Source organism: Pseudoruegeria sp. HB172150, from assembly GCF_013184805.1.
Lineage (GTDB): Bacteria > Pseudomonadota > Alphaproteobacteria > Rhodobacterales > Rhodobacteraceae > Psychromarinibacter.
In genome coordinates, this window is the sequence record NZ_JAATNG010000004.1 from 221,423 (window position 1) to 277,422 (window position 56,000).

General features: G+C 64.6%; 53 protein-coding genes, 1 tRNA gene, 2 rRNA genes and 2 riboswitches (2 of these 58 running past the window's edge). Of the genes, 33 read left to right on the forward strand and 23 right to left on the reverse strand.

Annotation, left to right across the window (positions count from 1 at the left end; all coding sequences use genetic code 11):
• Both HCO70_RS17865 and rrf read left to right on the forward strand, forming a co-directional pair.
• Nucleotides 1-2,326, forward strand: a 23S ribosomal RNA gene (locus HCO70_RS17865); it begins 492 nt to the left of the window's first position.
• A gap of 88 nt (nt 2,327-2,414) precedes the next feature.
• A 5S ribosomal RNA gene (gene rrf / locus HCO70_RS17870) occupies nt 2,415-2,529 on the forward strand.
• Between the two features lie 347 nt (nt 2,530-2,876).
• Here rrf and HCO70_RS17875 read toward each other — a convergent pair.
• Nucleotides 2,877-3,506: a hypothetical protein gene (locus HCO70_RS17875; protein ID WP_172298677.1), complete on the reverse strand. Its 630-nt coding sequence runs from the start codon at nt 3,504-3,506 to the stop codon at nt 2,877-2,879.
• Between the two features lie 357 nt (nt 3,507-3,863).
• Between HCO70_RS17875 and HCO70_RS17880 the strand changes: the two genes are divergently transcribed.
• The 5 genes from HCO70_RS17880 to HCO70_RS17900 all read left to right on the forward strand — a co-directional run bounded on the left by HCO70_RS17880 (nt 3,864) and on the right by HCO70_RS17900 (nt 6,523).
• Nucleotides 3,864-3,940: transfer RNA gene (locus tag HCO70_RS17880), tRNA-Met, on the forward strand.
• A gap of 263 nt (nt 3,941-4,203) precedes the next feature.
• Nucleotides 4,204-5,100, forward strand: coding sequence for an SPFH domain-containing protein (locus tag HCO70_RS17885; RefSeq protein ID WP_172298679.1), 897 nt, complete (start codon nt 4,204-4,206; stop codon nt 5,098-5,100).
• On the forward strand, nt 5,100-5,384 hold the full coding sequence (locus tag HCO70_RS17890; RefSeq protein WP_172298681.1) for an NfeD family protein: 285 nt from the start codon (nt 5,100-5,102) through the stop codon (nt 5,382-5,384). Before HCO70_RS17885 ends, HCO70_RS17890 begins: the two co-directional genes overlap by 1 nt.
• A 66-nt stretch (nt 5,385-5,450) precedes the next feature.
• Nucleotides 5,451-5,891 (forward strand): NUDIX domain-containing protein, encoded by a 441-nt coding sequence (locus tag HCO70_RS17895; RefSeq protein ID WP_172298683.1) that lies wholly within the window; start codon nt 5,451-5,453, stop codon nt 5,889-5,891.
• Nucleotides 5,885-6,523 carry a glutathione S-transferase family protein gene (locus HCO70_RS17900; RefSeq protein ID WP_172298685.1) on the forward strand — a complete coding sequence of 213 codons (639 nt, stop codon included), beginning with the start codon at nt 5,885-5,887 and terminating at the stop codon, nt 6,521-6,523. The genes HCO70_RS17895 and HCO70_RS17900 overlap by 7 nt, the downstream gene beginning before the upstream one ends.
• Here HCO70_RS17900 and HCO70_RS17905 read toward each other — a convergent pair.
• The 5 genes from HCO70_RS17905 to HCO70_RS17925 form a co-directional block, all read right to left on the reverse strand.
• Nucleotides 6,520-7,302, reverse strand: a complete 783-nt coding sequence (locus tag HCO70_RS17905; protein WP_172298687.1) for a 3'(2'),5'-bisphosphate nucleotidase CysQ — start codon at nt 7,300-7,302, stop codon at nt 6,520-6,522. The genes HCO70_RS17900 and HCO70_RS17905 overlap by 4 nt on opposite strands.
• Entirely contained in the window at nt 7,289-8,635 is a 1,347-nt protein-coding gene (locus tag HCO70_RS17910) for a TldD/PmbA family protein (protein WP_172298689.1), read from the reverse strand. Before HCO70_RS17910 ends, HCO70_RS17905 begins: the two co-directional genes overlap by 14 nt.
• 185 nt (nt 8,636-8,820) lie before the next feature.
• The gene (pyrF, locus tag HCO70_RS17915) at nt 8,821-9,546 is read right to left on the reverse strand and encodes an orotidine-5'-phosphate decarboxylase (protein WP_172298691.1); all 726 of its coding nucleotides are present in this window, start codon (nt 9,544-9,546) and stop codon (nt 8,821-8,823) included.
• A gap of 129 nt (nt 9,547-9,675) precedes the next feature.
• The gene (locus HCO70_RS17920) at nt 9,676-9,918 is read right to left on the reverse strand and encodes a hypothetical protein (RefSeq protein WP_172298693.1); all 243 of its coding nucleotides are present in this window, start codon (nt 9,916-9,918) and stop codon (nt 9,676-9,678) included.
• Nucleotides 9,905-10,114 (reverse strand): hypothetical protein, encoded by a 210-nt coding sequence (locus HCO70_RS17925; protein ID WP_172298695.1) that lies wholly within the window; start codon nt 10,112-10,114, stop codon nt 9,905-9,907. Before HCO70_RS17925 ends, HCO70_RS17920 begins: the two co-directional genes overlap by 14 nt.
• Nucleotides 10,115-10,293: 179 nt before the next feature.
• Between HCO70_RS17925 and aroQ the strand changes: the two genes are divergently transcribed.
• Both aroQ and HCO70_RS17935 read left to right on the forward strand, forming a co-directional pair.
• Nucleotides 10,294-10,728: a type II 3-dehydroquinate dehydratase gene (gene aroQ / locus HCO70_RS17930; RefSeq protein ID WP_172298697.1), complete on the forward strand. Its 435-nt coding sequence runs from the start codon at nt 10,294-10,296 to the stop codon at nt 10,726-10,728.
• 23 nt (nt 10,729-10,751) lie between these two features.
• The gene (locus HCO70_RS17935) at nt 10,752-11,525 is read left to right on the forward strand and encodes an HpcH/HpaI aldolase/citrate lyase family protein (RefSeq protein WP_172298699.1); all 774 of its coding nucleotides are present in this window, start codon (nt 10,752-10,754) and stop codon (nt 11,523-11,525) included.
• A 214-nt stretch (nt 11,526-11,739) separates the two neighbouring features.
• On the opposite strand, the gene HCO70_RS17940 is transcribed toward HCO70_RS17935, so the two are convergent.
• From HCO70_RS17940 to HCO70_RS17950, 3 genes are all read right to left on the reverse strand, one after another.
• Nucleotides 11,740-12,405: a hypothetical protein gene (locus tag HCO70_RS17940; protein ID WP_216665501.1), complete on the reverse strand. Its 666-nt coding sequence runs from the start codon at nt 12,403-12,405 to the stop codon at nt 11,740-11,742.
• Nucleotides 12,406-12,552: 147 nt separating this feature from the next.
• Complete coding sequence (locus HCO70_RS17945; RefSeq protein ID WP_172298703.1) at nt 12,553-13,143, reverse strand: YdeI family protein; 591 nt, start codon at nt 13,141-13,143, stop codon at nt 12,553-12,555.
• 96 nt (nt 13,144-13,239) lie between these two features.
• Nucleotides 13,240-14,127, reverse strand: a complete 888-nt coding sequence (locus HCO70_RS17950; RefSeq protein WP_172298705.1) for a DMT family transporter — start codon at nt 14,125-14,127, stop codon at nt 13,240-13,242.
• A gap of 79 nt (nt 14,128-14,206) precedes the next feature.
• Nucleotides 14,207-14,353: riboswitch (FMN riboswitch) on the reverse strand.
• 103 nt (nt 14,354-14,456) lie between these two features.
• Here HCO70_RS17950 and HCO70_RS17955 point away from each other — a divergent pair.
• From HCO70_RS17955 to HCO70_RS17975, 5 genes are all read left to right on the forward strand, one after another.
• Complete coding sequence (locus tag HCO70_RS17955) at nt 14,457-15,677, forward strand: CynX/NimT family MFS transporter (protein WP_172298974.1); 1,221 nt, start codon at nt 14,457-14,459, stop codon at nt 15,675-15,677.
• 89 nt (nt 15,678-15,766) lie between these two features.
• The gene (locus HCO70_RS17960; RefSeq protein WP_172298707.1) at nt 15,767-17,152 is read left to right on the forward strand and encodes an aspartate aminotransferase family protein; all 1,386 of its coding nucleotides are present in this window, start codon (nt 15,767-15,769) and stop codon (nt 17,150-17,152) included.
• Between the two features lie 32 nt (nt 17,153-17,184).
• Nucleotides 17,185-17,544 (forward strand): DsrE family protein, encoded by a 360-nt coding sequence (locus HCO70_RS17965; RefSeq protein WP_172298709.1) that lies wholly within the window; start codon nt 17,185-17,187, stop codon nt 17,542-17,544.
• A gap of 242 nt (nt 17,545-17,786) precedes the next feature.
• A complete protein-coding gene (gene lysA, locus HCO70_RS17970) occupies nt 17,787-19,052 on the forward strand; it encodes a diaminopimelate decarboxylase (RefSeq protein WP_172298711.1) in 1,266 nt (421 codons plus the stop codon).
• A gap of 37 nt (nt 19,053-19,089) precedes the next feature.
• Nucleotides 19,090-21,663, forward strand: coding sequence for a TIGR02302 family protein (locus HCO70_RS17975; protein ID WP_253913356.1), 2,574 nt, complete (start codon nt 19,090-19,092; stop codon nt 21,661-21,663).
• Nucleotides 21,664-21,816: 153 nt separating this feature from the next.
• On the opposite strand, the gene HCO70_RS17980 is transcribed toward HCO70_RS17975, so the two are convergent.
• A complete protein-coding gene (locus HCO70_RS17980; RefSeq protein WP_172298713.1) occupies nt 21,817-22,626 on the reverse strand; it encodes a zinc-ribbon domain-containing protein in 810 nt (269 codons plus the stop codon).
• 168 nt (nt 22,627-22,794) lie between these two features.
• Here HCO70_RS17980 and HCO70_RS17985 point away from each other — a divergent pair, with 168 nt between their 5' ends.
• From HCO70_RS17985 to HCO70_RS18000, 4 genes are read left to right on the forward strand one after another with little or no spacing between them, the layout of a single operon-like run.
• On the forward strand, nt 22,795-23,472 hold the full coding sequence (locus HCO70_RS17985; RefSeq protein WP_371742260.1) for a cell division ATP-binding protein FtsE: 678 nt from the start codon (nt 22,795-22,797) through the stop codon (nt 23,470-23,472).
• Nucleotides 23,469-24,371: an FtsX-like permease family protein gene (locus tag HCO70_RS17990; RefSeq protein WP_172298717.1), complete on the forward strand. Its 903-nt coding sequence runs from the start codon at nt 23,469-23,471 to the stop codon at nt 24,369-24,371. Before HCO70_RS17985 ends, HCO70_RS17990 begins: the two co-directional genes overlap by 4 nt.
• Nucleotides 24,371-25,096: a 1-acyl-sn-glycerol-3-phosphate acyltransferase gene (locus HCO70_RS17995; RefSeq protein WP_172298719.1), complete on the forward strand. Its 726-nt coding sequence runs from the start codon at nt 24,371-24,373 to the stop codon at nt 25,094-25,096. The genes HCO70_RS17990 and HCO70_RS17995 overlap by 1 nt, the downstream gene beginning before the upstream one ends.
• Nucleotides 25,096-25,701, forward strand: coding sequence for a pyridoxamine 5'-phosphate oxidase family protein (locus tag HCO70_RS18000; RefSeq protein ID WP_172298721.1), 606 nt, complete (start codon nt 25,096-25,098; stop codon nt 25,699-25,701). The genes HCO70_RS17995 and HCO70_RS18000 overlap by 1 nt, the downstream gene beginning before the upstream one ends.
• A 374-nt stretch (nt 25,702-26,075) precedes the next feature.
• Here HCO70_RS18000 and HCO70_RS18005 read toward each other — a convergent pair whose 3' ends face one another.
• From HCO70_RS18005 to HCO70_RS18045, 9 genes are all read right to left on the reverse strand, one after another.
• Entirely contained in the window at nt 26,076-27,242 is a 1,167-nt protein-coding gene (locus tag HCO70_RS18005) for a CapA family protein (RefSeq protein ID WP_172298723.1), read from the reverse strand.
• On the reverse strand, nt 27,239-28,405 hold the full coding sequence (locus HCO70_RS18010) for a CapA family protein (RefSeq protein WP_172298725.1): 1,167 nt from the start codon (nt 28,403-28,405) through the stop codon (nt 27,239-27,241). Before HCO70_RS18010 ends, HCO70_RS18005 begins: the two co-directional genes overlap by 4 nt.
• Nucleotides 28,405-29,211, reverse strand: coding sequence for a L,D-transpeptidase (locus HCO70_RS18015; RefSeq protein ID WP_172298727.1), 807 nt, complete (start codon nt 29,209-29,211; stop codon nt 28,405-28,407). Before HCO70_RS18015 ends, HCO70_RS18010 begins: the two co-directional genes overlap by 1 nt.
• Nucleotide 29,212: 1 nt before the next feature.
• A complete protein-coding gene (locus HCO70_RS18020; RefSeq protein WP_172298729.1) occupies nt 29,213-29,437 on the reverse strand; it encodes a hypothetical protein in 225 nt (74 codons plus the stop codon).
• 25 nt (nt 29,438-29,462) lie between these two features.
• Complete coding sequence (locus HCO70_RS18025; RefSeq protein WP_172298731.1) at nt 29,463-30,854, reverse strand: MBOAT family protein; 1,392 nt, start codon at nt 30,852-30,854, stop codon at nt 29,463-29,465.
• Between the two features lie 3 nt (nt 30,855-30,857).
• Nucleotides 30,858-31,730: a DUF459 domain-containing protein gene (locus HCO70_RS18030; RefSeq protein WP_172298733.1), complete on the reverse strand. Its 873-nt coding sequence runs from the start codon at nt 31,728-31,730 to the stop codon at nt 30,858-30,860.
• Nucleotides 31,714-32,478 (reverse strand): GDSL-type esterase/lipase family protein, encoded by a 765-nt coding sequence (locus HCO70_RS18035; protein WP_172298735.1) that lies wholly within the window; start codon nt 32,476-32,478, stop codon nt 31,714-31,716. Before HCO70_RS18035 ends, HCO70_RS18030 begins: the two co-directional genes overlap by 17 nt.
• A 28-nt stretch (nt 32,479-32,506) precedes the next feature.
• Nucleotides 32,507-34,642 carry an SEL1-like repeat protein gene (locus tag HCO70_RS18040; RefSeq protein ID WP_172298737.1) on the reverse strand — a complete coding sequence of 712 codons (2,136 nt, stop codon included), beginning with the start codon at nt 34,640-34,642 and terminating at the stop codon, nt 32,507-32,509.
• Nucleotides 34,643-34,971: 329 nt separating this feature from the next.
• Nucleotides 34,972-35,841, reverse strand: coding sequence for a MurR/RpiR family transcriptional regulator (locus HCO70_RS18045; RefSeq protein ID WP_172298739.1), 870 nt, complete (start codon nt 35,839-35,841; stop codon nt 34,972-34,974).
• Nucleotides 35,842-35,949: 108 nt separating this feature from the next.
• On the opposite strand from HCO70_RS18045, the gene HCO70_RS18050 reads away from it, so the two are divergent.
• The 14 genes from HCO70_RS18050 (at nt 35,950) to HCO70_RS18115 (ending at nt 49,584) form a co-directional block, all read left to right on the forward strand.
• The gene (locus tag HCO70_RS18050) at nt 35,950-36,723 is read left to right on the forward strand and encodes an N-formylglutamate amidohydrolase (protein WP_172298741.1); all 774 of its coding nucleotides are present in this window, start codon (nt 35,950-35,952) and stop codon (nt 36,721-36,723) included.
• Complete coding sequence (locus HCO70_RS18055; RefSeq protein ID WP_172298743.1) at nt 36,720-37,283, forward strand: TRAP transporter small permease subunit; 564 nt, start codon at nt 36,720-36,722, stop codon at nt 37,281-37,283. The genes HCO70_RS18050 and HCO70_RS18055 overlap by 4 nt, the downstream gene beginning before the upstream one ends.
• Nucleotides 37,283-38,608, forward strand: coding sequence for a TRAP transporter large permease subunit (locus HCO70_RS18060; protein WP_172298745.1), 1,326 nt, complete (start codon nt 37,283-37,285; stop codon nt 38,606-38,608). Before HCO70_RS18055 ends, HCO70_RS18060 begins: the two co-directional genes overlap by 1 nt.
• A gap of 2 nt (nt 38,609-38,610) precedes the next feature.
• Nucleotides 38,611-39,306, forward strand: a complete 696-nt coding sequence (locus HCO70_RS18065; RefSeq protein ID WP_172298747.1) for a hypothetical protein — start codon at nt 38,611-38,613, stop codon at nt 39,304-39,306.
• Nucleotides 39,307-39,365: 59 nt separating this feature from the next.
• On the forward strand, nt 39,366-40,397 hold the full coding sequence (locus HCO70_RS18070; RefSeq protein ID WP_172298749.1) for a TRAP transporter substrate-binding protein: 1,032 nt from the start codon (nt 39,366-39,368) through the stop codon (nt 40,395-40,397).
• Between the two features lie 73 nt (nt 40,398-40,470).
• Nucleotides 40,471-41,847: an aldehyde dehydrogenase family protein gene (locus tag HCO70_RS18075; RefSeq protein ID WP_172298751.1), complete on the forward strand. Its 1,377-nt coding sequence runs from the start codon at nt 40,471-40,473 to the stop codon at nt 41,845-41,847.
• 4 nt (nt 41,848-41,851) lie between these two features.
• Nucleotides 41,852-42,997, forward strand: coding sequence for an iron-containing alcohol dehydrogenase (locus HCO70_RS18080; RefSeq protein WP_172298753.1), 1,146 nt, complete (start codon nt 41,852-41,854; stop codon nt 42,995-42,997).
• Between the two features lie 165 nt (nt 42,998-43,162).
• A riboswitch (guanidine-I (ykkC/yxkD leader) is annotated at nt 43,163-43,274 on the forward strand.
• Between the two features lie 96 nt (nt 43,275-43,370).
• A complete protein-coding gene (locus HCO70_RS18085; protein ID WP_172298755.1) occupies nt 43,371-44,420 on the forward strand; it encodes a putative urea ABC transporter substrate-binding protein in 1,050 nt (349 codons plus the stop codon).
• 64 nt (nt 44,421-44,484) lie between these two features.
• Nucleotides 44,485-45,297: an ABC transporter permease gene (locus HCO70_RS18090; RefSeq protein ID WP_172298757.1), complete on the forward strand. Its 813-nt coding sequence runs from the start codon at nt 44,485-44,487 to the stop codon at nt 45,295-45,297.
• A complete protein-coding gene (locus tag HCO70_RS18095) occupies nt 45,294-46,061 on the forward strand; it encodes an ABC transporter ATP-binding protein (protein WP_172298759.1) in 768 nt (255 codons plus the stop codon). Before HCO70_RS18090 ends, HCO70_RS18095 begins: the two co-directional genes overlap by 4 nt.
• A complete protein-coding gene (locus HCO70_RS18100; RefSeq protein WP_172298761.1) occupies nt 46,042-47,307 on the forward strand; it encodes an agmatinase family protein in 1,266 nt (421 codons plus the stop codon). Before HCO70_RS18095 ends, HCO70_RS18100 begins: the two co-directional genes overlap by 20 nt.
• A gap of 5 nt (nt 47,308-47,312) precedes the next feature.
• Nucleotides 47,313-47,798, forward strand: coding sequence for a hypothetical protein (locus HCO70_RS18105; protein ID WP_172298763.1), 486 nt, complete (start codon nt 47,313-47,315; stop codon nt 47,796-47,798).
• A 183-nt stretch (nt 47,799-47,981) separates the two neighbouring features.
• Entirely contained in the window at nt 47,982-48,803 is an 822-nt protein-coding gene (locus tag HCO70_RS18110; protein ID WP_172298765.1) for a transglutaminase family protein, read from the forward strand.
• A 46-nt stretch (nt 48,804-48,849) separates the two neighbouring features.
• Nucleotides 48,850-49,584: a class I SAM-dependent methyltransferase gene (locus HCO70_RS18115; protein ID WP_172298767.1), complete on the forward strand. Its 735-nt coding sequence runs from the start codon at nt 48,850-48,852 to the stop codon at nt 49,582-49,584.
• 6 nt (nt 49,585-49,590) lie between these two features.
• On the opposite strand, the gene trpS is transcribed toward HCO70_RS18115, so the two are convergent.
• Nucleotides 49,591-50,607, reverse strand: coding sequence for a tryptophan--tRNA ligase (gene trpS / locus HCO70_RS18120; RefSeq protein WP_172298769.1), 1,017 nt, complete (start codon nt 50,605-50,607; stop codon nt 49,591-49,593).
• A gap of 79 nt (nt 50,608-50,686) precedes the next feature.
• Between trpS and HCO70_RS18125 the strand changes: the two genes are divergently transcribed.
• Entirely contained in the window at nt 50,687-51,373 is a 687-nt protein-coding gene (locus HCO70_RS18125; RefSeq protein ID WP_172298771.1) for a rhomboid family intramembrane serine protease, read from the forward strand.
• Nucleotides 51,374-51,420: 47 nt separating this feature from the next.
• Here the strand turns inward: HCO70_RS18125 and HCO70_RS18130 are convergent, their stop codons facing one another.
• The 3 genes from HCO70_RS18130 to HCO70_RS18140 form a co-directional block, all read right to left on the reverse strand.
• Entirely contained in the window at nt 51,421-51,987 is a 567-nt protein-coding gene (locus HCO70_RS18130; protein ID WP_172298773.1) for a VPLPA-CTERM sorting domain-containing protein, read from the reverse strand.
• Between the two features lie 99 nt (nt 51,988-52,086).
• The gene (murJ, locus tag HCO70_RS18135; protein ID WP_172298775.1) at nt 52,087-53,637 is read right to left on the reverse strand and encodes a murein biosynthesis integral membrane protein MurJ; all 1,551 of its coding nucleotides are present in this window, start codon (nt 53,635-53,637) and stop codon (nt 52,087-52,089) included.
• 94 nt (nt 53,638-53,731) lie between these two features.
• On the reverse strand, nt 53,732-56,000 hold the 3' portion of the coding sequence (locus HCO70_RS18140) for a [protein-PII] uridylyltransferase (RefSeq protein ID WP_172298777.1). Its footprint extends 551 nt past the window's final position; only the last 2,269 of its 2,820 coding nucleotides appear in the window; its start codon lies off the right edge, out of view — the gene reads right to left on this strand; its stop codon occupies nt 53,732-53,734.

Below are 56,000 nucleotides of genomic sequence, written 5' to 3' on the forward strand. Positions count from 1 at the left end.
AAGGTGAAAAGCACCCCGACGAGGGGAGTGAAACAGTACCTGAAACCGGACGCCTACAAGCAGTCGGAGGATCCTCGAGATCTGACGGCGTACCTTTTGTATAATGGGTCATCGACTTGGTCTCACGAGCAAGCTTAAGCCGATAGGTGTAGGCGCAGCGAAAGCGAGTCTTAATAGGGCGTTGAGTTCGTGGGATCAGACCCGAAACCGAGTGATCTAGGCATGACCAGGATGAAGGTAAGGTAACACTTACTGGAGGTCCGAACCCACACCTGTTGAAAAAGGTCGGGATGAGTTGTGCCTAGGGGTGAAAGGCCAATCAAACTCGGAGATAGCTGGTTCTCCGCGAAATCTATTTAGGTAGAGCGTCAAGCGAATACCCCGGGGGGTAGAGCACTGGATGGGTAATGGGGCCCCACAGGCTTACTGATCCTAACCAAACTCCGAATACCCGGGAGTACTACTTGGCAGACACACGGCGGGTGCTAACGCCCGTCGTGAAGAGGGAAACAACCCTGACCTACAGCTAAGGCCCCCAATTCGTGGCTAAGTGGGAAAGCAGGTGAGACGTCCAAAACAACCAGGAGGTTGGCTTAGAAGCAGCCATCCTTTAAAGATAGCGTAACAGCTCACTGGTCTAATCAAGATGTCTTGCGGCGAAGATGTAACGGGGCTCAAGCCACGAGCCGAAGCTTAGGACTGCGTATGCAGTGGTAGCGGAGCGTAGTGTGATAAAATCCACGCCTCCTTAGCATCCTCGGATGCGTTGGAGGCTCGGATTTGACTGTGAAGCCGGCGCGTGAGCGATCCGGTGGAGTGATCACTAGCGAGAATGATGACATGAGTAGCGACAAACAGGGTGAGAGACCCTGTCGCCGAAAGTCCAAGGGTTCCTGCTTAAAGCTAATCTGAGCAGGGTAAGCCGACCCCTAAGGCGAGGCCGAAAGGCGTAGTCGATGGGAACCAGGTTAATATTCCTGGGCCAGGAGGATGTGACGCATTGCAGCGACGTGCTGTCCTTATCGGATTGGGCAGTATTCAAAGCAGTGCCTGGAAATAGCCCTCCATTAGATCGTACCCTAAACCGACACAGGTGGACTGGTAGAGAATACCAAGGCGCTTGAGAGAACGATGTTGAAGGAACTCGGCAAAATACCTCCGTAAGTTCGCGAGAAGGAGGCCCGGTACATGAGTGCCGGGGGCACAAACCAGGGGGTGGCGACTGTTTACTAAAAACACAGGGCTCTGCGAAGTCGCAAGACGACGTATAGGGTCTGACGCCTGCCCGGTGCCTGAAGGTTAAAAGGAGGGGTGCAAGCTCCGAATTGAAGCCCAGGTAAACGGCGGCCGTAACTATAACGGTCCTAAGGTAGCGAAATTCCTTGTCGGGTAAGTTCCGACCTGCACGAATGGCGTAACGACTTCCCCGCTGTCTCCAACATCGACTCAGCGAAATTGAATTGCCTGTCAAGATGCAGGCTTCCCGCGGTTAGACGGAAAGACCCCGTGCACCTTTACTACAGCTTCACACTGGCATCAGGCATGTGATGTGCAGGATAGGCGGTAGACTTTGAAGCAGGAACGCTAGTTTCTGTGGAGTCACCCTTGAGATACCGCCCTTCGCCTGCTTGATGTCTAACCGCGGTCCGTTATCCGGATCCGGGACCCTGTGTGGCGGGTAGTTTGACTGGGGCGGTCGCCTCCCAAAGAGTAACGGAGGCGCGCGAAGGTTGGCTCAGAGCGGTCGGAAATCGCTCGTTGAGTGCAATGGCAGAAGCCAGCCTGACTGCGAGACTGACAAGTCGAGCAGAGTCGAAAGACGGCCATAGTGATCCGGTGGTCCCGAGTGGAAGGGCCATCGCTCAACGGATAAAAGGTACGCCGGGGATAACAGGCTGATGGTGCCCAAGAGTCCATATCGACGGCACCGTTTGGCACCTCGATGTCGGCTCATCTCATCCTGGGGCTGGAGCAGGTCCCAAGGGTACGGCTGTTCGCCGTTTAAAGAGGTACGTGAGCTGGGTTTAGAACGTCGTGAGACAGTTCGGTCCCTATCTGCCGTGGGTGTAGGATACTTGAGAGGAGTTGCCCCTAGTACGAGAGGACCGGGGTGAACGATCCACTGGTGGACCTGTTGTTGCGCCAGCAGCAGTGCAGGGTAGCTATGATCGGAAAGGATAACCGCTGAAGGCATCTAAGCGGGAAGCCCCCCTCAAAACAAGGTATCCCTGAGGGCCGTGGTAGACCACCACGTCGATAGGCCGGAGATGTAAGCGTGGCGACACGTTCAGTTGACCGGTACTAATTGCCCGATAGGCTTGATTTGATCCAGTAGAAGCCAGGCGCCCAGCCTTGGCGGATCAGAAAGCATACACTGTGAAGTGTACGTGACTTGGAACGTGTTCTTTTCTTGGTTTGGTGGTCATAGCACGAGCGAAACACGCGATCCCATCCCGAACTCGACCGTTAAGCGCCGTTGCGCCGATGGTACTGCGTCTTAAGACGTGGGAGAGTAGGTCACCGCCAAACCTAGTAAGGAACACGTGCCGTATCTCTCTGACGATGATCCTCCCAAAACTCGAAAATTTAAGTTGTCGCTCAGCATGCGCTGCAGCGGCATATTAGAATGTCATCGAGGCTGCAAATACTATCCGGCCAGCCTAAGGCTTTTCCATAGAAGCCTGCACAGCGTTCGTCCTTACGCGGTAAGCGTAGGAGCCTTCTGAAACCGACGGCGACTATGGCGCCTGGCGAGCACAAAGTTCCTCGCCAGGCGATTGTAAGTACGGATTGGCCAGTTCGATGGCTATCTCTGCGAATTTGCCCCCGGATGGGCACAGACCCCGAATAGCCAACCATGCCAATACTGCGTTGTGTTATTCGCAGTCGTAGAGCGGTGCTACACCCAGCCCCCAACTGTTTGGGCCGACCGCGAGACCGTTGACTGTGCCCTTGTCCTCCACCGGAAAAACGAACGGGGCGTATTTGCCATCCTTACTTTCATTGAAGCGCTTGTAGTGCTTGTCATGTTTCCATCGGACTTCAACCATCAGTTCCCAGCTCTCTTCCCAGGGCACGTTGAAAACCGCTACACCATTTTTATGAGTCGGCACTGCTACGACGATCGGAATCCAACCTTGCGCAATGTCGATACCACGGTGCACTCGGGCAAGAAGGTTGCGGTCGGCGGTGCCATCGAACAGGAGAAGCTGAACGTCATCGATTGCTGTTCCGTCGCCGTTAGCTAAGTAAAACTTCTTCGTGGCATGGTCTTTGCTACCGCCACGTTTCACGAAGTCGTCCCTTAACGACCAGTCTTCATATTTGCGTGTGTTTCCATACGTGCTTTTTCCATAGTTGTCGAATTCGCTGCCGACCTTACAGGTGGTCCTTGCCATTGCAGGGCTCGATATCGCGGTTGCGAGCGGCAGGATTGCCGCCAGAAACAGGTGTTTTTTGCCGAGAAGCATGTGGGTTTCCATTCTTTGCTGACGTTCAAACGCCAAGCAGACCACTCCTCCGGTAGAGGCCACAGTCCGCCGGTTACTACGGCGATATTGTCACAGCCGGTTGAGCCAAACATGGAGGACGGCTGGAGTAACCTGGGAGTTTCTCTGCAGCGCGCGTGAGCCGCTGAATGTGCCGACAATCAATCTGCCAGATAGTCGAAACCATCGTGACAGAGCCGGTATTGTTTGAGGCGCATGCGCTGATAGACGTGCCGTCGCCAAACCGAACAGGGATGGCACAGGACAGGAATGACCCAAACAAATTCTCCATCGAGGAGGACAGCAAATTCCGATGAAAAACCCTAGACAGCCCTTGCGGTTCCCCACCCTTTTGAATAATACACCGAAACTTGGCGCGGGGTGGAGCAGCCCGGTAGCTCGTCAGGCTCATAACCTGAAGGTCGTAGGTTCAAATCCTACCCCCGCAACCAACAAAAACAGCCGCCCTTAGGGGCGGCTGTTTTGTTCCGACTCCCCCCTGAACAAGACTAGGTTGCACAACTTTGATGGAGCTTCAGGGTTCCGATCGCTGCCCGGGTTTGACCGGCTCGGAGAGATCCTGAAGTCAACTCAGTCCTTCATGACGGTTCCGCCCTTGTTGCGCCCCATGACGGACTTGCCCTCTCATCTTGTTGCGATCTGTCCCCGGCCTGCTGCATAAAGAAGCGCGGAGCATTTCGAGGAGAGCGCTTTCATGGATGCACAACAGGTATTTGACGGAATAGGCGGCGGAGAGGCGCTACCCGTCATACTGCTGGCAATCTTTATTATCATCTGCATCTGGCTTGGCGTCCGCATCGTGCCGCAGTCGGAAAAGCACGTGGTGGAACGGTTCGGGCGCCTGCGGGCCGTGCTGGGCCCCGGCATCAACTTCGTCATCCCGTTCCTTGACAAGGTGGCGCACAAGGTCTCGATCCTTGAACGGCAACTGCCGACGGCGAGCCAGGATGCGATCACCGCGGACAACGTGCTGGTTCAGGTGGAAACTTCTGTTTTCTATCGCATTCTGGAGCCCGAAAAGACGGTCTATCGGATCCGGGATGTGGACGCCGCCATTGCGACAACCGTCGCGGGGATCGTGCGGGCCGAGATCGGCAAGATGGAGCTGGACGAGGTGCAGTCGAACCGTGCAGCCCTGATCTCTACGATCAAGACGAGCGTCGAGGATGCGGTCGACAACTGGGGGATCGAAGTGACGCGGGCCGAGATCCTGGATGTCAATCTCGACCAGGCAACGCGGGACGCGATGCTGCAGCAGCTGAACGCGGAACGCGAACGGCGGGCGCAGGTGACTCGTGCGGAAGGTGCGAAGCGCGCGGTGGAACTGAACGCGGATGCAGAGCTCTATGCCGCGCAGAAAGCGGCAGAGGCGCGAAGAATCCAAGCGGATGCAGAGGCTTACGCTACTTCGGTCGTGGCGACGGCGATTGCCGAGAACGGTATCGAAGCGGCACAATACCAGGTCGCGCTGAAGCAGGTCGAAGCTCTGTCGGCGCTTGGTCAGGGCTCAGGTCAGCAGACGGTTGTCGTCCCGGCGCAGGCGGTCGAAGCCTTCTCTGATGCGTTCCGGATGCTGAAAGGGCGCGTGTGATGTGGGCGCTCTGGTGGGTCTGGATGGCGGCTGCGCTGATACTGGGGACACTTGAGGTTCTGGTGCCCGGCTTCATCTTTCTCGGCTTCGCCATCGGCGCAGCCGTGATCGGACTCATGCTGCTGGTCGGCGGCCCGCTGACGGTACTGATCGCCGGATCGGTGGCGTGGATGCTGGTGGTCTTTGCGGCGATCTCGGTTATCGCCTGGATTCTGCTGCGCTGGCTTGTCGGCGTGCGCACTGGTCAGGTGAGGATCGTGGAGCGGGACATCAACGAGGATTAAGCGTTCCCGGCCGCTTGATCCGTAGTAATTGGTCAGTCGGTTGGATCGCCGGAAGCGGAGGCGCAGGTGACTGAACAGGCGTTCAGCGGAGCGAAAATCGCGATCCTATGTGGCGACGAGGTTCTGTCGCTCCTGCGCGACGACCGTCCCGATATTCCGTTTCCGGGGCTCTGGGATCTGCCCGGCGGCGGGCGCGAGGGGGCGGAAACACCAGAGGAAACCGCCCTGCGCGAGCTGGAGGAAGAGACCGGCCTGTTGCTTGATCCGGCGCTGGTGGTCTGGCGCGAGGTGTTCGACAGCTGGGTTGCGCCGGGCCGGCCGCCGAACTGGTTCCTCGTGGCCGAAGTGCCGGAAGGCGTGCTGGACGAGCCCGTTCTTGGAGATGAGGGACAGGAGTTGCGCTGGTTCGAAATCACCGAGTTCCTGGAACTGAATGGGGCCATCCCACACATGCAGACACGGCTGCGCGTCTATCTGGCCGAACGTCAGGGACTAGGGCCATGCTGACGATTTGGGGCAGAAAGACATCGTCGAACGTGCAGGCGTTGATGTGGGGCATCGGCGAGATGGGGCTTGCGCACGAGCGCCACGATGTCGGCGGCCGCTATGGCGGGACGGAAACCGAGGCGTTTTGCGAGCTTAACCCCAATCGCACCGTGCCGGTGCTGCAGGACGGATCGAACGCGCCGCTCTGGGAGACCGGGGCGATCCTGCGCTATCTGGCGACGCGTTACGGTGGCGGGGCGTTCTGGCCGTCGGACCTGCTTGCCCGGACGGAGGTCGACCGGTGGGCCGAATGGGCGAAGATCAACGTCGCACAGGGGTTTACCGTGCCGGTCTTCTGGAAGGTTGTGCGGACGCCGGCCGCCGAGCAGAATCCCGTGGAAATTCAGCGCGGTAACGACGAACTGACGAAATATCTGCAGATCGCGGAGTCACAGCTCGGCCAGCATGCTTTCCTGACCGGCGAAGAGCTGACGCTGGCCGATATCCAGTTCGGCCACGTGCTTTTCCGCTACTACGATATCGAGATCACGCGTCCGGACCTGCCGAACCTCGCGGCCTATTACCGGCAGCTGACCGAGCGGCCGGCCTATCGCGAACACGTCATGATTTCCTACGAGGAACTGCGCGCCTAGCGTTGCGGCTGCAACCGGGCCAGCAGCGCAGCGTGAAGTGCTGGCGGTGCGACCAGGGCGCCGGGGTTCTGGGGGACCGGGTGGTTGAAGCGAAGCGCGCCGCCATGCCGGTCGGTAACCGCAGCCCCTGCTTCCGCCGCGATCAGGGTTCCGGCAGCAATGTCCCAATCCCAGGTCGGACGCAGGGTGAGCATGGCATCGAACCGCCCTTCGGCGACAAGGCAGAGCCGGTAGGCGAGGGACGGGCGGAAATGCCGGGTGATCTGCGGCATGCCGCCGGGCCAGTGTGCCGGATCGAAAACAGGGCGCGACGCCAAGATCCTGGCGCCGTCGGGGTCGACGCTGTTGCCGGTGCGGATAGATTCGCCGTTCAGCCTGGCGCCTTTGCCTTTGGCGGCCGCGTAGAGCTTGTCGTGCTCGGGGAGATAGACGACGCCGGCCACCGGCGCGCCGCGCTGAACGACCGACAGCGACAGGGCCCAGGTCGGCTCTCCCTGCACGTAGGCGCGGGTGCCATCGATCGGGTCGACGATGAACAGCGTCTCGGCGGTCAGTCGTGTCGGGGTATCCTCGGTCTCTTCCGAGAGCCAGGCATAACCGGGTCGCGCCGCCAAAAGCGTTTCGCGCAGCGCGCGGTCGACGGCGATATCGCCCTCGGACACCGGGCCGGCATCGCCGCCCTTGTCGGTCACCTTCTGATCGCTGCGCCAGTATCTCAAGGCGATCTCGCCGGCGTCCCGCGCCGCGTGGATCAGCAGCTCGAGATCAGGCTCCGGCAAGTGTCAGGCCTTCGACGAGGAGCGAGGGAACCCGGTGCGAGGTGTGCGGACGTGCGTCGTTCGCGGGCGTGATCCGGCGCAGCATGTCGCGAAGGTTGCCCGCCAGCGTGCATTCGTTGACCGGATAGGTAATCTCGCCGTTCTCGACCCAGAAGCCGCTGGCGCCACGGGAATAATCGCCGGTCGTCGGGTTGATCGAGGACCCGATGAGCGATGTGACAAGCAGGCCTGTGCCCATCTCGCGCAACAGATCCTCGCGGGTCCGGGTGCCGGGTGTCAGGGTGACGTTGTGCGCACTGGGCGACGGCGGATGGCCGGTACCACGCGATGCGTTGCCGGTGGGTGCAAGGCCAAGCTTTCGAGCGGTGGAAAGGTCGAGGATCCAGCCCGACAGGACGCCATTCGCGACGATGTCGCGCTTGACGGTCGGCAGGCCCTCGGCATCGAAGGGGCGTGAGCCGGAGGCGCGCGGTCGCAGCGGGTTCTCGGTTAGCGACAGCGCGTCGGGAAGCACAGGCTCGCCCATCGCGTTCATCAGCCAGGAAGCGCCGCGCGCGACCGAGGCGCCGTTGATCGCGCCCAGAAGGTGCCCGATCAGGCCACTGGAGATACGCTCGTCATAGAGGACCGGATAGGCGCCGGTGGGCGGTTTCTTTGCACCCTTGCGGGCCGAGGCGCGTTCGCCGGCGATGCGGCCGATGCTTTCCGCGTCCGGCAGATCGGCGGCGTGAAGGCGCATCTCATAATTGCCGTCACGCTCCATCCCGGTGCCTTCGCCAGTTATCGCCGTGCAGCCGATGCCGCTGCTGCTGCGCCGGTAGCCGCCGGAAAAGCCGTTGGTCGCCGCGAGATGAATGGCACGGCGGGAAAACCCGGCGGAGGCGCCGTCGCTCTGGCTGATGCCCTCGACGGCGCGCGCCGCAGCTTCGGTGCGGCGCGCGAGATCTTCCAGAGTGGCCGGATCGGGTTCCGGCGCAGGATCGTCGAGTTCAAGCGCGGCAAGATCCCAGTGCGTGGCAAGCTGATCTGGATCGGCGAGCCCGGCATTCGGATCCTCGGGTGCCTCGCGCGCCATCGCAACGGCGCGTTCCGCCATCTGCTCGATGGTGGCGTCCGAGATGTCAGAGGCGGAAACGCAGGCCTGCCGCCTGCCGATCAGCACCCGCAGGCCGATATCGATCCCCTCGGACCGTTCCGCCTGTTCCAGCGCCCCGTTCCGCACGTCGATCGAAAGCGATGTTCCGTCTACCGCAAGCGCGTCCGCCGCCTCGGCGCCGGCTTTGCCGGCGGCGTTCAGAAGGCGTTCGGTCAGCATCTGCAGGCGGTCGGACATGGGGACAGCTTTCCTTGTGACTGGCTGTCCTCACCTAGTCTGCCGGGCCGGGGGCTGCAAGCGTAGCGCCTGTTTCGGACGGGTGGAAACAGGCGGGAACTGAGTTTGATGTACGCGAAATGGGGGCAAACCGACGCTCTGCGAGCGTCGGCCAGACTATCAGATACTCTTGGCTTGGAAAGCGATCAGCCGCGCAGTTCGGCGACGATGGCTGCGGCTGCGGCGCGCGGGTCGTCGGCGGTGTGGACCGGACGCCCGACAACGATGTGATCGGCGCCCGTCGCGATGGCCGAGGCCGGGGTCGCGACGCGTTTTTGGTCGCCGACGGCGGCACCGGCGGGGCGGATGCCGGGTGTGACGATCAGGCGGCCCGCCGCTTCGGGCAGTGCACGGATGCCCGCGGCTTCATGCGCCGAAGAGATGACGCCATCCGCGCCGGCCGCGAAGGCGGCAAGGGCGCGCGATTGCACGATCTCGGAGACATCGCCCTTGCGGATCTGTCCGGCGTCGAGGTCGCTGCGGTCATAGGAGGTCAGGATCGTGACGGCGAGGATCTTGAGGTCCTTGCCGGCGGCGCCTTCCTTGGCGGCGGCAACGACCGAGGGATCACCCTGCACGGTCAGGAAATCGAGATCGTATTGCGCCAGCCCGCGCACCGCGGCCTCTACCGTGGCCGAGATGTCGAACAGCTTCATGTCGAGGAAGACGCGTTTCCCAAGGTCGTGCTTCAGCTCGTTGGCCAGCGCCAGCCCGCCCCCTGTCAGCATGCCGAGGCCGATCTTGTAGAAAGAGACTGCGTCGCCGAGGCGTTCGGCCATCTCCAGCCCTTCCAGCGCGTTCGGGACATCGAGAGCGACGATCAGGCGGTCGTCCGCCGCGGCCGGCTTCTCTGCGAGCAGGGTGCTTTGCATGGCGCGATCCTTTCGGGGTTTCGGCCTTTTCCCCGTTTCACGCCGTTGCGTCAAGGAAAGCCTGCCCCGGGGGCCATGATTTTGTGGCGAATGCCCTCCCCAGGGACAAGGGGAGGGCAATAACGCGCCTCAGGCGGCGAGCGTGGGCCTGTGGGCGCGCTTTTCGGCCAGCGACTGGGCCAGACGGATCGCGTCTTCCTTCAGGCGATCCTCCAGCGGGGTGCTGCCTTCCAGCGGTTGGCTGGTCCGCATCCGCATGGAACGGGGCGGCTGACCCGCCTGCGGCTTGACCAGCAGCGAGACGGCCGCTTCGACCCGACCGAAATCGGCGTTGTACCGCATGTCGGTGATCTGTGACTCAAGGATGCGCATGGCGGAATGCCTTTGGCTGGGTCTGGGCCGAGGCGATCAGCGCGTCGGCGATGCGGCGGTGCGGCCAGCCGGGATGCCCGGGTGCTGAAACCGTGAGAACACGGGCCTCGCCGTCGCGGCGGAGGTGAACATGACCCTCGTAGCGCCGGCTGGCGGCATCGTAGATGACCCTGGAAACGCCTGCTGTCTGCTGCATGTGCCTGCTCCTATATGGCGGCCGTTGGACGGCCTGCTACTATATAGACGCGCAAACCTGTGGATAAGTTCAATTGGGTGGAAAGATTTCGTGATGGCCCGGTGATCGCGGTGGCGCGATTGCGGTGGCAATGACGGCGCGGCATGCTACACCGGCGCGGGACGCATGGCGGGGACAGCATGACGAAGACGATCTACATCCTGAACGGGCCGAACCTGAACCTGCTGGGCAAGCGGCAGCCGGAGATTTACGGCCACGAGACACTGGAAGATGTCGAGCGTATGGCGCGGGACGCTCTGGCCGGCGGGTTCGATTGCAGGATGATGCAGTCGAACTGGGAGGGGCAGATCGTGGACTGGATTCACGAGGCGCGGGAAGAAGCCTGCGGCATCGTGATCAACCCCGGTGCGCTGACCCATACCTCGGTCGCGGTGCTGGATGCGCTGAATGCCTTCGAGGGGCCGGTGATCGAGGTGCACATCTCGAACGTCCACAAACGCGAGACCTTCCGGCATCATTCCTACGTCTCGCTGCGCGCGGACGGGGTGATCGCGGGGCTGGGGCTTGAAGGTTACGCGGCCGCGGTGCGGCGGGTCTGTTCGCTGGCCGGCTGAGGCGCTTTCACGGGAGGAAGTCGATGGAACTGAAGAAGAACGCCTTCAAGGCGGCGATCCGCGAGGGGCGGGCGCAGATCGGGCTGTGGTGCGCGATGGGCGATCCGGTGGCGGCGGAGATGCTGGCGGATTGCGGGTATGACTGGATGCTGTTCGATACGGAGCATTCGCCGATGGACCCGCTGAGCGTGCTGCCGATGCTGCAGGCGGTGGCGACGTTCCCGGTGAGTCCGGTGGTGCGGCCGTCGTCGCTGAACCCGGCGGAGATCAAGAAGATCCTCGACTTCGGGGCGCAGACGATCCTGGTCCCCTACATCCAGACGGTGGCGGAGGCGGAGCTGGCGGTGGCGTCGGTGACCTACCCGCCGGAGGGCATCCGCGGGGTCGCGGGGATGACGCGGGCGAGCGGGTACGGGGCCGTTCAGGGCTACGCCGCGAAGGCGCGGGAGGAGATCTGCCTGCTGCTTCAGATCGAGACCAAGGCGGCGCTGGATCGGCTGGAAGAGATCGCGGCGGTGCCGGGGGTGGACGGGATCTTCATCGGGCCGGCGGACCTTGCGGCGAGCCTTGGTTATCCCGGGCAGCCGACGCATCCGGAGGTGCGGAAGGCCTGCTGCGACGGGATCCGGCGGGTGCGGGCGGCGGGGCTGCCGGCGGGCTTCCTGACGCCGGATGACGGCTTCCTGGAGGAGGTGACGGAGGCCGGGGCGGTGTTCACGGCGGTGGATCTGGACGTGTCGATCCTGCGGCGGGGGGCGATCGCCCGGGCGAAGGAATGGAAGGGCCGGGTCGGGTAGGTTTCCGGTGCGTCCCCATGGGGACGGGGGGTCAAGTTATTGATTTCAGGCGTGTTAGCGCTAACCTATGGGTGGGGACGGGTTCAGGTTACAGGCCGTAATAGCGGTGCGGGTGGTGGGCAGATTGCCCACCCTACGGGGCGACTGGGCGCTTGAAATGGGCGCCGACGGTGAGTTGATTGTCTAACGCAGGCAGGGCGTATCAATCGCTTTGTCAGGTGGGATCGGCGGCTCGGCAGGAGTGGAAATCGGTCCAACCGCCACGCAGATCAACTTCTGCCTGATCAAGATGACCTTCCAAAGCAATCGTGTCGGTAACGTCCAGACAGCGGGCAATTTCCTGCATTCTCTCTCTAATCTCGTCCAACCGTTCTGCGACGCTGCGGATGGAAGTTGGAAAATAGAACCTTGCCAGCAAGTAGAGGCCCGCATCGTGCGGGTAGTCACTCAGGACGTCACATCCGGACGGCGTGTCCAGCCTAGGCGAGGTATTGCAACGGACCGCGTAATTTACCGGGCCAGTTTCGGGAGTCAGCAGGAACCTTCTGTAGTGACCCGGTGGGGTTGCCCAGGTATCCAAGCCATCAACGATCGCATCCGGTGGGATGTCACTGGTGTACTTGAATGATTTTCCGGGGCCCGGGTAGGACAGCCAGGACGGTAATGGGGAATTGAGCTTTCGGATCTGAATTTCAGCGCCGCGCATTACGGCGTCTTGATCGATAAGGTCCTTCAGCCATCCAATAGAGTTTAGATAAATCGTTTCTGTCTGCTCGAAAATTCCATGTTCACCCCGAACGTAAAAATAGGTCTCGTGGATGCGATAAACCCCAGAGATGTTGAATTCTTCTGCGTCGATCCGCTGAGGAAACTGGATCAAGAGAGATACAGTCAAAGTCAAGATTGAGGCAGCTCTCACCAACTTCGATCCTTTGTCGCGCCGTCTTGCCCGAGCGATTTACCGGGCATTCTAGTTCAAGAGGTGAGATTTCGTACAGCCGAGGAGGTGGTGGGCAGATTGCCCACCCTACCGGTCCTGCATGCCCTTGCCTTCGAGGATGCGCGGCGCGAATTTTTCGATGCGGTTGGTTCGGGTCGCGGATTGCTTGGCCTGCGAGAAATGCAGGACATAGCCGCGGCGGCGGCCGGGGGTGAGGTTTTCGAAGGCTTCGCGCAGTTCCGGGTCTTCGTCGAGACGGTCGACGAGTTCCTGCGGATAGTCGAGGTCGTCCTTCGGGAAATCGACCTTGGCGCCGGATTTCTCCAGTTCGATGGCCTCGTCGATATAGGCGAGGATCGTGGGTTTCAGCTTTTCGATCTCTTCGGTGCTGGTGACCGCGATCATCCGGCTGGACCGTGAGTTCTCGCCCGGTGCGACGAGGATGCCCTCGGGGTCCTTCAGCAGTACGCCCTTGAAGAAGCCGAGTGCGCAGTGGTCGTTGAAGCCCCAGACGATGGAGACGTTGCGGCCGTCCCAGGTGTAGACCGGCGAGCGCCACTTGAAGGCCTCGTCCAGCGGGCTGTCGAGGAGGATGGCGCGGAACGCCTTCTGCTCGGCGACCCACTTGGATGCCTTCTGTTCGTAATAGACGCCCACCCTGCGGTCGGGTTTTCCCATTGGCGTATCCTCCCATCGGTCGCTGATACCGTAGGGTTTTCGCCTGTCGCGGCAAGATGCGGCGCACCGGCAGGCGGAGCGCCGCAGAGTTCCGGGCTAGGCCGGGGCGGCCCTGCTTTCGCGCTGCAGCAGGAACAGCGAGGCGGCGACGATGAGCGCGGAGCCGAGCCACATGGCGCCGGGCGGAACGAAGCCGAAGACGGCGAGACCGAGCGCGACGTTGAAGGGCAGCTTCACGTGATCGAAGGGCTGCAGGTAGGCGGCGTCGGCGATGCTGTAGGCACGGGCGAGCAGGTATTGCGCCAGAGCGGTGAGCATGCCGGCGGCAACCAGCAGCAGTCCGGACGTGCCGGCGCCGAGCGACAGGCCGTCCGGCCATGCGACGACCGCGTTGATCGGCGTCAGCAGCAGGAGCAGGTAGACAGTCAGCGATTCCGGGCTTTCGCTGCGGCTCATGTGCTTGGTCAGGAGCGAGTTGAGCGCCCAGAGCGCGGCGGCCGCGACCGGAAGAAGCGCGTGCAGGCTGAAGGCGTCGGACCACGGGGCCAGAACGATCATGCCGCCCGCGAAGCCCGTCGCGACCGCGCCGAGGCGTTCGGGCGTTATGCGCTCTCCCAGTGCTGCCCAGGCGCCCAGCGTCACGAAGAAGGGCGACAGCATCACCAGCGCGATGGCCTGCCAGATCGGCACATGGGCAAGGCCCATGACCCAGAGCTGAACCCCGAGGGCCGCCGAGGCGGCGCGGACGATGTGCAGCACCGGGTGACGGCTGCGCAGGGCGGAGATGCCTTTGGCGAGGATCCAGGGCACCGCGAACAGGAGGGCGATCAGGTATTGCCAGAAGGCGATCCGGGGCGGGGCGATCCCCAGCACCATCGCGCCGTACTGGACGAGGATGTTGATCACCGCGAACAGCGCGCCGGCGGCGATCATCAGGCCCGCGCCGGCGGCGGCGGGGCTGAGACGGTTCAAATAGCGAGTCATGGCGTTGTCCTTTCTTCTACGCTCACAACTCAAGGCAGACAGGACAACGGCGCGCGGGCCGAAGCGCCGCGCGTGTTTCTCCCGCTCTCTTCCATCCGGACTTTGACCGTCGGCTCCGGAGTTGCACCGGATCTGCTTGACCCCCCGGCTGGCGGGGGCGCTCGCGGGCTTGCGGCCGGGGCCGCTTACCGCCGGTGGGGAATTTCACCCCGCCCTGAGAACGACGCGGCCATTGGCGGCCGCCCGGTCAAGTTAGGGGGCGACGTAAGCGCGCGCAATGGCGGCTTTCCGGGTTGGCTTTCTTTCTGCGCGCCCCTAGCGTCGCCGCCATGCACGAAACCCCGACTCTCGACAGCCGCTATTCGTGGATGCGGCTTGGTGTGACCCTTGCGGTCGCGTCCGTCGGCAATGTGGGGATGTGGGCCGTCATCATGGTGATGCCGGCGGTGCAGGCGGAGTTCGGGATCGACCGGGCCGATGCCTCGCTGCCCTATACGCTGACCATGATCGGCTATGCGCTGGGCAACCTGCTGCTGGGACGCGCGGTGGACCGGTTCGGCGCGACGACGACGCTGATCGCGGCGGCGGTGTCGAACGCGGCAGGCTTTGCGCTGGCCAGCATGAGCGGGTCGGTCTGGGCGATTTCGGCGTGGCAGCTGATGATCGGCTTCGGGACGGCGGCGAGTTTCGGGCCGCTGATGGCGGATATCTCGCACTGGTTCCTGAAGCGGCGCGGCATCGCTGTGGGGATCGCGGCGAGCGGCAATTACCTGTCGGGCGCGATCTGGCCCTGGGCGCTGAGCGGCGTGCTGGTGACGCAGGGCTGGCAGGTGGTCTACCTGTGCTTTGCGGTGCTGTCGCTGGCGGTGATGATCCCGGGGGCCCTGGCGCTGCGGCGGCCGCTGCCGGCGGATGCGCATGGCGCGGCGGAGGCGATGGCGGGCGCGAACCGGGCGCGCGGCGGGCTGTCGCCCGTGGCGCTGCAATGGGCGCTGGTGGTGGCCGGGGTCGGCTGCTGCATGGCGATGTCGATGCCGCAGGTTCATATCGTGTCGTTCTGCGTGGACCTTGGGTACGGGCCCGCTGTGGGCGCCGAGATGCTGTCGCTGATGCTGATCGGCGGCGTGGGATCGCGGCTGGTGTCTGGGTTCCTTGCGGACCGGCTTGGCGGGGTGCTGACCCTGCTGATCGGGTCGACCCTGCAGTGCATCGCCCTGTTCCTGTACCTGCCGGCGGGCAGCATGGTGTCGCTTTACGTCGTGAGCCTCGTCTTCGGCCTGAGCCAGGGCGGGATCGTGCCAAGCTATGCGATCATCGTGCGGGAATACCTGCCGGCGAAGCAGGCGGGCGCGCGGGTGGGCTTCGTGATCTTCGCCACCATCCTTGGCATGGCGCTGGGCGGGTGGACGGCGGGGTGGATCTATGACCAGACCGGGAGCTACCGGCTGGCCTTCCTGAACGGGATCGCGTGGAACCTGCTGAACATCGCGATCATCGGCTACATCTTCCTGTCCTCGCGCCGCGGGACGGGGGCGGTGCAGCATGCGTGATGCGCGTCCCGCCCGTGTCGCTTTTCGCCCTGCCGCGGCGGGCCGCGCCCTGATATACATCTGACCAAACGTCCGACCGGAGAGACCCAATGAACATCAATGCCGCGATGAACGATCTGAGCCACGTGGTTGCCGCCGACCGCGCCCATGTCTGGCACCACCTGACACAGCACAAGCCGTACGAAACCATCGACCCGCGCGTCATCGTCGAGGGCAAGGGCCTGCGCGTCTGGGACGCGACCGGCAAGGAGTTCATCGACGCGGTGTCCGGCGGGGTCTGGACGGTGAACGTGGGCTATGGCCGGACCGAGATCGCCGACGCGGTGCGCGACCAGCTGGTCAAGCTGAACTTCTTCGGCGGGTCGCTGGGGACCATTCCGGGCGCGCTGTTCGCCGAGAAGCTCTTGGAGAAGATGCCGGGGATGAGCCGGGTCTATTACTCCAACTCCGGCTCGGAGGCGAACGAGAAGGTGTTCAAGATGGTGCGCCAGATCTCGGCGCGGCGTCATGGCGGCAAGAAGTCCAAGATCCTTTACCGCGAGCGGGATTACCACGGCACCACGATCACCGCGCTGTCGGCGGGCGGGCAGCCGGAGCGGAACGCGCTGTACGGGCCCTATACGCCGGGCTTCGTCGAGGTGCCGCATTGCCTTGAATACCGGGCGCAGTGGGATCTGTCGGGCGAGGCCTATGGCCAGCGCGCGGCGGATGCGATCGAGGAAGTGATCCTGCGCGAGGGGCCGGACACGGTGGGCGCGATCTGCCTGGAGCCGGTGACGGCGGGCGGCGGGGTGATCGTTCCGCCGCCGGGCTACTGGGAGCGGGTGCAGGAGATCTGCCGCAAGTACGAGGTGCTGCTGCATATCGACGAGGTGGTCTGCGGGCTGGGCCGGACCGGCACGTGGTTCGGCTATCAGAACTACGGCGTGGAGCCGGATTTCGTGACCATGGCGAAGGGTGTCGCGTCGGGTTATGCCGCGATTTCCTGCACGGTGACGACCGAGAAGGTCTTCGAGCTTTTCAAGGACGATGCGGCCGATCCGCTGTCCTATTTCCGCGACATCTCCACTTTCGGGGGCTGCACGGCGGGGCCGGCGGCGGCGCTGGAGAACATGCGCATCATCGAGGACGAGGGGCTGCTGGACAACTGCCTGGCCCGCGGCGCGCAACTGATGGAGAACCTCGAGGCGCTGAAGGAAAAGCATGCGGTCGTCGGCGACGTGCGCGGCAAGGGGCTGTTCTGCGGCGCCGAGCTGGTCGCGGACCGCGCCACCAAGACGCCGGTCGAGGAAAAGCAGGCTCAGGCGGTGGTGGCCGACTGTTCCAAGAACGGCGTGATCATCGGCGCGACCAACCGGTCGATCCCGGGGATGAACACCACGCTGTGCCTCAGCCCGGCGCTGATCGCGACGGCGGACGATATCGACGCGATCACCGATGCCATCGACGGCGCACTGGGGCGCGTTTTCGGGTAGGATCGGCGCCATGTGCATGAGGGAGAAGACACATGGCGAAGATGCTGGTTCACATCCACACCGGTCCCGGCGACGTCAACAAGGCGACGCTGGGGCTGCTCGTCGCGCTGACCGCGAAGCGGGAAGGCCATGACGTGACGGTGTTCCTTGCCGCGGACGGGGTGCACCTGCTGAGCCAGGGCCATCGCGACGACGAGGGGCAGGGCACAGGACGTATCGGCGATCACCTGGAAGGGCATGCGAGCGCCGGAACGCCGTTTCTCGTATCCGGCAAATCGGCGCAGGCGCGCGGTTACGACGACAGCCTGCTTGGCGGGCTGACCGCCGAATTCGCGATGCCGGACCGGCTGGTGGCGGAAGCGGCGGCCGCGGATACGGTTCTGTGCTACTAGGCCCTTCTTCTGGTTGAAAATATCCCGGGGGTTTGGGGGCGGAGCCCCCAACGACAAGCAAGATTCTGTGCCGAAGGCGCACAGACTGTCAGCGGCGGTTCGCTTGGCCGACCCGCCAGCCGGGGGGCTTTGCCCCCCAGACCCCCCAGGATATTTTCAACCAGAAGAAGCAGCTTACGTCCTCATTGCATCGACGCGCGGCTTTGCTATGACGCGTTGGACGTGGGCGAAGGGCCGGAACGATGGATCATTTTCTGTACCGCAACGGGGTGCTGCATGCCGAGGACGTGCCTGTCCCGGAGATCGCGGCGGCTGTCGGCACGCCGTTCTACCTGTATTCCACGGCGACGCTGACACGGCATTTCCGGCTGTTCGACGAGGGGCTGGGCGAGATGCCGCATCTCGTCTGTTACGCGATGAAGGCCAATTCGAACCAGGCGGTGCTGAAGCTGCTGGGGGATCTGGGCGCCGGGATAGACGTGGTGTCGGGCGGAGAATATGCGCGGGCGAAGGCCGCGGGCATTCCGGGGGAGAAGATCGTGTTTTCCGGCGTCGGCAAGACGCGGGAGGAGATGCGGCAGGCGCTGGAGGGCGGTGTCCGGCAGATCAACCTTGAAAGCGAGCCGGAAATGCGGGCGCTGTCGGAGGTCGCGGCGGCGATGGGCGTGACAGTGCCGGTGACGGTGCGGGTCAATCCGGACGTGGACGCGAAGACGCACGAGAAGATCGCCACCGGCAAGAAGGAAAACAAGTTCGGCATCCCGATTTCGCGCGCCAGCGAGGTCTATGCCGAGGCGGCACGCCTGCCCGGGCTGGAGGTCGTCGGAATCGACGTTCACATCGGCAGCCAGCTGACCGAGCTGCAGCCTTTTCGCGATGCCTATTCCTTGGTCGCTTCGCTCACCAAGCAGCTTCGTGCCGAGGGGCATGAAATCCGGCGGCTGGATCTGGGCGGCGGACTTGGCATCCCCTACGAGCGGTCGAACACGGCGCCGCCGCTGCCGGTCGAATACTGCGGCGTGATCCGCGAGGTGCTGGGCGATCTGGGCTGCGAGGTCGAGATCGAGCCGGGGCGCCTGATCGCCGGGAACGCCGGGATCCTGGTGTCGAAGGTGATCTGGGTGAAGCATGGCGATGACCGGGATTTTCTTATTCTCGACAGTGCGATGAACGATCTGATCCGGCCGTCGATGTATTCGAGCTACCACGAGATCGTGCCGGTCATGGAACCCGAGCCGGGGGTGGAGCACCGTCCCTATGACATTGTCGGGCCGGTCTGCGAGAGCGGCGATACCTTTGCCAAGGACCGGCCGATGCCGCCCCTGAGCGAGGGCGAACTGGTCGCTTTCCGCTCTGCCGGGGCCTATGGCGCGGTGATGTCGTCGGAGTACAACTCGCGTCCTCTGGTGCCGGAAGTTCTGGTTAAGGGGGATGACTTTGCCGTGATCCGGGCGCGACCGACCTTTGACGATATCATCAGCCGCGATATTGTGCCGGAGTGGCTGTAGCGCACTATCCCGTGCGTCGGGCCGCTGGCAGAGGTGCATGACCTTAGAGCGAACGACCTCCAACGATGCGCTGACCCGCCTGCGCTGGCCGCTGCTTCTGACCCGCTGGGGCATGGTGGCGGAGCGTGTGACGCGGGCGTTCTGGCCATTCTGGAGCGTTGTCCTGCTGGTGCTGGCGGCGCTGATGCTGGGGCTGCACGAGTCGCTTCCGCTGGAAATCGTCTGGGGCGGGTTCGTCGTTGCCGTGCTGGCGGCGCTGGGCTCGCTCTACTGGGGTATCCGCAGGTTCCACTGGCCGCATGCCGACGAGGCGATGGACCGGCTGGACCGGACGCTGCCGGGGCGGCCGATCACGGCGCTGGCCGATACGCAGGCGATCGGCGGCGAGGATGCGGCGAGCCAGGCGGTCTGGAAGGCGCACCTTGCGCGGATGGCGGAGCGGGCCGCGTCGGCGCGCGCCGTGGAGCCGGATCTGCGGATCAGCGCGCGGGACCCTTACGCGCTGCGCTATGTCGCGGTGCTGTTCTTTGCGGTCGCGCTGCTGTTCGGATCTTTCCTGCGGGTCACCACGGTCACCGAGATGACGCCGGGCCTTGGCGGCACCGGCGCGGTGGCGGCGGGGCCGAGCTGGGAAGGCTGGATCGAGCCGCCGGCCTATACCGGCAAGCCGTCGCTTTACCTCAACGACATTCCGCCGGGCGATTTCGCGGTGCCCGAGGCGAGCCGCGTGACTTTGCGGCTTTACGGCGATGCGGGCGACCTGACCGTGGCCGAGACGGTGTCGGGCCGGACCGAGGGGCTGCAGAGCGCGGCCGATCCCAGCCAGACCTTCGAGATCCATCAGCCGGGCACGATCCGCATCGACGGGCCGGGCGGGGCGGAATGGAAGGTGGACGTGATCGGCGACACGCCGCCCGTGGTCGCGGCGCTGGGCGAGCCGGAGCGCGGCCTTGGCGGCGAGATGCGGCAGAATTTCCGGGTCGAGGACGATTACGGCGTGCGGCTGGGCCGGGCGGAGATCTCGCTGGACCTCGATGCGGTCGACCGCCGCTACGGGCTGGCGATGGAGCCGGAACAGCGCGAGATGATCGTGCTGGACCTGCCGATGACGATCTCGGGCGACCGGGCGAATTTCGAGGAGGTGCTGATCGAGAACCTCTCGGAGCATCCCTGGGCGATGCTGCCGGTGAAGCTGGAGCTGTTCGCCGAGGATGACCTTGGCCAGACCGGGCAGTCGGAGCCGAACCACGTGGTTCTGCCGGGGCGGCGGTTCTTTGACCCGCTGGCGAACGCGATCGTCGAGATGCGGCGCGACCTGCTGTGGAACCGCGAGAACGGGCCGCGGATCGCGCAGGTGCTGCGGGCGATCAGCCATAGGGCGGACGAGGTGTTCGACTCCGAGACCGCCTATCTGAAGCTGCGTTTCGCGCTGCGGCGGCTGGAGCTGTTCAACGATTACGGCATCACCGACGAGCAGCAGGCGGAGCTGGCGCAGGTGCTGTGGGATATCGCCACGTTGATCGAGGACGGCAATCTGACGGGCGCGCTGGAGCGGCTGCGCGAGGCGCGCGAGCGGCTGGAAGAGGCGATGCGCAACGGCGCCACCGACGAGGAAATCGCCGAATTGATGCGCGAATTGCGCGAGGCGATGAACGACTACATGCGGCAGCTGGCCGAGCAGCAGCGGCAGGACGGCCAGCAGCAGGCCGAGCAGCAGGGCGACATGCGCGAGATCACCGGCGACCAGCTGGAAGCGCTGATGGAGCGGCTGCAGCAGCTGATGGAAGAAGGCCGGATGGACGAGGCGATGGAGCTGATGGAGCGCCTCGCCGAGCTGATGGAGAACATGCAGGTGGCCGAGGGCGAGGGTCAGCCCTCTCCGGGTCAGCAGGCAATGGACGGGCTGGCGGACACGCTGCGCCAGCAGCAGGACCTCAGCGACGAGACATTCGGCGACCTGCAGGAACAATTCGGCCAGCAGGGCGGCGGCCAGCAGGGCCAGGGCCAGCAGATGCCGCCGGGACAGGGTGGCAACCAGGGTCAGGGCCAGCAGCCCGGCCAGGGGCAGGGCCAGCAGGGCCAGATGGGACCGCAGGGCGGGCCGGGCGATCTGGATGCGGACACGCTGGCCGAGCGGCAGCGGTCGCTGCGCGAGGAACTGGGACGGCAGCAGGGCAACCTGCCCGGCGCCGGCACGCCCGAGGGCGATGCGGCGCGGGATGCGCTGGGCCGGGCCGGGCGCGCGATGGACGATGCCGAGGACGCTTTGCGCGAGGACGATCTGGCAGGTGCGCTCGACAGCCAGTCAGAGGCGATCGAGGCGCTGCGCGACGGCATGCGCGAACTGGGCGACATGATGGCCCAGAACCAGCAGAACCAGGGTCAGCAGGGCGAGGCGCAGGGTCAGGCGAACAACAGCCAGGCGCGCGACCCGCTGGGCCGGGAGCCCGGATCGAACGGGCAGATCGGCACCGAGGAAGAGATGCTTCAGGGTGATGACGTCTATCGCCGCGCTCGGGAACTGCTGGACGAGATCCGGCGCCGGTCGAGCGACCAGACACGGCCGGATGGCGAACTCGATTACCTGCGGCGGCTGCTGGACCGGTTCTGAGCCGCGCCGCGGTTCAGCGGAGCGCTACCACGAATTCCTGATCCGGCATGCGCGAGGCGACTTCTGCAACTATCATTGTCCTGACGTCGAGGCCGAGGTCAGCTTGTGGCTGACCAAGACAGTGCGTCCTCGAATGCCGGGCGCGGCGGCGCGTTATTCCTCGCCGCCGGTGCCGAAGCTGCCGGAGAAGTCGCGGAGTTTCGCGGCCAGATCCTCCACGGTGCCGTTCACCGTGATCCGCGCCTTGTTCACGCCGTCGACATAGATCGACAGGACCGTTTCGGATTGCGGGACGGAGCGGACGATCAGCGGCGCGAAGGAATAGACCAGGACCAGTACGATGCAGAGCCCCATCACCGCGAAAAAGCCGACGCGGAAGCCGGTGCGCTTCTTTTCCTCTTCGGTCGCGATCTCCGGTTCTGCCGTGGCTTCGCGGTCTTCCTGGCCGCGCAGGGTCGAATTGATCTCATCGACATCCGGCAGCAACCCGCTGCGCGGGCCAGAGTCGCCCTCGGGTTCGTCCTCCTGGCCGCGCAGCCGGGCCATTCGGGCACGGGCCGCCGCCGAACGTGTGGCAGTGACGGCGCGATCTTCCTCGGCTTCGTCCAGTCCGAGATCGGGCTGGCTTTCCAGCCCGCCAGTGGTTTCTTCGCGGCGTGCCTTCGTTTCGCGCTCGGCCTCTTCGCGGAGCACGTCGGCGACCGCCGGATCGAGGCTGCGCGGTTTCGGGGAGGCCGGGGTTTCCGGTGGCGTCTCTGCCGGGGCATCGGGCGCCGTTTCGGGAGATGCGGGGGCTTTCGCCGGATCGCTTTCGAGCGCGTCCTCGAGTTCGAGGTCGAAATCCTCGGGCCGCTGGAACCAGCTATGGCCGCAGTTGGAACATTGCACGTCCCGACCCGCCTCGGGGATCAGGCTGCCGTCTACATCGTATTGTGCACCGCAGTTCGGACAGATCAGTCGCATCGTATCCCTCGATATGCGCACAACTGCTTGTGCACCCCTCTTGCCCTGTTTCCAGAAGTTGTAGCAACCTTCCACCTCTTTTTAAAGCATTTGCAACGGGGCCGATTGCAACCCCTTTGTGATTTCGGCAAAAGAGCCGCAGTCTTTCCGGCAGAGTGGGGAAATTCCGTGATCGAGCTCGACGACGTGTCCTACAGTTACGGGGGCGGTGAACTGTTGAGCAACATAAGTCTGGACCTTCCTTCTGGATCGTTCCATTTCCTCACCGGTCCGTCCGGCGCCGGTAAGACAACCTTTCTCAAGCTTTGTTACGGGGCGCTTCTGGCCACGCGGGGGCGCGTTTCGGCCTTTGGCAGCGACCTGCGCGACATGGGGCGTGACGATATTGCCCGGCTGCGCCGGCAGGTCGGAGTGGTGCACCAGGATTGCGAATTTCTCGATCACCTGCCGGTGGAAGAGAACGTGGCACTGCCACTGACGGTGTCGGGGCGTGACCGCGGCACGGAAGCGGCGAACCTGTCGGAGCTGCTGTCCTGGGTCGGCCTGTCGGGGCAGGCGCGGTCGCTTCCGCCGGAACTGTCAGGCGGCGAGCGCCAGCGCGCGGCGCTGGCCCGGGCGGTGATCATGTCGCCGGAGATGGTGATCGCGGACGAGCCCACCGGGAATATCGACTGGGAGATGTCGCTGCGGCTGCTGAAGCTGCTGGTGGAGCTGAACCGGATGGGCAAGACGATCCTGATCGCTACCCATGACCTGAACCTGATCCGGGCGGCAAAACAGCAGGTTTCTGCGCGGGTCCTGCGGATCAAGGACCGGTCGCTGCAGCTGGCGGGGGCGGATCTGTGAATGTCATCGGCGACGGGCTCGCGATCGTCCGGGGCGATGCGCAGGCGGACCGCGTGGTACCGCCGACCGGGCATACCGCCTGGCTGACCACTTTCACCGCGGGGGCGATGGCGTTCCTGGCGGTTTTCGCGCTGGCACTGTCGCTGGCCACGGGGCGGCTGGCGGAGCGCTGGTCGAACGAGCTGGCGCGGACCGCGACGGTGCGCATTTCTGCCCCGGCAGGGCAGGAGGCGGCGCAGGTGCAGGCCGCGGAGCGGGTGCTGGAGCAGACGCCGGGCGTCGCCGAGACGCGGTTGCTGGATGTCGAGGAGCAGCGGGCGCTGCTGGAGCCGTGGTTCGGGCCGGACCTGCCGGTGGAGGCGCTTCCGATCCCGCGCATGATCGAGGTGATCGAGGACCGGCAGGGATACGATGCCGAGGGGCTGCGGCTGCGGCTGGCGGCAGAGGCGCCGGGGGCGGTGCTGGACGATCACACGCGCTGGCGGCGGCCGCTGGTTTCCGCGGCGTGGCGGCTGCGGATCCTGGGCTGGCTGTCGATCCTGTTGATCGCTGGGGCGGTCGGGGCGATGATAACGCTGGCGGCGAGTGCGGCCCTGGCGGCGAATGCGCAGGTGATCCGGGTGCTGCGGCTGGTCGGCGCGCGGGACGTCTACATCGCGCGCGCCTTCGTGCGGCGGTTCACTTTGCGGGCGCTGACAGGCGCGGCGGTCGGGACGGTGATCGGGATGGCGGCGATCGCGCTTTTGCCGCGCGCGTCGGAGGAGGGCGGGTTCCTGACCGGGCTCGGGTTCCACGGCTGGCACTGGCTGCTGCCGCTGGTGATCCCGGTGCTGGCGGGGCTTGTCGCATTCGCGGCGACGCGGCAGGCCGCATTGCGGTCGTTGAGGGAGCTGATGTGATGCGCTGGGTTCTGTCGCTGGTCTTCGTGGTTCAGATGTACCTGGCGATGGCGTTTCTGGCGATGTTCTACGTCTGGTGGGCGCTGGTGACGCCGAAGGGCGCCTATGCCGGGGTGCACACCTATTGCCGGTGGGTGCGGTTTTCGGCCCGGTGGATCGTCGGGCTGCGCAGCGAGATCCGGGGCGAGGTGCCGGTGGACGAGGTGCTGATCGCGTCGAAGCACCAGTCGTTCTTCGATATCATCCTGCTGTGTTCGGTGCTGCCGCGGCCGAAGTTCATCATGAAGAAGGAATTGCTGCGGGCGCCGATCCTGGGGTGGTTCGCGCTGAAGATCGGCTGCGTGCCGGTGGATCGCGGGCAGCGCGGCGCGGCGATCCGCAGGATGCTGGACGACGTGGCGAAGGGGCGGGCGCTGCCGGGGCAGCTGATCATCTATCCGCAGGGCACGCGGGTGGCGCCGGAGGCTTACCTGCCCTACAAGATCGGCAGCGCGGTGCTGTACCGGGAGCTTGGGCAGGATTGCGTGCCGGCGGCGACGAATGTCGGTGTGTTCTGGCCGCGCCGCGGGATCTACCGCAAGCCGGGGCTGGCGGTGCTTGAATTCCTGCCGCGGATGGCGGCGGGGATGGAGCAGGAAGCGTTCCGGGCGGAACTGGAGGCCCGGGTAGAGGCAGCGTCGGACCGGCTGATGGCCGAGGCGGGATTCGTGAAGGAACAGGGCTGATGGACTATATCGAGGATTTCGCGGCGCTGGAGACGGTTTATCCGGAGCCGCCGGTGGACAGGGCGGTGACCAAGGTCGTGCCGAAGCTGACGCCGATGTACCGGAAATGGATCATGGCGTCGCGGTTCTGCGTCCTGTCGACGGTGGGGCCGGAAGGCACCGATGCCTCGCCGCGGGGCGATGACGGCCCGGTGGTGGCGGAGCTGGACGAGAGGACGCTGGCGCTGCCGGACTGGCGCGGCAACAACCGGATCGACAGCCTGCGGAATATCGTGCGGGACGGGCGGGTGAGCCTGATGTTCATGGTGCCGGGATCGCAGAATGTGGTGCGGGTGAACGGCACGGCGCGTCTGACGGCCGACCCGGAGATGACGGCGCGGTTCGAGCAGAAGGGGATGCATCCGCGGTCCGTCATCGTGGTGACGATCGGCGAGATCTATTTCCAGTGCGCCAAGGCGCTGATCCGGTCGCGGCTGTGGAGCCGGGGCGACGAGAGCGAGGCGGTGCCGTCTGCCGGTGATTTCGTGCGCGAGATCGACGCCGGGTTCGATGGCGAAAGCTATGACAAGGGATATGAGGAATACGCCAAGCCGCGGCTCTGGTAGCCGTTATTCCGGAGCATTGCGGCAGGTTCGGCAAACGTCGCCTGCTCCGCCGTCTGGATGACCGCGTTCCGCCGGGCTCTCACGACATGAGACGCACCGGGATATTTGTAAACTGTGTAAAGAGCAGGTTCTGCAGCGCTTCGTGAAGCGCGTACAGAATCCGGTGGCCGGCACGGAGCGATTTACCATCCGCCTGTTGCACTTGTTACCCGTTGCACTTCCCAACAATGGAAGCGCCCCAAACTCGCCGCCGTGCCTCTGCCTGGCCCTGGCGGTACAGACCATATTTCTCTTTTAGTGCCGAGTTGATTAACGGTTGGTTAACATGCCGGTTTCGCGAACAGTTTCTTCAGGACTCAAGGTGATATCGGGGCCTACATCAGGTCCGGAAGATCGCAGTGCAGGCTGCGTTCCACGCTACAACACATGGCGCGCGTGCGGGGGCCGTAAGGACCCCCGTAGCAGGCGAGACCGCGTGGCGCGGTGATGTCGGTCAGGTCGAAGCGGGCGGCGCGGTCGCCAACAGAGCGCGCGGAGAGCGCGTTGAGATGGGCGATGGTGGCAGAGGCGCGGGCCGGCGGCGGATGGTGCGGGATCATGTGGACGCCCTTGAGCGGCACCGCCTCGACCGCAGAGAGATGCGCGGTCCGGCCGTCGAAGCGGAAATACGCCTTTCCCATCAGACCGTAATCATGGCCTAGCGGGGCCGCGTCCTTGCCGGCGCCGCCGATGAACAGGAAATTTCCCAGGGAATAGAAGATCGCTGCATTGTCGGCCGGGCGCGCCTCCACTGCGCGTACGACATGGGGGTGATGGCCGATGACGAGGTTGACGCCGGCCTCTTCGACGGCGCGGCGGAAGAAGGCGGCCTGGCTCCATTCCAGCTCTATCGCGTTTTCGGTGCCGTAGTGGATCGAGAGAATCCTGATGTCAGCCTCGGCGGCCTTCAGGCCCTGCAGGACGCGGTCGTACTGGCCGAGATGGGCCATGCCGGGATAGCTGTCAGACGGCGCGAAGGCGCCACCGCCGAAGCTGACCGATGACAGGGCGATGCGGACGCCTTTCACCGTGACGATGTGGGGCCGATAGGCATCCGATGTGGTGCCGATACCGGCGAACAGCAACGGACGGTCCGGCTGGTCCTCTGCCCGGAAGAAGGCCAGCGTGTCGGCGAGACCCGGCAGCCCGTGATCATAGGCGTGGTTGTTGGCGAGGCCGAAGGCGTTGACACCGGCGCGGATCAGGGCACGGAACTGCTCGGGGTGGCTGCGGAAGACGAACTGCTTGCCGTATTGCGGATGGCCGTCGCGGGCCGAAACCACGGTTTCGACATTCACGAAGTTGATGTCGCCGGTCCATTCGGGGCGCAGGTTCTCTGTGGCTTCGTCAATGGAGAAGAAGCGCCAGCGGCGGATGCCGTCGGGCGAGGGCGTCTCGCGGTTGCCGGCGAAATTGGTGTCGCCGCCGAAGGTGATGACGATCTCCTGCGCACGGGCGGGCATGGCTGCAAGCAGCAGAAGGACGAGCGCGGCACGGATCATCGTGATTTGCAGATCAGGTCGAGCTGTGTGCCGTTCGTCGGCAGGACGCTGGCGAAAAGATCGCGGGCCTGGGCATCGAGCGGCCATTTCGATTGCGTACCGGCGGTGCTGAGATAAGGACCTTGCGCGGTCTTGTACATGACCACGGGAATCCAGCCGGCCTGTGCCACGGCGAGCTTGCCGGTGGCGCCGCGGCAGAGTTCAAGCCAGGCGAGCGCGCCGGATCGGCGGTTCAGCGCGTCGAGCTGGCCGGAGACGAAATTGCCGAGCGAGTAGATGGCGAGGGTCTTGCCGACAGGACCGGAGAGCCAATCCCATCTCTGGACGACATGGGGGTGGGCGCCGAGGATTGCGGTGGCCCCGGCGGCGGCCATGTCTCTGGCGAGGCTGCGCTGTGCGGCGTCGGGTGTGGTGGCGTATTCGGAGCCCCAGTGCGGGGTGACGATGACTCCGGCGACCTGAGGGTTCCGGGCCTGCTGGCGGATGATCGAGAGAAGCTCGGCCCGGTCGCGGTAGCAGCGCAGGACCTGGCGGGAGGGATCGGCGAGGCCGTTGGTGTCGAAGCTGCAGGCGATGAAGGCGACGGGACCGGCGGGCGAGTCTACGTGCGTTACGAAGCTGCGTCCGGCGCCGGCGGCGATCGTGCCGGTATGGCTGAGGCGTGCGGATTTCAGCGCGGCGATGGTGCGGTCGGCCCCCAGCGGGCCACGATCCATCGCGTGGTTGTTGGCGGTGGAGACGACATCGAACCCAGCCGCCTTGAGCTGTTTGACGATGCGGGGGTTGTAGTTGAACTGCGGGTAGCCGGTATAGACCACCTCGTCGAGTTTCGCGCCGGGATCGCGGATGTCCTGCAGGGTGCGGGAAACGCCCTGCGCGGCGGGGCCCTCGAGGTTGGCATAGGCGATGTCGGCGCGGGAGATGAAGGGTTCGGCAGTGCGCCAGATGTTCCGGAAACCGTTTCTCGATGCATAGCCGTGGCGCTGCAGCGGGCGATGGAGGAGGACGTCGCCGACGGCGGCGATGGTGACGGTGGAGCCGCCGGTGCAGCTGTTGACGGTGGCGGGGGCCGGTTCGATCACGGCACGGCACATGGCACCTGCCTGCGCTGTGGCCGGGAGCGCGGCAGCGGCGGCTGCCAGGAGGAGCCGCCGGATGCGCATCAGAGATCGTCCCGGAAGATGATGAAGAGCACGGAGTAGCCGGGCTTGGTCAGGCGACTGCCGCTGTCATCGCGGAGGAAGGTGCCGTCGCGGGTGTAGTTCCAGCGCGGATTCCAGCTTTGGTCCGGTTCGGAGGTGAAGTAGCGGGGAACGGAGGCGGTCCAGAGCGGGGAGGTGTCGCCCGGCTGGCCGTCGCCGTGGAACAGGTTCCAGACCTGATCGGCGTTGGGCTGGCGCATGCGGATGCAGCCGTGGCTGTCGGGTGTGCCGAGCAGGCGGTAAAGGCCCTGGGTGGTGCCGTGCATGGCGACGCCCGAGATGCGGCCGCCGCCATAGTGCAGGTCGATGAAGATCGAGTTGTACATGCCCGGCGCGCCCCAGCCGCGGACATGGCGATAGGCGCGGTCGTCGACGTTGAAGATGCCGAGCGGGGTGGGGCCGGAGCGGCTGTTACCGGGATAGACGCGGCCGGTGGAGACGGGCCAGGAGTAGGTGGGCTTGTCTGGCTTGTCGGCCCAGTAATCGGGGTCGTGGAGGGCGAGTTTCCAGCTGGTGCCGTCGCGGGCGACGATCCACATCTTCTGGGCGCCGGGGCCGGAGAGGGCGGCGTTGATGTAGATGGCGTGGGTGTAGGCGGGGTCGATCCGGGAGGGCGGGAGATAGGCGGTGTCAGCGGGCAGCGCGCCGGGCTGGCCGAGGCGTTCGAGATAGCCGATCCCGGTGCCGGGCGACTCTATCGCTCTGGCGGGTGCGGCAAGCGTCAGCGCCCCCAGCGCCGCCAGTACCGTCCGTCTTGTCCAATACATTTCACAGCAATCCCAATCCCTGATGGATTGCCGTGCGCATGGCTGAAAACAGATCCGGTAAACCGAGACTGGCCTTCCAGTCTTCCGCAACGACAACCCCGGCGATGATGGTATCGTCCACGGGCCCCAAATCTACCATTTCGAACACTGCATCGAGGAATCGTTCGCCGGAAAGTAACCAAGCTGCAACAAGTGCGACGAAACAGGCGGCTGTGAAGCGGGTCATGGGGCGGATCCTGGTCATCGTGGCCTCAGAACTGGAAGTAGATGAATGGAGCGACGCCATCCTGGGCGGTCGCGAACATGATCCACACGCCGATTGCGAGGATTGCCGCCTGCAGTTCGGGGGCGAGGCGGGCGATCAGCATCTCGGCGCGGTCGCGCAGGGCGAGGGGGAGCCAGTTCATGGCGAAGCCCAGGGCGAGGAGGACCCAGACGAAGGGGATGATCTCGGGCGCGGCGTAGCCTTCGGATTTCGTGAAGGCCGCGAACATCTGCAATGTCTCGGGGAAGGAGGCGGCGCGGAACGGAATCCAGAGCAGGCCGACGATCACGAAGACGGCGGCGATTGCGAGGAGTTTCGGCAGGCGGATGCGCAGGCGGCGGAAGACGCGCTCGATGGCGAGGAAGGCGCCGTGGAAGAAGCCCCAGAGGATGAAGTTCCAGCCCGCGCCGTGCCAGAGGCCGGCAAGCGTCATCGTCAGGATCAGGGTGAAATGGCTGTGCAGCGGCGTGCCGCGGTTGCCGCCGAGCGGGATGTAGAGATAGTCGCGGATCCAGGTGGAGAGCGAGATGTGCCAGCGCTGCCAGAAGTCGCGAAGGCTGTCGGCGCGGTAGGGCTGGTCGAAGTTGATGTGGAACTGGTAGCCCAGCAGCAGGGCGACGCCGATGGCGATGTCGGAATAGCCGGAGAAATCGCAGTAGATCTGGATCGCGTAGCCCAGCGTCGCGGCGAGGGCGGAGAGCCAGTATTGCCCGTCCGGAAGGCCGAAGACCGGGTCGACCAGCAGGACCGACAGGTAGTTGGCGACCACCATTTTCTTGAACAGGCCCGACAGGATCAGGACGACGGCGGCGGCCCGCGCCGTGGTATCGGGGCGGGTGGGCGCGTCGATCTGCGGCAGGAAATGCGCGGCGCGGACGATGGGGCCGGCGACGAGCTGCGGGAAGAGCGAGATGTAGAGGAACACGTCCGCCGGATTCTTTCGCGCCGGGATGTGGCCGCGATCCACGTCCATCACGTAGGAGATGGCCTGGAAGGTGTAGAAGGAGATGCCTACCGGCAGGATCAGCGTCAGCCATTGCAGGTCGCGCGCGAAGGCGGTGCCTTCGAGCAGGCGCTGCAGGTTCAGCATGAAGAAGTCGTAATACTTGAAGACCCCGAGCACGCCCAGCATCGCCACGATGGCGAGGACCTTGGACAGCTTGCGGAGGCCCGGTTTCGTGACACCGATCCCCGCGAGGTAGGCGGTGGCGGAAACGAAAGCCATCAGGGCGAGGAAGCGAACGTCCCACGCGGCGTAGAAGACGTAGGACGCCGCGATCAGCAGCGCCTTGCGCCAGCCGTTTCTGTTCCAGACAATCAGGTTCAGCGCCAGAACAACGGCGAAGAACCCGATGAACTGGAGCGTCGGGAAGACCATGCGTTACTGCAGGATGCCTGCAACCTCGACGCTGGGCGGAGAGAATATGCCGGGGTTGTCGCGCTCGATCTCGGTAAGGATCCGGTCGACGACCTTGTAGTAGCCGTTCACCGTGAAATGCGAGCCGTCGCCGGCGCGGATCGTCTCGCCATTCACGACGGTCGAGAATTCACCGCCCGGGCCCGCCGTGAAGGAGGGCAGCGAGATGAAGTTGGCGCCGTTTGCGGCGGCGGAGGCGCGGAAGATCGAGTTGGCCTTGGTGAGCGCCGCGTTGCGGTGCGGGTCACGGTCGGGCGCGGGGCCGAGAAGATAGGTTGCGGCGCCATACTGACCGGCGACGGCAAGGATCTTGTCGGCCTGGGCGCGATAGGCGGCCTCCCATTCCGGCGTGTCGTAGGGCACGGTGCCGGAGGGCAGGCGGATCGGCTGATCGTCGTTGGCGCCGAAATGGGCGATCACGATATCGGGCCGGATCGAGGCGGCCTGGCCCGCGAAATTCGACGGCCAGTCGTAAAAATCGACGCGCGACAGGCCGGTAGAGGTCTTGCCGCGGTTGGTGACGTTGGCAACGAGGCCGCGGTCCTTGACCCGCTGGATCATGAATATGCCAAAGCCGTCTGCGAGGGAGTCGCCGATGATCAGGATGCGCACCGGATTGTCCGGGGTCACGTCGCGGGTGACGCGGGCGGGGATCGTGCCGCCCCGGATCGTGGGATAGGACGGTGTGCTGGGCGTGCTTGGTGTCGTCACGGGCGGGGGATCCTGATGGAACTGCACGGACAGGTCCTGCGCGCGGGCCTTGTAGGGGTCCGTGGTGCTGCAGGCAGCGACGAGGCAGAGGAGCCCGGTAACGAGGGCTCTACTGAAGCTTGACATCTTGTAGGGCGATCCTGCGATTGGTGTTGGCGATCAGCTTTTCAAGCTCGCCCAGAATGCGGCTGGCGACAAGGTCATAGCCAGGCTTGGTAAAATGGACCTTGTCCGGGGCGCGCAGCTGCATCAGGCGGCCGTTCAGCTTTCCGTTCATCGCAAAATCGTCGGTGCCGAACTTGGTGAACTCGTGAATATCCACGAAATTGCCGCCAGCCTTGCGCACGGCATCGGCCTGCAGCTGAGAAATGATCTGGTAGGAGGGTTCCCAGCTGGTATTGCCCACGACGGGCAGGCCGAACCAGTAGACCGCGGCGGAGCGGTCGCCCAAGGCGCGGGTCAGATGCGCCACGCGCTGGGTGTATAGGGAATTCCAGGTGTCGGTGTTGAAGCTTTCGCGGGTGCGGCCGTTGCGGATGGTGGTGATGTCGTTGGCGCCGAGCTGCACGATGACAACGTCGGTTGTGTCCTCGCTGGGTTCGCCGGCGGTGGCGAAGTAGCGGCCGAGCCAGTCTTCGTCGGAGGTCTTGGCGAGGCCGTCGGACACGGAGGTGAGGCGAACGACATTCATCGTGTCGCACCGGGCGAAGGCGCGGTGGAGCGATCCCCACAGACCCTCGGCCAGGCTGTCACCCAGCACCAGCACGCGCATCGGCGTCTTCGGGCACTCGGGCGCGTCGACCGCCTCGGCGCCTGCGCCCGTGGCCAGCAGGGCCAAAAGGCCCAGCATTGCTGCCGCCAGCATTTCTCTCATCACCGCCCCCTCGGTCGTCCCATCCTGCTCAGCCCTGGCTGGTCAGCGCATCCGCGTATTCGCGAATCGCCGCCGCCGTTCCCGGACCGGGTACCCCATCAACCCGTCCACGATAAAGTCCGGCATCGCGCAGCCGCTCCTGAATTAGCCGCACAACTTCGCGATCCCTGTCGGCCAGCTGCGTTGTCAGCCGGTCGATTGCCGTCGGGTCGCCCTGTTCCAGCGCTTCCCAGTAAAGATCCGCCGCCTGATCCGGCTGCGGCGCACCGGCGTCTCCGCCACGCTCGTACAGTTCGGCGAGGAACGAGAAGGCGTGGGTATAGCCCTGCTCGACCGACTTTGTCAGCCATTCCTTCGCCTGGGTCTGCGACGGTTCCGTCCCGGTGCCCGTAAGATAGTAATAGCCAACAAAGAACTGTGCCAGCGGATTGCCCTGATTGGCGATATTTTCGGCGATGGCGAAAGCGTCCTTGCCACTCTTTCCGGGAACGAGATCCTTGGAATAGATCACCGTCAAAATCTCCTGGCTCAGCCAGTCGCCCATCTCGGCGCCCTTTGCAGCAAGCGCTTCGACCTTCTGCAGGTCGATCCGCCCACCGTCGGGCGGTGCGTATTCGGAATACGCGGCCAAGCCATACGCGGCGGGCACCTCTGCCTCCATGCCGAAATCATAGGCAGCGCTGGCGAGCGAATAATCGCCTGCAGCCTGCGCGATCCTGCCGAGGGTGGTGCGCAGGAGCCCGTCCTCGGGGAATTCGCGGGCAGCCGATTCGCAGATGCTAAGCGCCTGCGGCTGGTCGATCTCCTCGAGTTTGCGGGGCCCGCCGAACTGCGGCAGGCCGGCGGCGTCCAGGCAGGGCTGGCGCAGGGTGTCCAGCTTGGCGAGGATTTCGAGGGTCGCGTCGACCTCGGCCTGCCCGTCGCAGACGGTGCAGGATATGAGGTACATTTCCAGCTTGTCAGGATTGCGCGTGGCGACGGCGTCATCCAGCAGATCGCGTTCGGCCCGGTAGGCGGTGTCGGCCTCTATCTCGGAGATCAGCGCGGCGGCTTCCTCGCGGTGGGTGCAGGCGATGCAGCCTTCGACATAAGCGCGCAGTTCGGGCAGGCCACGCTTTTCGGCGGCGGCGAGGAACTGCTGTTCCTCCTCGTCTCTGGCGGCGGATTTGGCGTCGATCGTGTCGATCATTGCCAGCGCCTCTTCGCGATGTTCGCACAGAGCGCAGTTCTCGACATAGATCGAGAGACGTTCGCGGCTGCTATCATTGCGGATGCGGTTCCAGATCTCGCCTTCGAGCGCGGCGGTTCGGGCGGCGTCTTCTGTCGCCTGCAGCCGGGCCTGCAGTTCTGACTCGTTCGGGCAGTAGACGCAGGTGTCGAGGAAGGTGCGCATGTCTGCTACCTCGGCCGACTGCAGCAGGAACATCGCTTCGAACGTTTCGTGGTAGAGCCGGTTCTCCATCGCGTCGAAGGGCGTTCGGGCGGCGTGATCGACGAGGATCTGTGCGGGATCTTTCTGCGCCTTGAGGATCAGCGAATAGGCGGGGCCGCAGCCGCGCGACTTGGCGCGGTTGAGGGCGGCGGTCAGGTAGGTTTCGACCTCTGCCGCGGTCGAGATGCCGTCGCCATCACCAAACGGCGTGCGGTCGGCCAGGCCGCTGATCAGGCTGTAATGCAGGGGCTGCGCGGTGTCGCAGCCGGCGCTTTCGCCGGTCTCGATCATCAGCACCAGCATGTCGAATTCGAGCCCGGTCAGCGCGGTCTGCAGCCCGGGCAGGGCGGCGGGGAAGACATCCGCCGTGTCATTGAGGTGCAGGAAGCCTACGCGGCGGTTTTTTGGCGCGAAGGCCTGCACTGCAGAACCGAGGCGGCCGGCGAAATCCTCGGATGTCAGGCTGTCGTCGCCGAGCGACAGGCGCACGCCTTCGCCGGACTGTTCCAGGCTGGCGCGGGCGATCAGGTAGAACTGATCGAATTGTCCGGCCTCGTCGGATGGGCCGGAGACGAAGGTGGAAACCGGGTTGGCGCGGAGGCGGGCGGCGAAGACTTCCTGCTGGACGGCGCCCGCTTCTGGCAGGGCGGGGATCGAGATCAACGGCAGGTCCGCGGGCAGCGCGCCTTCGAGGCCGGCCTCGGGCGCTGTGCCGATGAAGAGGAGTTGCATCCGGCCATCGTCCCCGGCGGAAACTGCGGGTGCGGCGGGAAGGGTAGCGATCAAAAGACTGGCGGCAATACGAAACAAACCAGGCAAATGCACAAATATACTCCTCTCGGGCAGTCAGCGGGCGGGCAAGTCCGCGCCGAGGCAGGGAAACGGTAGCCAAGCGTGCTGGCTACGACAACAGCGAGGATGTGCAAAGCCGGGGAATGCACGCCATTTCAAGGGTCTGTCACGTCGCGATTGTTGCGCGCCGGGCACAAATCGTGCCCTCGGGCGGCGGCAATCTGCATGCATTGGCGCGCCGTGGAAGGAATCACCTGCCCCGGCGCGGCTCAGCCGGGTTTTCGGAAGATGCGGGTGGCCTGGAACATCTCTTCCAGACGCTCGATCCGGTTTTTGGCGGCGTCCCAGCGGCGGGTCTGCACGTCGGCGATCAACGCCTCGACGATCAGGTTGATGGCGAGAGTGGAATCCCAGCTCGACGGCACCTCGACCATGGCGTTGACGATGTAGTCGGCGGTCTTCGAGATCGGCGAGCCCCATTGATCGGTGAACAGAACGATGGTTGCGCCGCTGTCCTTTGCCAGTGTGGCGAGCTTGGCGAGATCGCCCTCGTAGCGGCGGATGTCGAACAGGATCAGGACGGCACGCGGATCCATGTCGAGAAGGTATTGCGGCCAGACGTTCGGGGATTCCGAGAGCAGCGTCACGCCGGGACGTATGATCTGCAGGTGGTTGTAGAAGTAATCGGCGTTGGAGCGGGTAATGCGGCCGCCGGAGAGGAAGAGCGGCCGGTCGGGTTCGGCAAGGATTTCCGAGATCGCGTCGAACACCGCAGGGTCGAGGCGGTCGATGGTCTGGTTGAGGTTGTCGAAGGCGGCCTCGGCGAAATGGCGGAAGGCAGGGGAATCCGCGCGGTTTTCCGGCCAGCCATCGCGTTTCAGGATCGGGTTCTTGATCTGCGCCGCCGCCTCGTCGCGCAGCGCGTCCTGCAGTTCGGAAAACCCGTCAAAGCCCAGCTTGCGCGCCATGCGGATCACGGTGGGTGTGGAAACGCCGGCGGCCTCGGCCAGCTTGGTGATCGATTGCAGGCCCGCGACAGGATACTCGCGCATCAGAGCGGCAGTTACCTGCCGTTCCGCCGGCGTGAGGTCGGCGCTGTGATCGCGGATGCGATCCTTGACGATGCGCTTGGCGTTCAATGCTGTGCCGCTGCGAAATGAAGCATTTTGTACAGGCTAACGTCAGGCCGTAGCAACGTCTACGAAATTTTCTTGACAGCGCGCGCGGCGGAACGGCTAATCCGGTGCATGCCTGCTGCTGATGCTCCCATGATCCTTGCCGCCCAGGAAGGCCCGCCGGTCACCGTGGTGAACCCGGAGGGCAAGTCGCAGATCTGTCTGGTCTGCGAGCATGCGAGCGACTTCATTCCCGCGTCCCTGAGCGATCTGGGGCTGGCGCCGGAGCACCGGCATTCACATGCCGTCTGGGATATCGGTGCGGCAGAGCTGGCGCGGCGGATGTCGGAGGCGCTGGACGCGCCGCTGGTGATGAGCGGCGTGTCGCGGCTGGTTTATGACTGTAACCGTCCGCCCGACGCGCCTGATGCGATCCCGGCGCAGACCGAAACGATACCTGTACCGGGCAACCGCGCCCTCGGCGAAGCCGACCGGTCCGCGCGTGTCGCGGCGGTTTACGATCCTTTCACGCGCTCTCTGCGAGAGACCCTCGACCGCTTCGCCACGCCACCGGCGCTGGTTACCGTCCACAGTTTCACCCCGGTCTGGCACGGTGCGGAGCGGGCGGTCGAGCTAGGTCTTTTGCACGATGCCGACGAGCGGCTGGCCAAGCGGATGCTGCTGGCGGCCGATCCGGCGATACGGACCGAACTGAACGCACCCTATTCCGCGGCGGACGGTGTCACGCATACACTGAAGACACATGCGATTCCGCGGGGGCTTGAGAACGTGATGATCGAGGTGCGCAACGACCTGCTGCGCGATGCGGCGGGGGTGGACAGGATTGCGGGAAACCTGATCGTCGCGCTGCGCCGCGCGCTGGCCGCGGGGGCGCACGCCGCATGATCGGGGCGATTCAGGGATATGTCCGCGTCGTCGACCGGGTGAACCACTTTATCGGCCGGATCGTGATGTACGGGATCTTCGTGCTGATGGGGATCCTGCTGTGGTCCTCGATCTCGAAGACCTTCTTTCTGCCGTCGCTGTGGACGCTGGAAATGGCGCAATTCACGATGGTGGCCTATTACATCCTGGGCGGGCCCTATTCGATCCAGATGGGATCGAACGTGCGGATGGACCTGCTGTATGGCGAGTGGACCGACCGGCGGAAGGCGCAGGTGGACGCGATCACGGTGCTGTTTCTGATCGTCTATCTGGGTTTCCTGCTGTGGGGCGGCTGGGGCAGCCTGATGTATTCCTTCAGCTATGGCGGCGAGCGCAGCCCGACGGCGTGGCGCCCGTACCTGTGGCCGATCAAGTCGGTGATGGTGTTCGGCATCTTCCTGATGCTGCTGCAGGCGGTCAGCGAGCTGTGCAAGGACGTGCTGCGGCTGAAGGGCTATGACATGGGGCCGAAGGACGGCGACGAGACCAACCTGTCCCCTGTCGAGAAGGGCGCGGATTGATGTCCTACGAGATGATCGCCCTTCTGATGTTCGCGTCGATGATGCTGATGCTGATGACCGGGCAGCGCGTGTTCGGCGCCATCGGCTTCGTGGCCGTTGTGGCGGCGTTCTTCCTGTGGGGGGACCGGGGCGGCTACGACCTTGGGTTTTCCGCCGCGATCAAGCTGATGAAGTGGTATCCGCTGCTGACGCTGCCGATGTTCATCTTCATGGGCTACGTGCTGTCGGAAAGCCGGATCGCCGACGACCTTTACAAGATGTTCCACGTCTGGATGGGCGGGCTGGCCGGCGGGCTGGCCGTGGGGACCATCGGGCTGATGGTGCTGATCTCGGCGATGAACGGGCTGTCGGTCGCGGGAATGGCGATCGGGGCGACGATCGCGCTGCCGGAGCTGCTGCGCCGGAACTACGACAAGCGGATGGTGACGGGGGTGATCCAGGCGGGATCGTCGCTGGGGATCCTTGTGCCGCCATCTGTGGTGCTGGTTCTGTATGCGATGATCGCGCGGCAGCCGGTGGGGCAGCTTTGGCTGGCCGGCGTGTTTCCGGGGCTGATGATGGCGGCGCTGTTCGTCGTCTACATCGTGATCCGCTGCAAGATCACGCCGGGGCTGGGGCCGGTCCTGCCGAAGGCGGAGCGCGACATTCCGATGCGGGAAAAGCTGCGGCTGTTGAGCGCGGGGCTGCTGCCGCTGTTCATCTTCTTCGCGATGATGGTGCCTTTCGTGAACGGCTGGACCTCGCTGGTGGAAAGCTCTGCCATCGGCGCCATCGCGGCGTTCCTGGCGGCGGTGCTGAAGGGGCGGATGACGCGGGAGGTGTTCGAGAATTCGGTCCGGAACACGCTGGGCATCACCTGCATGTTCATGTGGATCATCCTGGCGGCGCTGGCCTTTGGCGCGGTGTTCGACGGGCTCGGGGCGGTGAAGGCCATCGAGGACCTGTTCACCGAGAAGCTGGGACTGTCCCCCTGGATGATCCTGATCCTGATGCAGCTGTCCTTCATCGTGATGGGCACGTTCCTGGACGACACCGCGATGCTGGTGATCGTGGCGCCGCTTTATGTGCCGCTGGTGGACGAGTTGGGCTTCAACCTGATCTGGTACGGGGTGCTTTACACGATCACCACGCAGATCGCCTATATGACGCCGCCCTTCGGTTATAACCTGTTTCTGATGCGGGCGATGGCGCCGCCGGAGATCGGGCTGCGGGATATCTATTCGTCGATCATCCCGTTCGTCTTCGTGATGGTTGTGGCGCTGACGATTGTCATGGTGTTCCCGGACATCGCGCTTTGGCTGCCGGCATACGTTTATGGATACTGAGCATGGGCCTCGACATCATACCACTCCCACGCGCGAAGGCCGGACACGAGGCGGAGTTTCGCGAAATCTTTCTGAAGCTGCGTGCGCCCGACACTGATAAGCGCGCTGGATTGTGGGGAAAACTGAAGGGTCGCGTGCCGTCCGAGCGAGAGGGGCAAGTGCTGACACAGCGATTCCAGGAGATCAGCGAGCCGCATTACCTGACCATCGAAGCTCCGGAGGTCGGACGAGACGCTGCCGCCGATGAATGGGTTCGCGAAGCGTTCGCGGAGGGGAGACTAAGCGGCATTCAATCCGTTGAAGATGCCCTGGCCCAGCTGTCCGGCTATCGCGTTCTGGAGATCATGCCTGAGAGTGATGGGTTCCCGGTTTACTCCAATGGCGATGCGTACGAGGGCGTAGATCGCGCGAGCTTTCGTGGCTCTTTTCTGACCGAATGCGAGAATTTCTTGCCCGAAGTGCTGCTCAACAGCGCGTGGAAACCAATGCTGGCCGAAGAACTCTCTGCCTGGGGCGATGCCGTTGCTGAGGAAGCCAGAAAGTTCGCGGAGACAGAAGGTGTCGTACAGGTTCTAGGGAAGCGAGATATCGAGGAAGACTTAGAGACACCGGCCAGAAGCGCGCATATTGCCGACAGTGCCGCCCGTTGGGCATTATTCTGGTCTGCGCGGGCTCACGGCTCTGACGCCTATTTCTGAATGATAAACAAGAGGCGGGGAACCGTTCTGAACGATTAAACCGACAAGGAGAGAAGACCATGACCAACAGACGCAAGTTCCTGCAGGGCGCCGCCGTTGCCGCGCCTGCCGCGCTGGCCACGCCGGCGATTGCACAATCGACCATCACCTGGCGGCTGCAGACCTATGCCGGCCCGGCGCTGGCCGAGCATGTGCTGGACCCGGCGATCGAGAAGTTCAACGCCATCGCCGGCGACCGGATGCAGATCGAGACTTATTATTCGGACCAGATCGTGCCGACCGGCGAACTGTTCCAGGCGCTTCAGCGCGGCACCATCGACGCGGTGCAGTCGGATGACGACTCGATGGCCTCGCCGACCGAGGTGACGGTGTTCGGCGGGTACTTCCCGTTCGGCTCGCGTTATTCGCTGGACGTGCCGGTGCTGTTCGACCGCTACGGGCTCGACGCGATCTGGAAGGAAGAATACGCCAAGGTCGGCGTGAAGCACATCTCTGCCGGGGCGTGGGACCCTTGCCATTTCGCCACCAAGGACCCGATCCGGTCGCTGGCCGACCTGGAAGGCAAGCGCGTCTTCACCTTCCCGACCGCCGGCCGGTTCCTGAGCCAGTTCGGCGTGGTGCCGGTGACGCTGCCGTGGGAGGACATCGAGGTCGCGGTACAGACCGGCGAGCTGGACGGCATCGCATGGTCGGGCATCACCGAGGACTATACGGTGGGCTGGGCAGACGTGACCAACTACTTCCTGACCAACAACATCTCGGGCGCGTGGATCGGCCACTTCTTTGCCAATATGGAGCGCTGGGAAGAGCTGCCGGACGACCTGAAGACGCTGTTCGAGGTGTGCTGCGCCGAAAGCCATTACTACCGCCAGTACTGGTACTGGGGCGGCGAGGCCGATCTGCGGGTCAACGGCACCAAGATGGAGCTGACCTCTATCCCGGACGAGGAATGGGCGACGGTCGAGGCCGCCGCGCGCGAGTTCTGGAACGAGATCGCCGCGGAATCCGAGACCAAGGCGAAGGTCGTGGAGATCTTCAAGAAGTACAATTCGGACATGGAAGCGGCGGGCCGCCCCTACCGCTACGGCTGATAGCCACTATCATTGTCGCAAGACCGGAGGGGGCCGCCTTGGCCCCCTCCTTTGCCCTGAAAGGTACTGACTCATGGTAAAAACGGTTGATCTCATTTCCCCCATCGACGGGTCCGTCTATCTGAGCCGCGAGGTCCTGACGCGCGAGGCGGGGTTCGCCGCCGCGGACAAGGCGAAGGCGGCGCAGGCGGACTGGGCGGCGCGGCCGCTGGCGGAGCGCGTCGCGCTGGTCCGGAAGGCCGGTGAGATCGTCGGGCAGACGACGGACCGGATGGCGGTGGAACTGGCGCATCAGATGGGCCGCCCGGTGCGCTATGGCGGCGAATACGGCGGGTTCAACGAGCGGCTGTCCTACATGGCCGATATTGCCGAAGAGAGCCTTGCGCCGACGGTCATCGAGGAAAGCGACGCGTTCGTGCGGATGATCAAGCACGTGCCGCATGGCGTGGCTCTGGTGATCGCGCCGTGGAACTATCCCTACATGACCGCGATCAACACGGTGGCGCCGGCGCTGATCGCCGGGAACACGGTGATCCTGAAACATGCGCAGCAGACTCTGCAGGTGGGTGAGCGGCTGGCGGAGGCGTTCCACGAGGCGGGGGTGCCCGAGGACGTGTTCCAGAACCTCGTGCTGGATCACGACACGACATCCGCCCTGATTTCCGAGCGGAAGGTGGATTTCGTCAACTTCACCGGCTCTGTCGGCGGAGGCAAGGCTATGGAACAGGCGGCAGCCGGGACGTTCATCCCGGTCTCGACCGAGCTGGGCGGCAAGGATCCCGGCTATGTGCGCGCGGATGCCGATCTGGACGCGGCGGTGGACACTCTGATGGACGGGGCGATCTTCAATTCCGGGCAGTGCTGCTGCGGGATCGAGCGGATCTACGTGCACGAGAGCCTGTACGACGATTTCGTCGCCAAGGCGGTAGCCTGGGCCAACGCTCAGGTTCTGGGCAACCCGCTGGAGCCGGAAACGACGCTTGGCCCGATGGCGCATGCGCGCTTCGCCGCGGAAGCGCGGGCGCAGGTGGAGGAAGCGGTGGCGGATGGCGCCGTTGCGCATATCCGCACCATGGAAGCCGACGATGGCGCGGCCTATATGACGCCACAGGTGCTGACCGAGGTAACCCACGACATGCGGGTGATGCGGGACGAGACATTCGGTCCGGTCGTGGGCATCATGCCCGTCAAGGACGACGAGGAGGCCATTGCACTGATGAACGACTGCCGCTTCGGGCTGACCGCCTCTGTCTGGACGAGGGACATCGCCGCCGCCGAGGCGATCGGCGACCGGCTGGAGACCGGGACGGTGTTCATGAACCGCTGCGATTACCTCGACCCGGCATTGTGCTGGACCGGCTGCAAGGATACGGGCCGCGGCGCGGGGCTGTCGAAACTGGCCTACGGGGCGCTGACCCGGCCGAAATCCTACCATCTGAAGAAAGGCTGATGCCATGACGCTGACCGGAAACTGGTCCTATCCCACCGCCATCCGCTTTGGCGCGGGGCGCATCAAGGAAATCGCCGACGCCTGCCGGTCCGCCGGTATCCACCGGCCCTTGCTGGTGACCGACCGCGGGCTGGCGGACATGGAGATCACGCAGAAGACGCTGGATCTGCTGGACGACGCCGGGCTGGGCCGGTCGATGTTTGCCGAGGTCGATCCGAACCCGTCGGACAAGAACGTCGAGGCGGGGCTGAAGGTTTACCGTCAAGGCGGGTTCGACGGAGTTGTGGCTTTCGGCGGCGGTTCGGGGCTGGACCTTGGCAAGACGCTGGCCTTCATGGCCGGGCAGACGCGGCCGGTCTGGGATTTCGAGGATGTCGGCGACTGGTGGACCCGCGCCGATCCGGGCGGCATCCATCCCATCGTGGCTGTGCCGACGACGGCGGGGACCGGTTCGGAAGTGGGGCGCGCGGGCGTCATCACAAATTCCGAGACGCATGAGAAGAAGATCATCTTCCACCCCAAGATGTTGCCGCAGGTGGTGATCTGCGACCCGGAGCTGACGGTGGGGATGCCGAAGCACATCACCGCCGGAACCGGTCTCGACGCCTTCGCGCATTGCGTGGAGGCCTATTCCTCGCCGCATTACCACCCGATGAGCCAGGGCATCGCGCTGGAGGGGATGCGGCTGGTCAAGGAGTACCTGCCGCGTGCCTATGCGGACGGGACCGACCTCGAGGCGCGGGCGAACATGATGAGCGCGGCGGCGATGGGGGCAGTTGCGTTCCAGAAGGGACTGGGGGCAATCCACTCGCTGAGCCATCCTGTGGGCGCGCATTACCACACGCACCATGGGACGACGAACGCGGTGTTCATGCCGCCGGTGCTGCAGCTGAACGCATCGGCAATCCGGACGAAGTTCGACAGGGTCGCCGCCTATCTGGGGATCGAAGGCGGTTTCGGCGGGTTCTGCGAGTTCGTCGACACGTTCAACGACTCGCTGGGCATCCCGAAAACGCTGAGCGGGCTGGGGATCAACCATCCGGACCTCGACACGATGGTGCGCGATGCGCTGAAGGATCCGAGTTGCGGCGGCAACCCGGTGAAGCTGACAGCGGAGAACCTGCGCGCGGCCTACGAGGCGGTGCTGTAAGAGATGCTGCCGGGCCGCGAAACTGCGGCCCGGCGTGCTCTGCTTCGCTGCAAAAGCAGGCAGTCAGACTGAATTTTCGCACAACAATCAGGCAGATGCCTTTATCTTGCGCGGTGACGTCCGGGCAGACTTTGTGCTTTTGCAGCAATCGGCTCAGATTCAAGTGTGCAGGGCATCTAGGGTTCCGCCTCTTCCTCCTCCCGAGGGCAGGTCCGAGAGATGCCGCCGGCCCGGCAAATTCCGGGGCGGTACACGGCGGGGCAAAAGCCCGGGAGAGCACTGCACCAAGGGTTTGACCGGACTCTCCAGGTTCCGCCACGGTCGACCCCCTTTTAAGCGCCCGAGGCGGAACGCCGTAACAGGGGGATTACCCATGCTTGCCAAACGTATTGCTGCCGCCGCCGTGCTGGCGCTGGCCGCCGTGCCCGCGCTGGCGCAGGAAAAGACCGAATTTCGCGTAGCCTGGTCGATCTATGTCGGCTGGATGCCCTGGGGGTACCTGGAAGAGTCCGGGATCATGGACAAATGGGCCGAGAAATACGGCATCGACGTCGAGATCGTGCAGATCAACGACTATGTGGAATCGATCAACCAGTACACGGCAGGCGCATTTGACGGCGTAACGGCGACGAACATGGACACGCTGTCGATCCCGGCGGGGTCGGGCGTGGACACCACGGCGCTGATCGTGGGCGACTATTCCAACGGCAATGACGCGGTGATCATGAAGGGCGACGGCGTGCTGGCCGACCTTGCCGGCAAGCCGGTGAACCTGGTGGAGCTGTCGGTGTCGCATTACCTGCTGGCGCGCGGATTGGACCAGGTGGGACTTTCCGAGGCCGATCTGGGCGGCGTCATAAACACATCCGACGCGGACATGATCGCGGCTTATGCGACGAATGACGTGGAAGCGGTGGTGACGTGGAACCCGCTGGTTTCGACGATCATGGAAGAGCCGGGTGCCAACAAGGTCTACGACTCGGCGGATATTCCGGGCGAGATCATCGACATCATGTGGGTCAACACCGAGACGCTGGCGGCGAACCCGGATTTCGGAAAGGCGCTGGTGGGTGCGTGGTACGAACTGATGGGCCTGATGGAATCGGGCGATGAAGAGGCGCTGACGGCGATGGCCGAGGCGTCGGGCACCGATCTCGATGGCTACAAGGCGCAGCTTGACGCGACCAAGATGTTCTGGACCCCGGCCGAGGCGGTGGAGTTCACCTCTTCCGACGGGCTGAAGGACACGATGGTCAACGTTGCCGAGTTCCTGTTCGACAAGGGCATTCTGGGCGAGGGCGCGCCGTCGCCTGATTTCGTCGGCGTCGAATATCCCGACGGGTCGACCACGGGCGACGCGAACAACGTCAAGATGCGCTACGACACCACCTACATGCAGATGGCCGCCGACGGCGCGTTGTGATCTGCGCGGAACGCCCTGCCGGTGGCGGGGCGTTCCGGCGTGCAAGTAGCGAGCGTAACCGCAGATGCGTCTGATCAACAGACAGCCGAGCCGCGCGCTGACGGTGTTTCTGGCGATGCTGCCCTTCGCGGCGCTGCTGATCGCCTATTCCGTCGCGTCGGAAATCCGGCTGGCCGCGAACCCCTCGGACCGGCTGCTGCCGTCGTTGTCGACCATCGGTGAGACGGCGGTGCGGCTGTTCACCGAACCGGACAAGCGGTCGGGCCGCATCCTGCTGTGGTACGACACCGGGGTCAGCCTGCTGCGGCTGTTCATCGGGGTGTTCTGCGCCTCTTTCGTCGGGCTGACGGTCGGGCTGCTGATCGGGCTGCTGCCGCATGTGCGCGCGATGCTGGGGGTGTTCGTCGCGGTGATCTCGATGATCCCGCCGCTGGCGATCCTGCCGATCCTGTTCATTACCTTCGGGCTCGGCGAGCTGGCGAAGGTGGTACTGATCATCATCGGGATCACCCCGTTCCTGATCCGCGATGTCAGCCAGCGGGTCGTGGACATACCGCACGAGCTGATCGTCAAGGCGCAGACGCTGGGGGCGTCGTCGCTGGTGATCGCGCTGCGCGTGGCGCTGCCGCAGATCATGCCGCGGCTGATCCAGTCGGTGCGGCTGTCGCTGGGGCCGGCGTGGCTGTTCCTGATCGCGGCGGAGGCAATCGCGTCGGACCTGGGGCTCGGCTACCGGATCTTCCTGGTGCGGCGGTACCTGGCGATGGACGTGATCCTGACCTACGTGATCTGGATCACCCTGCTGGCCTTCCTGATCGACTGGCTGCTGCGGGTGGCGTCGCGCAAACTGTACCCGTGGGCGGGGAAGGGGCTATGAGCTTCGTCAGCGTCGACAACATCTTTCTGCGCTACGGCACCTTCTCGATCCTCGAACGGGTCAGCCTGTCGGTGGAGGAGGGCGAGTTCATCTCTATCGTCGGGGCGTCGGGCTGCGGCAAGTCGACCTTCCTGCGGCTCTTGCTGGCCGAGGAGCAGCCGACGCGGGGCGAGATCCGGATCGAGGGGCGGGAACCGGCGGTGGAGCCGGGACGCGAGCGGGGCATCGTGTTCCAGCGCTATTCGGTCTTTCCGCACATGTCGGTGCGCGACAACATCGTGGCCGCCGAGAGTTTCGACAAACCGCTGGGGCGGCTGAAGCGCGGAGAGCGGGTGGCGGCGCGGGAGCGGGCGCAGGCGACGCTGGACCGGATCGGGCTGGGCCATATGGGCCATGCCTATCCCACGGCGCTGTCGGGCGGCATGCAGCAGCGGCTGGCCATCGCGCAGGCGCTGACGGCACGGCCCCGCATCCTGCTGCTGGACGAGCCGTTCGGAGCGCTCGACCCGGGCACGCGGTTGCAGATGCACGATTTTCTGACCGAGTTGCGGGAAGAAACGAAGATGACCGTCTTCATGGTCACGCACGACCTGCAGGAAGGCTTCAAGCTGGGCGACCGCGTGATCGTGTTCGACAAGCCGCGCTGGGACCCGACCGATCCGAGCGCCTATGGCGCGACCATCACCTATGATTTCGATGCCCGGAACAACGGCATCCCGTTTCAGGACATACTGGAGGCAGACCATGCACATCCCCCCGCGTGACCGTTCGCGGTCCCATCACCCGGCAGACCGGCGCCATGACGAGCGGCGGCAGCACCACCCGGACCTGTCCAAGCTTCTGGGCTGGAAGGCGGCGCGGGCCGAGGCGGACATTCCGCACGGCGAGTGGAAAAAGGAGCAGGCCTGGGCGCTGCGGATGGGGCTGACGGCGGCGGATTCGATCGAGGACCGGTCGATCCCCACCTTCGCGCGGGGCGAACTGCCGCATTACGCGGGCATCAACACCTTCCTGAAAGCGCCCTATACCGAGGACGTGCAGGAGGTGGGCATGTATGACGCCACCGTCCTAGGCGCGCCGTTCGACGGGGGTACGACCTATCGTCCCGGCACGCGGTTCGGGCCGCAGGGGGTGCGCAAGATCTCGGCGCTCTACACGCCCTACAACTACGAGATCGGGGTCGATCTGCGCGAGCAGATGTCGCTGTGCGACGCGGGCGACATTTTCACCATTCCGGGGAATATCGAGAAGACCTTCGACCAGATCAGCCGGGCGGTGTCTCATGTGTTCTCGTCGGGTTCGCTGCCCATCATCATCGGCGGCGACCATTCAATCGGGTTTCCCTGCGTGCGCGGGATCGCGGAATGTACCTCGAAGAAGATCGGCATCGTCCATTTCGACCGGCATGCGGATATCCAGGAAAAGGACCTGGACGAGCGGATGCACACGACGCCGTGGTACCATTCGACGAACCTGCCGAACGTGCCGGCGAAGAACCTCGTTCAGGTCGGTATCGGCGGCTGGCAGGTGCCGCGCCCGGCAGTGAAGGAAGCGGTCAAGCGCGAGACCAACATCATCACCATGTCCGACATGGAGGAGATGGGCATCGACAAGACCGCCGAGATGGCGCTGGAGATGGCATGGGATGGGGTCGACATGGTCTACATGTCCTTCGACATCGACTCCATCGACTGCGGTTTCGTGCCGGGGACCGGCTGGCCCGAACCGGGCGGGTTCCTGCCGCGTGAGGCGCTGGCGCTGGCGTCGAAGGTGGCGGCAGAGGGGATCTGCGGCATGGAGCTGGTCGAGGTTTCGCCGCCCTACGACACCTCGGATATCACGGCGCTGATGGGGACACGGGTGATCGTGGACGTGCTGGGTTCAATGGTGTCGGCCGGAACGCTGGGCAAGCACAAGGTGCATATCGACAAGCCGGTGGACCTGCCGATGGGCGATTACGACGAGGCGCGGGACGGCAAACGCTGGACCACGCCGGCGAAGCAGAAGTAACCGCCATGCCCCACGATCATCCGCATCACCACCATCATCACCACCACCACGACCATGCGCACGGGCATACCCATGCGCATGATCACCCGCATGACCACAATCATCCCGACGATCACCTGCATTCGCATATGCACGGGCCGGACGAGGCGGCGGAGCTGCAGGTTCTGACCGACCAGTTCATCGACGGCTTCGTGCAGGCGAAGGACAAGATGTCCTACCTGCGGCTGGCGGGCGTGCCGCTGGAGAAGCCGGGGATCGATGGCGGCCCGTCGCTGAAGCTGGTGGACGTGAAGCTGACCACCGAATGGCAGGTGGGGACGGCGTCGCCTTCGTTCGGGTCGCGCGAGCTAAGCTACCTGCCGTTTCCCGGCGAAATGGTGGTGGAGCGCACCAACATGGAGCTGGTTTATGTGTCGCTGCAGGAGAAGCAGCTGACCGATATCCGGCAGTTCCTGCTGCGGCAGAGCGCCGAGGGCCGGATCGCGACTTAGGCGGGTGTTCTGTATACACTGGGCGGTAACCCGGCGTGCGCCGTGGGAGTGATCACAAATCGGGCAGTCGCGGCGTCACGCCGCGGCTGAGGTGGCGCGATCTGATAGATTGCGCTTGACCGCCCTGCCGCGCCCTGCGCCCATGCGCGCAAACAAGACTAGGCAAGGCGAGCGGGACAGGACATGCATTTCAAGGTAACCCACGAGACCTGTTACCGATATTCGTCACCGGTCCGTTTCGGGCCGCAGACCCTTCGTATGCTGCCGCGGCTGGATAGTCTGGCCTGGTGCGACCAGGAGTTGACCGCGGAGCCGGAGCCGGCCAAACGGCAGGACCGGGTGGACGCCTTCGGCAACACCGTGACCGAGCTGACCTTCGACCGGCCGTCGGACATCCTGCGTGTATCCTCGTCCTTCGAGCTGGAAACGCTGTTGCCGGGGCCGATGCCGCAGCTGCCGCCGCTGCCCTGGCCACCGGGGTTGGTGAAGGGGTCCGAGCCATATCTCGCACGCGCGCCGATCGACGAGACCGTCCGCGCCTATGCGGCGGCACTGGCGGTGAAAAGTGGCGGGTCGGCGAGCGGGTTTCTGGAACGACTGAACATGTCACTGTTCGAGCAGACCGACCGGCATATCCGGCCCAAGGGCTATGCCCGCACCGCCGCAGATACGCTGGAACTGGGCAGCGGCGCCTGCCGCGACCTGACGGTGCTGTTCATGGAATGCTGCCGCAGCCTGGGCATCCCGGCGCGGTTCGTCAGCGGGTATCAGGCACAGTCGGAGTCGCCGGACGGCAAACGGCACCTGCATGCCTGGCCGGAGGTCTGCCTGCCGGACGGGCAATGGCGCGGATTCGATCCGACACATGGCCAGCCGGTGATCGACGGGCATGTCGCCCTGTGTGCCGCACCGGCGCAGGAACAGACGATGCCGCTGGAAGGCGGGTTCTGGGGCGAGAGCGTGACCTCGACGCTGGAGTACCACGTCGAGATCGAAGCCGGTTGACCGGCGGCGCGCTGCGGCGCTATGCGGCGCCTGCAGGGAGGCGCCCATGGAAGGCTGGACGGCAAATAGCTTCGGCGAACTGAACGCGGACGGGTACGACGCGCTGAACGATCCCGGCACGACCGCCGAGAGCGTGGAGCTGATCGCGGATATCGCAGGGACCGACCGGGTTCTGGAACTGGCGGTCGGCACCGGGCGGATTGCCCTGCCGCTGGCGGAACGCGGGGTCGACGTGACCGGGCTGGAGGTTTCGCCCGAGATGGTGGCCGGGCTGCGCGCCAAGCCCGGCGGCGCGGACCTGCCGGTGGTGCTGGGAGACATGGAGGAGGTCGCCGTTGACGGGACATTCGACCTTGTCATCCTGGTCTTCAACACGCTGTTCAACCTGCCGTCGCAGGAAGCTCAGGTGAACTGCTTCCGGAACACCGCGGCGCGGCTGGCGCCGGGCGGGCGGTTCCTGATCGAGACCTTCGTGCCGGACCTGACGGGGTTCCGGGGCAATCAGGACGTGAAGCTGAAGCACATGTCGCTGGATCACCTGTCGCTGGACGTGGTGCGGCACGATCAGGTGCGGCAGTTGCTGGAGCACCAGCGCCTGCATGTGCGTGACGGGCGGGCGGACCTGATACCGCTGGTGATGCGCTATGCCTTCCCGGCGGAACTGGACCTGATGGCGCGGCTGGCGGGGATGGAGCTGGAACACCGCTGGGGCGGCTGGCACCGCCAGCCCTTCACGCGCGAAAGCAGGATGCACGTGTCGGTCTGGCGGAAGCCGGAGTAGGCGCCGTCAGGCGCCTACCATTCCCACGATCTCGTAGGTTTTCTTCAGGATCGGCGCGGCGATCTCGCGGGCGCGTTCGGCGCCGCGGGCCAGGATGCGGTCGATCTCTGCCTGGTCCTGCATCAGGCGTGACATCTCGGTCGAGATCGGGGTGAGCCGGTCGACCGCGACATCGGCCAGCGCGGGCTTGAAGGCGGAGAACTGGCTGCCGCCATGTTCCGCCAGCACCTCGGCCACCGTCATGTCGGCGAGTGCCGCATAGATGTTGACCAGGTTGCGCGCCTCCGGACGGTCCTCCAGCCCCGCGACCGTTTCCGGCAGCGGTTCGGGATCGGTCCGGGCCTTGCGCAGCTTCTGCGCGATGGCGTCGGCATCGTCCGACAGGTTGATGCGCGACTGGTCGGACGGATCCGACTTCGACATCTTCTTAGACCCGTCCCGCAGCGACATGACCCGCGTCGCAGTCCCTTCGATCACCGGCTCGGTTTCAGGGAAGAAATCGACGCCGAAATCGTTGTTGAACTTGATCGCGATATCGCGGGTCAGTTCCAGGTGCTGCTTCTGGTCCTCGCCCACCGGCACGTGGGTGGCGTGGTAGACGAGAATGTCCGCCGCCATCAGCGCAGGGTAGGCGAAGAGGCCCAGCGAGGCGTTCTGCTGGTTCTTGCCCGCCTTGTCCTTCCACTGGGTCATCCGCTGCATCCAGCCCATGCGGGCCACGCAGTTGAAGATCCAGGCCAGTTGCGCGTGCTCGACGACCTGGCTCTGGTTGAACAGGATCGACTTTTCCGGATCGACGCCGGAGGCGATGAAACCGGCGCAAAGCTCGCGGGTGGCGCGGGCCAGCGTTGCCGGGTCCTGCCAGACGGTGATCGCGTGCAGATCGACCATGCAGAAGATCGTTTGCCACGATCCCTGATCCTGCATGGTTGCGAAGCGCTTGAGCGCGCCCAGGTAGTTCCCCAGGGTCAGCCCGCCCGAAGGCTGGATGCCCGAGAATACACGCGGCGTGAACTCGGCCATTTGGCGATATCTCCGTCTGGAATTCTGTGCCGGGGTCGCGTAACGCAAGGTCCCGAGGCCGTCAAGGAAGGGCAGCGAGATGCGACACCCGCACGAAGAATCCCCGTTCAATGCGTTGCCGCCGGTGGTGGTGGTACTGGCGCTGGCGATCTTCGGGGTCGAGGCCGCATTGCAGCTGGGTGAGCGCGGGCTGATCGGCGGACCGGCGGCAATAGGCTGGCGAATCGATCTGATCCAACGGTTCTCGGTCGTTGGTGAGGTGTTCAGGCAGATGTGGGATCTGGGAATCTGGCCGCCCGAGCACGTGATGCGGCTGGTGACCTATCCGTTCGTCCACGCGAGTTTTACCCACGCGATCTTCGTGATCGTCTTCATTCTGGCGCTCGGCAAGATGGTTGGAGAGATCTTTGCCTGGTGGGCGGTGCTGGCAGTCTTCTTCGGCGCGTCGATCGCGGGCGGGCTGGTCTATGCCTTTGTGCTGAGCACACCCTATCCGCTGATCGGTGGCTATCCGGCGGCCTACGGGCTGATCGGGGCGTTCACCTTCCTGCTGTGGATCCGGCTGGCTTATACCGGCGGGCCGCAGATCAATGCGTTTTACCTGATCGGTATGCTGATGGGCATACAGCTGCTGTTCAGCCTGTTTTTCGAGGTGGGTATGGACTGGGTGGCGGAGCTGACCGGGTTCTGCGCCGGATTCCTGCTATCCTTCGTGGTCAGCCCCGGCGGGTGGCAGCGGGTTATGTCGCGGATGCGGCAACGATAAAGGGGGCCGCGGCCCCCTTTCTTTTCTTCCGGTCGGTCGGCTGTGCGTCAGGCCTGCGGCCTGGCGTTGCGACGCCGGCGCAGCAGGCCGAGCGCGCCAAGCCCGGTGGCGCCAAGCAGGATGCCGGAGGGCAGCGGAACCGCAGCGGGTTCGTCAAAGGTGATGCCGGCCTTGATGAACTCGGGCTTGTGCGGGTGGTCGCCGACTGCCTTGCTGAGCACGAAGGTCAGCTTCAGCACACCGTCGGAGATCAGCGAGGCGAGGGCGGTTTGCGACAGGAACCCGAAGGTGGTCTTGGCCTTGCCGTAGTCGCGGCCGCGGTCCGGACCGAAGAAGATGTCGTCGAAGCGGCGGTTGTTGAACAGCGTGCCGAGGAACTTTCCTTCGGCGAAGACGCTCACGTTCTCTTTCCGCTTGCCGAAATCGCCGTAGGCGGTGATGGACAGCAGCCCGGGGCCGGTTGTCTTGGTCGGAACCGCCAGATCAATGTCGAAGCTGCCGCCGCCGCACGTGGCGATGTGGCAGAAGTGATACCGCGTATCGGTGACCGTCACCGCATCCGCAGGTTGGAGATTTGCCAAAAGGCAAGCCGCAGCCAGCAGCAGTTTTTTCATGATTTACCCACTTTGCTCGATGAAGGGTTGTTCCCTTCGCACCCAACTTGAGCGTGCAGGTGGAGCGACGTTAAGTCAATCTTTAGACGCAAAACTTGGTTAATTAGCCGGACGGCGACGCAAGGTGTTGCGAAATTCGCTGAATCGGAATGCACCCAGAAGGTGACCGATTAAAAAATAGCCAACGATACCGGTTGCAACGAGAATCGCGAGGGCGAGGTAGCGAAGCCGCCCGGCGCCGAAGAGCGGACCAAGCACCAGGTTTACGGCCCAGAGCAGGGCGCCCATCAGCGCCGCCGCCAGCAGGATACGCCAGATGCGCCGGCGGAAGCGGTCATCAAGCCGCGCGGCATCGCCCATCCTGCGTGAGCCGGCCCAGAGCAAGCCGACCATTGCCCAGCCAGCCAAAGTGGTGCCGAAGGCGGCTGCGATGTAGCCGATGACCGGCGCCAGCCCGATGGCCACGCCGGCGTTCACCAGCATCGCGGCGAGCGCGTAGTAGAACGGCGCCTTGGTATTTTCGCGCGCGAAGAACAGCGGCTGCAGTACCTTCTGCAGGACGAAGGCAGGCAGTCCCAGGCCATAGACGGCGGTTGCGAGCGCCGTGGCGGCCGTGTCGTCGGGGCCGAAGGCGCCGCGCTGGAACAGGACCTGAACCAGTGGCAGCGGGATCACGACCAGCGCGACCGCGGCCGGGATGGTCAGCGACAGGCTGATCTCGGCGGCGCGGTTGAACGCGTCGCGGCCGCCGGCCTCGTCCCCGGCGCCGAGGCGGCGCGAAAGGTCGGGCAGCAACACCACGCCAATGGCGATGCCGACCACGCCGAGCGGAAGCTGGTACAGCCTGTCGGCGTAGTTCAGCCAGGCGACGGCGCCCTCGAAAAAGCTGGCCACCTGTCGGCCGATCAGCAGGTTGATCTGTACCACGCCGCCCGCCAGCATCGCCGGCCCGGCGATGATCGCGAGGCGTTTGAGGTCGGGCGTCAGTTTCGGGCGCTGCAGGGTCAGGCGGAACCCGGCCTTCGCGGCGGCGATCCAGACCAGCGTCATCTGCGCGATGCCGGCGACCGGCACGGTGATTGCAAGAGTGAGGCCCATGTCCCAGCCGAACCGTGAAGCGAGGGTCATCGCGGCAATGAACAGCACGTTCAGCAGGACCGGCGCGGCGGCGGCAGCTGCGAAGCGGCCGGTCGCGTTCAGGACGCCAGACAGCAGCGCGGCCAGCGAGATGAACAGGATGTACGGAAAGGCGATGCGGCCGTAGAGGACGGCCATCGGGAACCGCTCGTCGCCGTAAAAGCCGCTGGCCATGGCGAGGACAAGCCAGGGCATTGCAAGCGTCGCGATGAAGGCGAAGACGACCAGCACGGTCGCGAGGCCGGCAAAGGCGTCCTTGGCGAAGGCGAGCGGGTCCTCGTCGCGTTCCACCTTTTTCGAGAACATCGGCACGAAAGCCATGTTGAACGCGCCTTCGGCGAAGAAGCGGCGGAACATGTTGGGTAAGGAAAAGGCGATCAGGAACGCCTCTGCCACCGGCCCGGCGCCGAGAAAGGCGGCAATCAGGATGTCGCGGACAAAGCCGAGCAGGCGGCTGGCCAACGTCCAGACGCCGACCGTGAAGAACGCCGCCATCAGGCGGATGGGTTTCATACCTGTATGCTCCGAGGCGTGACCTGCCAGGGTTTCGGCCACCGCGTGGGAGCGGCGTGACGATGCGGGAAGAGAGCCGGCGAAACGTGCGCGGTCATTCTTCCTTGGCCCGGATCGCGCCCTGTTCGATGGCGTCGCGCAGTTTCCGTTCCAACGAGCGCTGGCGGTTTTCGGAATAGAGTTTCAGCCCGAACATGTCCTTCACGTAGAAGCTGTCGACCACCTGCTCACCGTATGTCGCGATCACCGCACTGGAGATCTGGATATTGTCGTCTGCCAGTGTCCGCGTCAGGTCGTAGAGCAGGCCGGCGCGGTCGCGGGTATCGACCTCGATGATCGTATAAATCTCCGATCCGTCGTTGTCGAAGGCAATCGAGGTGGGGACGTTGAACGCCTTTTCGCGCTTCTTCATCTTGTCGCGCGAGCGCATCGCCTCGGTCGGCTGGATCTCTCCCCAAAGGGTGCGTTCGATCATGTTTCGCAGGCGCGGCAGGCGTCGCGCCTCGTAGGGCGAGCCTTCGCTGTCCTGGATCCAGAAAGCGGCGGTAGCCCAGCCGTCCTTGGAGGTGAAGGTGCGGGCGTCCTTGATGTCGGCGCCGACCAGAGCCAGCGCGCCGCACATGCGGCTGAAGATGCCCGCGTGGTCGGCCATGGCAAAACAGACGCGGGTGGCATCGCGGTCCTCGTCGGGCGTCAGCTTCAGGCGGATCTCGTCATTGGCAATGCCGCGCAGCAACTCGGCGAAATCGGCATGCGCGGTGACATGCAGGCCCTGCCAGTAAGGCGGATAATGGCGGTCGAGTTCGGTCTTGATGTCCTTGGCGGGCCAGCCTGCCAGCGCCTCGCGCAGGTTGCGCTTGGCCTCGGTGCCGCGCTGCGAGCGGTTAAGTGCTTCGAGCCCCTCGTCCAGGCCGCGGCGGGTCTGCCGGTAGAGCGCACGCAAGAGCGCGGCCTTCCAGTTGTTCCAGACGCCAGGGCCGACACCCATGATGTCGCAGACAGTGAGCACGGTCAGCATGTCGAGCCGTTCGCGGGTCTGCACCGCCTTGGCGAAATCGCGAACGGTGCGCGGGTCGGCGATGTCGCGCTTCTGCGCCATGTCGGACATCAGCAGGTGATAGCGGACCAGCCATTCCACCGTCTCGCATTCCGCCGGCTTCAGCCCGAGGCGCGGCGCGATCACGCGGGCGATCTTGGCGCCAAGCACGGAATGATCCTCGTCCCGCCCCTTGCCGATATCGTGACAGAGCAGCGCGACATAGAGGACCCGGCGGTTCACCCCGTCTTCGAGGATGTGGGTGGCGACCGGGAGTTCCTCGAGCAGCTCTCCCCTTTCGATCCTGGCGAGGATCGAGATGCACTGTATGGTGTGCTCGTCCACCGTGTAGGCGTGATACATGTTGAACTGCATCATCGCCACGATCGGCTTGAATTCGGGGATGAAGGCGCCCAGCACGCCCAGTTCGTTCATCCGCCGGAGCGCGCGTTCCGGGTTGCCGTGTTTCAGCAGCAGGTCGCGGAAGATGCGGGTCGCTTCCTTGTTCGCACGCATCTCGTCGTCGATCATGTCGAGGTGCGCGGTGATTAGGCGCATCGCGTCCGGGTGGATCAGGAGGCCGGTCCTGAGCCCTTCCTCGAAGATCCGGAGCAGGTTCAGCTTGTCCGACAGGAACGCCTTTTCATCGACGATTGCGAGTCGATTGTGGATGACCGTGTAGCCCTCGCGCACCTTCTTGCGACGCTTGAACAGTCCGACGAGTTTCGGCTCTTTCTTGACATGGCGCGCTTCCAGCGCGGTCAGGAAAATGCGGGTCAACTCGCCCACGGCGGTTGCGTGCAGGAAGTAGTCCTGCATGAAATGCTCCACCGCCCGGCGGCCGCCCTTATCCTTGTAGCCCATTCGGTCGGCAACCTCGACCTGCATGTCGAAGGTCAGCTGGTCCATTGCGCGACCGGCGATCAGGTGCAGGTGGCAGCGCACCGCCATCAGGAAGTTCTCGGCGGCAAGGAAGCTGTCGTACTCGTCCTGCCGGAACACGCCGAGCTGCACGAGGTCGGCGGCGTTTTCGACGCCGTGGACGTACTTGTCGATCCAGAACAGGGACTGCAGGTCGCGCAGGCCGCCCTTGCCCTCTTTGACGTTGGGCTCGACCATATAGCGCTGGCCGCCCTGCTTGCGGTGCCGCTTGGCGCGTTCTTCCAGCTTGGCCTCGATGAACTCGGTGGCGGTGCTGGAAAACAGCTCGTTCCAGAGGCGGCGCTTCAGCTCTTTCTCGAGCGGCTTGTAGCCGCCGATGAAGCGATGCTCGAGCAGGGCCGTGCGGATCGTGTAGTCGGCGCGGCCGAGACGGATGCAGTCCTTC

Excerpts from the sequence above, each read along its gene's own strand:
- HCO70_RS17925 (WP_172298695.1), bottom strand. The coding sequence starts at position 10,114 with ATGCAGCAGACAGCAGGCGTTTCCAGGGTCATCTACGATGCCGCCAGC.
- HCO70_RS18055 (WP_172298743.1), top strand. The coding sequence starts at position 36,720 with ATGATCGGGGCGATTCAGGGATATGTCCGCGTCGTCGACCGGGTGAAC.
- HCO70_RS18085 (WP_172298755.1), top strand. The coding sequence starts at position 43,371 with ATGCTTGCCAAACGTATTGCTGCCGCCGCCGTGCTGGCGCTGGCCGCC.
- HCO70_RS18065 (WP_172298747.1), top strand. The coding sequence starts at position 38,611 with ATGGGCCTCGACATCATACCACTCCCACGCGCGAAGGCCGGACACGAG.
- HCO70_RS17995 (WP_172298719.1), top strand. The coding sequence starts at position 24,371 with ATGCGCTGGGTTCTGTCGCTGGTCTTCGTGGTTCAGATGTACCTGGCG.
- HCO70_RS18130 (WP_172298773.1), bottom strand. The coding sequence starts at position 51,987 with ATGAAAAAACTGCTGCTGGCTGCGGCTTGCCTTTTGGCAAATCTCCAA.
- HCO70_RS18110 (WP_172298765.1), top strand. The coding sequence starts at position 47,982 with ATGCATTTCAAGGTAACCCACGAGACCTGTTACCGATATTCGTCACCG.
- HCO70_RS18080 (WP_172298753.1), top strand. The coding sequence starts at position 41,852 with ATGACGCTGACCGGAAACTGGTCCTATCCCACCGCCATCCGCTTTGGC.
- HCO70_RS17910 (WP_172298689.1), bottom strand. The coding sequence starts at position 8,635 with ATGTCCGACCGCCTGCAGATGCTGACCGAACGCCTTCTGAACGCCGCC.
- lysA (WP_172298711.1), top strand. The coding sequence starts at position 17,787 with ATGGATCATTTTCTGTACCGCAACGGGGTGCTGCATGCCGAGGACGTG.
- aroQ (WP_172298697.1), top strand. The coding sequence starts at position 10,294 with ATGACGAAGACGATCTACATCCTGAACGGGCCGAACCTGAACCTGCTG.
- HCO70_RS17955 (WP_172298974.1), top strand. The coding sequence starts at position 14,457 with ATGCACGAAACCCCGACTCTCGACAGCCGCTATTCGTGGATGCGGCTT.
- HCO70_RS18105 (WP_172298763.1), top strand. The coding sequence starts at position 47,313 with ATGCCCCACGATCATCCGCATCACCACCATCATCACCACCACCACGAC.
- HCO70_RS18035 (WP_172298735.1), bottom strand. The coding sequence starts at position 32,478 with ATGAGAGAAATGCTGGCGGCAGCAATGCTGGGCCTTTTGGCCCTGCTG.
- HCO70_RS18010 (WP_172298725.1), bottom strand. The coding sequence starts at position 28,405 with ATGCGCATCCGGCGGCTCCTCCTGGCAGCCGCCGCTGCCGCGCTCCCG.
- HCO70_RS18070 (WP_172298749.1), top strand. The coding sequence starts at position 39,366 with ATGACCAACAGACGCAAGTTCCTGCAGGGCGCCGCCGTTGCCGCGCCT.
- HCO70_RS17935 (WP_172298699.1), top strand. The coding sequence starts at position 10,752 with ATGGAACTGAAGAAGAACGCCTTCAAGGCGGCGATCCGCGAGGGGCGG.
- HCO70_RS17890 (WP_172298681.1), top strand. The coding sequence starts at position 5,100 with ATGTGGGCGCTCTGGTGGGTCTGGATGGCGGCTGCGCTGATACTGGGG.
- HCO70_RS18000 (WP_172298721.1), top strand. The coding sequence starts at position 25,096 with ATGGACTATATCGAGGATTTCGCGGCGCTGGAGACGGTTTATCCGGAG.
- HCO70_RS18090 (WP_172298757.1), top strand. The coding sequence starts at position 44,485 with ATGCGTCTGATCAACAGACAGCCGAGCCGCGCGCTGACGGTGTTTCTG.
- HCO70_RS17950 (WP_172298705.1), bottom strand. The coding sequence starts at position 14,127 with ATGACTCGCTATTTGAACCGTCTCAGCCCCGCCGCCGCCGGCGCGGGC.
- HCO70_RS17980 (WP_172298713.1), bottom strand. The coding sequence starts at position 22,626 with ATGCGACTGATCTGTCCGAACTGCGGTGCACAATACGATGTAGACGGC.
- trpS (WP_172298769.1), bottom strand. The coding sequence starts at position 50,607 with ATGGCCGAGTTCACGCCGCGTGTATTCTCGGGCATCCAGCCTTCGGGC.
- murJ (WP_172298775.1), bottom strand. The coding sequence starts at position 53,637 with ATGAAACCCATCCGCCTGATGGCGGCGTTCTTCACGGTCGGCGTCTGG.
- HCO70_RS17945 (WP_172298703.1), bottom strand. The coding sequence starts at position 13,143 with ATGGGAAAACCCGACCGCAGGGTGGGCGTCTATTACGAACAGAAGGCA.
- HCO70_RS18050 (WP_172298741.1), top strand. The coding sequence starts at position 35,950 with ATGCCTGCTGCTGATGCTCCCATGATCCTTGCCGCCCAGGAAGGCCCG.
- HCO70_RS18015 (WP_172298727.1), bottom strand. The coding sequence starts at position 29,211 with ATGTATTGGACAAGACGGACGGTACTGGCGGCGCTGGGGGCGCTGACG.
- HCO70_RS18030 (WP_172298733.1), bottom strand. The coding sequence starts at position 31,730 with ATGTCAAGCTTCAGTAGAGCCCTCGTTACCGGGCTCCTCTGCCTCGTC.
- HCO70_RS18125 (WP_172298771.1), top strand. The coding sequence starts at position 50,687 with ATGCGACACCCGCACGAAGAATCCCCGTTCAATGCGTTGCCGCCGGTG.
- pyrF (WP_172298691.1), bottom strand. The coding sequence starts at position 9,546 with ATGCAAAGCACCCTGCTCGCAGAGAAGCCGGCCGCGGCGGACGACCGC.
- HCO70_RS18005 (WP_172298723.1), bottom strand. The coding sequence starts at position 27,242 with ATGATCCGTGCCGCGCTCGTCCTTCTGCTGCTTGCAGCCATGCCCGCC.
- HCO70_RS18075 (WP_172298751.1), top strand. The coding sequence starts at position 40,471 with ATGGTAAAAACGGTTGATCTCATTTCCCCCATCGACGGGTCCGTCTAT.
- HCO70_RS17975 (WP_253913356.1), top strand. The coding sequence starts at position 19,090 with ATGACCTTAGAGCGAACGACCTCCAACGATGCGCTGACCCGCCTGCGC.
- HCO70_RS18025 (WP_172298731.1), bottom strand. The coding sequence starts at position 30,854 with ATGGTCTTCCCGACGCTCCAGTTCATCGGGTTCTTCGCCGTTGTTCTG.
- HCO70_RS17900 (WP_172298685.1), top strand. The coding sequence starts at position 5,885 with ATGCTGACGATTTGGGGCAGAAAGACATCGTCGAACGTGCAGGCGTTG.
- HCO70_RS18040 (WP_172298737.1), bottom strand. The coding sequence starts at position 34,642 with ATGCAACTCCTCTTCATCGGCACAGCGCCCGAGGCCGGCCTCGAAGGC.
- HCO70_RS17920 (WP_172298693.1), bottom strand. The coding sequence starts at position 9,918 with ATGCGCATCCTTGAGTCACAGATCACCGACATGCGGTACAACGCCGAT.
- HCO70_RS18100 (WP_172298761.1), top strand. The coding sequence starts at position 46,042 with ATGCACATCCCCCCGCGTGACCGTTCGCGGTCCCATCACCCGGCAGAC.
- HCO70_RS18095 (WP_172298759.1), top strand. The coding sequence starts at position 45,294 with ATGAGCTTCGTCAGCGTCGACAACATCTTTCTGCGCTACGGCACCTTC.
- HCO70_RS17885 (WP_172298679.1), top strand. The coding sequence starts at position 4,204 with ATGGATGCACAACAGGTATTTGACGGAATAGGCGGCGGAGAGGCGCTA.
- HCO70_RS17960 (WP_172298707.1), top strand. The coding sequence starts at position 15,767 with ATGAACATCAATGCCGCGATGAACGATCTGAGCCACGTGGTTGCCGCC.
- HCO70_RS18020 (WP_172298729.1), bottom strand. The coding sequence starts at position 29,437 with ATGACCCGCTTCACAGCCGCCTGTTTCGTCGCACTTGTTGCAGCTTGG.
- HCO70_RS18115 (WP_172298767.1), top strand. The coding sequence starts at position 48,850 with ATGGAAGGCTGGACGGCAAATAGCTTCGGCGAACTGAACGCGGACGGG.
- HCO70_RS17965 (WP_172298709.1), top strand. The coding sequence starts at position 17,185 with ATGGCGAAGATGCTGGTTCACATCCACACCGGTCCCGGCGACGTCAAC.
- HCO70_RS18060 (WP_172298745.1), top strand. The coding sequence starts at position 37,283 with ATGTCCTACGAGATGATCGCCCTTCTGATGTTCGCGTCGATGATGCTG.